Origin of the sequence: Mesorhizobium sp. M1399 (assembly GCF_040317735.1) — a bacterium.
GTDB lineage: Bacteria > Pseudomonadota > Alphaproteobacteria > Rhizobiales > Rhizobiaceae > Mesorhizobium.
Genome location: NZ_JAMYKZ010000022.1, coordinates 1 through 57,545, shown reverse-complemented (window position 1 = coordinate 57,545; position 57,545 = coordinate 1). Strand labels below are relative to the sequence as shown.

Genomic DNA, 57,545 nt, shown 5'->3' with positions numbered 1-57,545 from the left:
TACGCGGCAATGGCAGAAATCGCCCTGGAAGCGAACTCCTACCTCGTGGCCGACATCGCGCACATCAGTGGCCTGATTGTCGCTGGAGTGCATCCGAATCCCGTACCCCATTGCGACGTCGTCAGCAGCACGTCTCACAAGTCGATCCGCGGTTCCCGCGGTGGCTTCATTTTGTCAAGGAATGAAGATCGCTATCAAGCGCTGTATCATTCGAAGGGCAAATACAATCTCGCCAGACGAATAGATCGCGCTGTCTTCCCTCAACTGCAAGGCGGCCCCCATATGAATGTTATCGCGGCGCTAGCTGTCGCTTTGCGGGAAGCCGCGGACCCGTCCTTCCGCAGTTACGGCCAACAGATTGGCAAAAATGCCAAGGCTCTGGCCCAGGCGCTTCTGGACCGAGGTTATGACCTGGTCACCGGGGGCACTGACAATCACATGCTGATCCTTGATCTTCGCGATCGACCACTATCAGGCAAGGCCTATGCCAAGCGGTTAGCGAAGGCAGGCATCATTACGAGCTTTAATATGGTGCCGGGCGACCCGCGCCATCCGGCGCCAGCAGTGACGTCAATGGGCATGCGCGATGTGGAAACGGTGCAAATTGCTGGCTTCATTGACTCCGTCCTCCGGCGAGCCAGACGACGAAGATCTCCATGCCTGCGTGCGATGAGACGTTGCCGACTTGTGCGCTGCGTTCGAGGTCCCGGGCATCACCGACAGGTAAGGTGGGCTAAGCAACATGCCCCATACAACTCCAACACCCGAAGCGAGGCATTTCATGGCTAGGCAGTTCGTGTTCTCTTCCGAATCGGTTGGCGCGGGACACCCGGATAAGTTGGCCGACAACATCTCGGATGCCATCCTCGATGCCATCCTCCGCACCGATCCCAAGGCGCGCGTCGCCTGTGAAGCGTTGGTAAAATCAGGGATGGTCGTTCTGGCTGGCGAGATTACCAGCGATGCGCGGGTGGATTATAGCCAAGTTGCGCGCGATACGATTCTGGATATTGGATACGACGATGAAGCCGTCGGCTTTGACGGCCGGCGTTGCTCCGTCGTTCATGCACTCACCGAGCAGTCGCCCGACATCAGCCAGGGCGTTGACGAGGGACGAGGGCAGGACCTCCAACAGGGAGCGGGAGATCAGGGCCTCATGTTCGGCTACGCATGCCGCGAAACCGATACTCTGATGCCTTTGCCGATCCAGCTCGCTCATCGCTTGACGAAACGACAGGCAGATGTCCGGAAAGCACGACAGCTTGGCTGGTTGCGTCCTGACACGAAATCCCAAGTCTCAGTGCGCTATGACGGGTTGCGCCCGGTCGCCCTGGATACCATCGTCGTATCGACCCAACATGACGAGCAGGTCTCGCAAGAGACGGTCCGCGAGGGCGTCATTGAGGAAATCATAAAGCCTGTCCTGCCGACCCACCTGGAGACGGAAGGCATCAGAATTCTGGTCAACCCGACGGGGAGGTTCGTAGTCGGCGGGCCGCGCGGCGACTGCGGTCTCACTGGACGCAAGATCATCGTCGATTCCTATGGTGGGATGGGTCGTCACGGCGGCGGCGCCTTTTCGGGCAAGGACCCGTCCAAGGTTGACCGCTCAGCTGCCTATGCGGCCCGGTATGTCGCAAAGAATATCGTCGCTAGCGGACTTGCGGACGTCTGCGAGGTGCAACTTGCTTACGCAATCGGCGTGGCCAGTCCGGTTTCTGCCATGGTCAACACGTTCGGGACAGCGAGGGTTGAGGAAAGAAGGATCGAGCGCCTCATTCTTGAGTTGTTCGATCTCAGACCGAAAGGCATTATCAAGATGCTTGATCTCCTACGCCCTATATACCGCAAGACCGCGACCTATGGCCATTTCGGCCGTGAAGAGCCTGATTTCACCTGGGAGAAGACAGACAGGGCCGACGAATTGCGTCGCGAGGCAGGACTTGCCGCCCCGTGAGGGCTGGCGCCGAATGGATTGGCATCCGGAAAGCCCATTCCAACTCGCCAGACCCGGCCGGCCGGCCGCCGTGTTAAGAAGCCGTCGGGATTTTCGCGGAGACATTGATGCCGGACTATGACGTGCTTTGTATCGGAAATGCCATCGTCGACATCATCGCCCAGTGCGACGAGGCGTTCCTGGAGACCAACGGCATCATCAAGGGCGCAATGAATTTGATCGACACGAGGCGCGCCGAACTGCTCTACAGCCGCATGGGCCCGGCCATTGAAGCCTCGGGCGGCAGCGCCGGCAACACGGCGGCGGGCGTGGCCTCCTTCGGCGGTCGCGCCGCCTTCTTCGGCAAGGTCTCCAACGACGCGCTCGGCGAAATCTACGCGCATGACATCCATGCCCAGGGTGTCGCCTTCGACACCAGGCCGCTTAACGGCGAACCGCCGACAGCGCGCTCGATGATCTTCGTCACGCCGGACGGCGAGCGCTCGATGAACACCTATCTCGGCGCCTGCGTCGAGCTCGGCCCGGAGGACGTCGAGGCCGACAAGGCGTCGGGCGCCGCCGTCACCTATTTCGAGGGCTATCTGTGGGACCCGCCGCGCGCCAAGGAGGCGATCAGGCAGACGGCTAAGCTCGCCCACGCCGCCGGGCGCGAAGTGTCGATGACATTGTCGGACTCGTTCTGCGTCGATCGCTACCGCGACGAATTCCTCGATCTGATGCGCTCCGGCACCGTCGATATCGTCTTTGCCAACAGTCACGAGATCAAGTCGCTCTACCAGACCGCTTCCTTTGACGAGGCACTGGCCCAGATCCGCAAGGATTGCAAGATCGCCGCCGTCACCCGCTCGGAAAAGGGCTCGGTGATCGTGCGCGGCGACGAGACCGTGACCATCAAGGCGACCAGGATCCGCGAGCTGGTCGACACCACAGGCGCCGGCGACCTCTATGCCGCCGGCTTCCTCTACGGCTACACGCAAGGCCGCAGCCTGAAGCAGTGCGGCGATCTCGGCTCGCTGGCGGCCGGGCTGGTCATCCAGCAGATCGGCCCAAGGCCAAGGCAGAATTTGCGTCGCGAGGCGGAGCAGGCGGTTTTGCTGTAGGTGGGGAGCCAAGAACCAGCTGCCCACCCTTCTTAATCCAGCCCGAGCCTTTTCTTCAGTTCCGCATTCTCCTTGCGGAGACGATCGGCAAGCAGGCTCTTTAGCCGCTTGTTTTCTTCCTCGAGCGCGACGAGATCCTTCAGCCCTTCACTATCCGCCGCCGGCGCCGCCGCCTTCTTCCAAAGATAATATGTCTGTTCCGAGATGCCGGCTTGCTTCACCGCGCTCTTGAGAGTAGCGCCGCCGCCAATCGAGGTCTCGATCTGCGCCAGCTTCTGGGCACGATCCTTCGCGGAGTAGCTCTTTCGGCCTGTTCGCGCTGACGGCGGTGCTTCAGTGGTCGCGGATATCGGCTTGGCGCCCTCCTTGCGGGCAGGCGCGCTCGCCTCAGCTTCTGGCTTCCTCGACCGCCGCGCTCTCGTCTTCGGTTTTGGCGTTTCCGCTTTGTCCGCCGGTGCGCTATGAATTACTGCTGACTCGGTTTCCAGGGGATTGGCCATGAAATGCTCCACTCGCGGTTTGTGCAAAGGTTCAGCATCAAGGGCCACTACAGTAGAGTCAACAAGCTGACGATTTAACGGCTCGACTTCCTTTGTTGTCTCGGCCATCGCCGCGGCGATGTCGAAATTGCCCCAGATGGAACGTGCGGATTTTTCATAATTGCGCTTTTGTTTGACTTCCACGGTGAATGGTCGCGTCTGCCGCCTCATAGTTCCTTCCTGAATAGGAGAATGAAGTCGCCGCTCGAATTTTTGGCGCTTCCTGCTTAGCGCGGAGCATTATCGTATAGCCGCTCAACGGGCAAGTGATGCCGGTCTTCGATGGCTGACCCATCTGGGGGATTTGAGGGCTTCGCGCGTCCTGCGCATGCCTGTAAGGCCGCCAAGTTTTCTGGGTTAGCAGGCGCGCACTGTGGCAGCTTGGCTTGTACGGCGAGGCCATGGTTGAGTGAGGCGAAACAAATCCAGCCCCGCGGTCAATCCCGAGGCTTCCCACAATGGCGAAGAGAACATCTTCACTCGTTCCTTTTGAGCACAAGACCTTCCGTTCGCTATGGTCGGCTGCACTCATTTCGAACCTTGGCACCCTAGTGGAAGGTGCGGCGGCAGCTTGGCTGATGACGAGCATCGCCACCTCCCATGGAATGGTGGCGCTCGTCCAGTCATCGACCACCCTCCCCTACATGATCTTCTCGCTCGCGGCGGGAGCGCTCGCGGACAAGTTTGACCGTCGCCGGATCATGTTGACTGCGCAACTGCTGATGGTCTGCGTATCCGCCTTCCTGGCGTTCCTGACCTATGCGGGGAATGACACCCTGGACCCTTCTGGGTCTCACCTTCCTAATCGGCTGTGGTTGGGCATTGCACGATCCCTCTTGGCAAGCCTCCATGGGAGATATCCTGCCTCGCGAACACCTGCCAAGCGGGGTTGCGCTCAACGGCATGAGCTACAATCTCATGCGCAGCATCGGGCCGGCGATTGGCGGCATAATCGTGGCCACAGCCGGTGCGGCCTTCGCGTTCCTCTTCAACGTCCTTTGCTACTTCGCTCTGATCGCTGCGCTGTTGCGATGGAAAGCCGAACGGGCACGACAAGCGCTGCCGCGGGAGGCTTTCGGCAGTGCGATGGCGGCGGGCTTCCGTTACGTGCTCTTGTCGCCGAACCTTCTCAAGGTGATGTGCCGGAGTTTCATTTTCGGCCTCACCGCCGTTGTCATTTTGGCTCTCCTGCCGTTGGTCGCTCGCGAACAGATCAAAGGGACCGCAGTCACCTACGGCGTGATGCTCGGCTTCTTCGGCCTGGGAGCGATTTGCGGCGCGCTCCTCATCGGGCCGGTCCGAGAAGTTCTCTCCAACGAATGGGTCATTCGCGGTGCGTTCTTTGTATTGGCGATCAGCTGCTTCTTTCGGGCATGGAGCGAGCACGTTGGGCTGAGCTGTCTGCTCCTCATGCCAGCCAGCTGGGCTGGAAGATTGATGTCGAGGAGTGGCGCACGAGCCCGTTTGCAATTGCCGATGCCGAAACGCGATACGGCACGCTCAGAATCAAGACGACTGTTGGCAGCCGCCAATATCCTATCGATGAAAAGGCGCGTGAATCGATTTTACGTCAGTTGAAGGAACTTCATAATCTTCGTAGAAATAACACAAGCAGGCCATGGCTGTATTGTTGGAGCCTTGACAACAAAATACTCTTGATAAATCCGCAATATGTCCGCACCATTGAGCTTATCGGTGACGATGTAGAGGAGATGCCAGAGTATTATCATCCAGAAATCTATCGGGCTTTGGATGACTGGGATAAGGGTGAGGTTTCAGGAAAGCTGAAGAAAGAATGCGATGCCATCATCGCAGAGATGGGTGATCAGGAAGCCGTGCGCATGGCCTCCTATGTTCGCGTCACATATGACGACGGAGAAGATGAGTGGAACTTCTTGGATGAAGAAACCGCTACGACTTTCTTCGGATTGGAAGCTGCGACCTTTGACGTTCCCCAGTGTAGTTTCGCCGAAGTGGAGGAAGAAGGTTACTACCGAGCGCGATACGCCAACCTTGATCGCGTCGCGGTGATGGAGGTTCCAAGCGACCGTTATCACAGATTGACCGCGCCCGAGGAAGCTTAGAACCATCCACGAAGGGCGCATGTTACACCTCGACCTTGCGTGGTGCGTTTTCAGTACGAGATGACGTTAAGCGTAGGTAGTGGCAGGTAAGAGTGCTCGACCAGAAGCTCAACTGCCTCCTCAATATCGCTGCCGATGTGCCGCAGGACACGTCCACGGGAGCGTGGATAGGCGTGAAGTTCCTGCACTCCACGGTCCGCTCTCCCATCGCCGGTGTGTGCCCGACGCCATCTTGTGGACGAGCTTGGCCGCCTGCACCCGGTTGTATTCCGGCTTGCGGTCCGCCTGGGCGGTCCGCCGCGATGGCTATCTCCATGTCAATCGGCGCCGAACTTTGACTGCCCGCTGCTTTTGATGAATTTGGCGAGGTCCCGCGCATAATCACTCTTGGTCTTCACCTTGAGGCCCTGTGTCGCGAACTTGTGGTCCAGCAGGGCAAACAGGTCCAAGTCCCCTTCCGCCTGTGGCGCTGGCTTGCCCTCACGCCCTCGGCTTCCCAATTGGGGACCGCTTCTGCGCGCTGCACCGTGGCGATTGCCCGCCCAAGACGCATCACAAACCGTGCGCGTGCACGACGATTTGCCGCTCAGGCCTCATTTGGACAGGACTTGAGCTGGCCCGGTGGTTTAAGGCGGGTTACCTTGAGCCGGTGGGCCGCGAACAAGCAGTTCGAGACATTGGCCTCGATCACTTCGCAACACGCCGCTGCGCCTGGCCTCGGGTGCTCCCCTCGAAATCGTTGTGTCGTATCACCGAGGGCATCACGGCCAACAGCTTCCACATGGGCAACAGCCTCGCCATTGAGCCGAATATGGTCGCGAGCAGATCACCAACGAAGCGGTCGGAACCTCGGAGCCGAAGTTCGACGCCGAGGTGGTTCGCATGATGCGCTAAGCAGCACCACCGCGCTTGCCGGTATGTTTGCTGCCGGCAGCCGACGAACCCCTATCCTCCTGGACAAGGGCGCCGTGCGTCATTGCTTTGATTTACCGGCCGCTCAAGGCTTCCACAGTTTTCGCTTTCGAGGCGACCTTTGGAACATGCCAACGGAAATTTAACATAACGACATAAACATTTCTTTATGCGGCGTTGACAAAGAAGCGAACTGCTGTAATTGTCTCCCGCGTCGTGGTTCTCCGTACGGCGCTGCCGCAGCGGAGCTAAGAGGGAAGCCGGTGCGATGCCGGCGCTGCCCCCGCAACTGTTAGCGGCGAGCCAACCCCACTCATGTCACTGAGGCGAATAGCCTTGGGAAGACGGGTAGAGGCTATGACCCCGCGAGCCAGGAGACCTGCCACGGCGAATTACGTCCACGGGCGGGGTGTCTCGGTGGCCGCTGCAGCCTGGCGTTCGTGCCGGCCTGCTAGCGCCTTCCTTGTGACCGACGCCCCAACCATCGGGGTCTGGCATGACTGTCTCTCAGCAAATTCCTGTAGCAACGCTCGGCGTGCCCCGCTTCGGTCGTCGGCGAGAACTGAAATTCGCGCTTGAAAGCTACTGGTCCGGAAAATCGTCCGCTGCCGACCTTCTCACGACCGCGAAGGCGCTCCGTGCCGCTAGCTGGGAGGAGCAGCACGATCGCGGCGTGTCGAAAATCCCGTCGAACGACTTCTCGCTCTACGACCATGTGCTCGACACCGCAGCCATGGTCGGCGCCGTTCCATCCCGTTACGGCTGGAATAGCGGCGAGGTTCCACTTGACATCTACTTCGCAATGGCGCGGGGCAACCAGGGTCAGACGGAGGATTGTCGACACGCTGGTCACCAGCAGGCGGCTCATCGGTCTGATGTAACCGCGATGGAAATGACCAAGTGGTTTGACACCAACTATCACTACATTGTGCCGGAACTCAACGATGATCAGACGTTCGCCCTCTCGTCGACGAAACCGGTCGATTACTTCATCGAGGCTAAAGCTCTCGGCGTTCACACACGCCCAGTCATCCTTGGACCGATCACCTTCCTCAAGCTGGCGAAATCGCCTGCCGAAGGATTCGATCCCATCGCGCTCCTGCCGCGGCTGCTGCCCGTCTACGAGCAACTCCTGCAGAGGCTGAAGCTGTCTGGAGCCGACTGGGTGCAGATCGATGAGCCAGCGCTTGTCCTCGATCTGAACCCGAACGAACGAGCTGCGTTCGAATTCGCCTATGGCCAGCTGTCGAAAGCCGCGCCCGAGCTGAAGATCATGCTGGCTACCTATTTCGGGCCGCTGGGAGACAATCTCGAAACCGCGGTTTCTCTGCCCCTGGCCGGGCTGCATATTGATCTCGTGCGCGCTCCCGAGCAGCTGGAAACGGTGGGTCGGCTCGCACCGAAGGATCTGGTGCTCTCGCTTGGCTTGATCGATGGCCGCAACGTCTGGCGTGCGAACCTGCCCGCCATTCTCGACCGCATCAAACCGATCGTCGCCGGCTGGCCCTTGGACCGCGTCGAGATCGCGCCTTCTTGCTCGATGCTGCATGTGCCGATCGACCTCCGCATGGAGACGGAACTCGACGCGGACATCAGGTCGTGGCTCGCCTTCGCGGCCCAGAAGACCGACGAGTTGGTGTTGCTTGCCCGGGCCCTGTCCCAAGGCAGGGATGCGGTGGCAGGCGCGTTGAAAGCGTCTGCCGAGGCTGCCGCCACTCGCGTGACATCCACGAAGATCCATGACCCGCTGGTTGAGGGGCGGATCGCCAGCATTGACGACAGCATGAAGCGACGAGAGAGCGCTTTTGCCGAGCGCTCCAGAGTCCAGGCCGGCACGCTCGGGCTGCCGCCGTTCCCGACGACGACCATCGGGTCCTTCCCGCAGACGCCGCAGGTACGCAGGGCGCGGGCCGCTCATGCGAACGGCCAGCTGAGCTATGTCGACTACGAGACCTTCCTGAAGAAGGAGATCGAGGCTGCAATTCGCTGGCAGGAAGAGATCGGGCTGGACGTGCTGGTGCACGGTGAGTTCGAACGAAACGACATGGTACAGTATTTCGGCGAGCAGCTGTCCGGCTTCGCCTTCACCCAGCATGCCTGGGTGCAGAGCTATGGGTCGCGTTACGTGCGCCCCCCCATCATCTTCGGCGACGTATCGAGGCCCAAGCCGATGACGCTGCGCTGGTGGCAATTCGCCCAGTCGCTTACGGAAAACCCTGTGAAGGGAATGCTCACAGGCCCGGTGACCATTCTCAACTGGTCTTTTGTTCGCGACGACGTACCCCGCTCCGAAGCATGCCGCCAGATCGCGCTCGCCATCCGCGACGAGGTGACGGATCTCGAATGGTCCGGCGCAAGGATGATCCAGATCGATGAGGCCGCGTTTCGCGAAGGATTGCCACTGCGCCAGTCTGACTGGAAAGACTATTTCGACTGGGCTGTCGAATGCTTCCGGATCGCTTCAACGGGTGTAAAGGACGCGACTCAAATCCATACCCACATGTGCTACTCGGAGTTCAACGAGATCATCGACGCGATCGCTGAAATGGATGCGGATGTCATTTCGATTGAGACGTCGCGCTCGAAGATGGAACTGCTGGACGCCTTCACGAGCTCCAAATATCCGAACGAAATCGGTCCCGGAGTCTACGACATTCACTCACCACGCGTCCCGGAAGTCGGCGAGATTTCGGATCTCGTCATGCTTGCCCGCGAGCGACTGTCGGATTCCCAGCTGTGGGTAAACCCGGACTGTGGCCTCAAAACACGCAAATGGGAGGAGGTCCGCCCTGCCCTCATGAACATGGTCGATGCAGCACGTGCGCTCCGGTAGAAAGTGTAGGCCGGAGGGTTTCCTGGTTGCTCACCATGTGGTGAGTGACCGGCTGCCGCATGTCGGCCGTGAATGTGCCAAAACGCGATCACATCCTTTGAAATAAGTCACTCGAGCGAGAATGTGCACTTTCCTTCGGCACGTGTATTAATCGCGCAGGAGTAAAGGGTACCGTTTTCTCCCTGTGACGTGTCGAGTTCGAAGGGGATGTGATTGGCGTCGAGACCGCTCCAGCCATGGTTATCAGCACGCCAAGTGCGTTGTTCTCGATCAGTTCGTAAAGGACTTCTCGGCTCGGTTCATCGAAATGCGCGGGTACATACATGACAGGTTCCTTCACTGGCCGCCGGGTTCGCTGTTCACCGGTTGACATCCGATGGCAAGCGTTCCAACGCGGCGGCGATCTGGCGCTTCGCTGCTGAGGGCAGAGGCAGGATGGGACGCGGGGGGTCGGTACGGCAAATGTCGAGCAATTCGGCAAGTGCATAGACGACGCGAAGGCTCGAGAACTCCTTGAAGAGGCTCCAGAGCGGCGCAAGCGTGGCATCGATCCGTCGCGCTTCGGCCGCATCGCCCTGTTGCGCCGCCGTGACGATCTTCACGCAGACCTCGGGCACGATGCCGGCGAGGACGCTGTACCATGTGTTGGCGCCGGCGATCATGGCCTCTGCGGCGTTCCAGTCGCCGCTGTAGCCGATCGAGAACCCTTCCGGCATAGTGCGCCTCTGGTCGGCCAGATGGCTCTTGATCGCATCGCCCTTGTCTGTCGGATTCTTGATAGCGACGATCCCCCGCACCTTTGCCAGGCGGCTGACGAGTGCTGGGGTGAAACGGAAATGCGTCGTTCCTGGATTGTCGTAGATGACGATCGGAAGGCCACTTTCGCGCGCCACCGTGGAGAAATGTTCGAACACCTCGTCATCAGTGAGCGGGGTGTAGGAGGCGGCGGCAAGCAGCCCCGCGGCAGCTCCAAGGGCCTTGGCGTCCTGCGCGAATCTCACTGCTTCATCGGTGCGCAACGCGCCCACACCCACCACGACCGGCGTTCGCCCGGCGATTTCGTCCAAGGTCTCGGCGAGCGTCCGTCGCCGTTCCTCGCGCGACAGATACATGTAGGTGCCGGTGCTGCCGAGAAGACCGATGGAGTCGACCTGAGCGGCGCAAAGCCTGGCAATCAACCTGCGCAGAGCAACGGTATCGACGCGGCCGTCACGATCGGCGGGCGTGATGGGAAACGCGGAAAGACCGCTCAGGAATGCCATGGCAAGACTCCAGGTTTGTGCGTGAGCGCAGGACTGGCCGGACGGCAGGTCATCACAAGGCGTCCAGAGCCCGCCGCAGGTCGGCGATTAGGTCATCGACGTCTTCAAGACCCACCGAGAGACGCATGAGGTCCTCGCCGACTCCACCGGCCAGATGCGCATCCTTGCGGATCGGCTGACGAGCACGGGTCAGGCTTGCCGGATGATAGATGAGGCTGTCGGCATCGCCGAGGCTGACAGCCCGGGCGATCAGGTTGAGCCGGTCCATCATCCGCCGCGCGCCCTCGAACCCAGCGTGGAGGCCAAAGGCCAACATGCCCGACCCTTGGGACATCTGCTTTCGCGCCGTCACCTGATCAGGGTGCGAGTCGAGGAAAGGATAACTCACCCATGCCACCGCCGGGTGCGCCTCGAGCGCCTGAGCCACCGCAAGGGCAGTGGCGCTGTGCCGTTCCATGCGCAGCGTGAGCGTCTTCAGACCGCGCAGGATCAGGAAGGCTGACATGGGCGAGAGCGCTGCGCCGGTGATGTAGCGCAGGCCCGTTTCGTGCAGCGTGCGGAGCGTTTGCGCGTCGCCGAGAATCGCCCCGCCAAGGGCATCGCCGTGCCCATTGATGTATTTGGTCAGCGAGTGGAGCACGAGGTCGGCCCCATGTTCGAGCGGCCGCTGGAGCGCGGGGGAGGCGAAGGTGCTGTCGACTGCAACCTTTACACCGCGCGCGTGGGCGCGCTCGGCAATGGCAGCGATGTCTAGGATGCGGCTCAGCGGATTCACCGGCGTCTCGAAGAAAACAAGCCGGGTCCGCTCGGTGATCGCGGCATCGAGATTGTGAGGATCGGACAGGTCGACCGCGACGACCTTGATGCCGAAGCGGGGGACCGCCTGTTCGACCATGGCAAGCGTGTTCGCATAAAGTGTCCTGTGGACGATGAGTTCATCGCCTTGGGACAGGAGCGACAAGATCAGTGTGCCGAAAGCCGCCATCCCCGAGGCAACGACCAAACCTGCCTCGGCTCCTTCCAGATTGGCAAGCCGTTGTTCGAGGATCTCCGTTGTGGGATTGTATTCGCGCGCATAGAGCCTTCCGCCAAGGGTGGCGGCGGCCTCGTTCGCTGCCACGCTTTCGAATCCATAGGTCGAGGTCAAGAAGACTGGCGGCTGAACGGCATTGGAAAAGCGGGCCGGATCGTAGCCATGATGGATCGCCCGAGTGGCGAATCCGGGACCGGTGTCGTTGGGCGACCGCGTGAGAGCATCGGTTTCCGATTGATAGGAATGGGTCATTCGGCCTCTAGATCTTTCTTGGGTTTCCGAAAGATTGACGGCAAACTGGCCAATGTGAAATATCCAGTTAGCAATGAATGAAATGGTCCAGTCTTCAAGTGCCGGCTCTGCAGCTCGCTCGCACGCGATGGGTGCACGCCAGATCTACGAGGCTCTTCGCGAGCAAATCCTCGGCGGCGTCTATGAAACCGGCAGTCAGCTGCCGTCCTCCCGAGGCCTCGCAAATGACCTTGGGGTTTCGCGAACGACGGTGACGGTCGCCTATGACCAGCTGACCGCGGAAGGTTTTATCGAAGTCCGTCAAGGCGCACGACCTCGCGTTGCATCCTCGCTGATCGGTCCTGAGACGAGCCGCACTGTCGCGAAACGAGTCGGCCCGGTTCATCTGTCCGCCTATGGCGAACGACTGCGCGTTACGCCGCCCTGGCCGGATTATCTGCCGACTGGGCTGAAGGTCGATTTCCGCTATGGCGACCTGGCGACGTCAGACTTCCCCGCATTGGTCTGGAAACGTGCGATGAACGAGGCGATGGGGCAGCGCCCGTTGCGTCTTGCCTATGACGATCCTCGCGGCTCGCGCCGGCTGCGCCAGGCGCTCCAGGGCTATCTCTGGCGCGCCCGAACCCTGAGCTGCGACCTCGAGCAGATCATCATCGTCAACGGTTCGCAGCAGGGCCTCGATCTGTGCGCTCGCCTGCTTCTCGATCGCGCCGACCGCTTCGTCATCGAGGACCCGTGCTACAGGATGGCGCGTCAGGTCTTTGCCAGTACGGGTGCCTTGCCCATCCCCGTCACCGTCGACGAGGACGGGATGAAGACGGAGTTGCTGGCGGGGATCGGGGCGCGACTGGCCTATGTCACGCCATCGCATCAGTTTCCGCTGGGCGGCGTCATGCCGATCGCGCGCCGCCATCAGCTTCTGGAATGGGCGCGGCACAACAACGCCTATGTGATCGAGGACGACTACGACAGCGAATATCGCTACGACATCAATCCGGTCCCTCCGCTGCACAGTCTTGAGGACCACGGGGCTGTCATCTACCTCGGCACGATCTCCAAAACGCTCTCGCCGATGCTGCGTATCGGCTATCTCGTCGTCCCGACGGAATTGCAGGAGGTCTTCGCTACCGCCAAACAATTCGCGGACCGGCATTCGCCGGTGGCTGAACAGGAGGCTCTGGCCTGTTTGTTCGAGAGTGGCGGCTACGAAGGCCATGTGCGGCGTGTGCGCAGGCTGAACGGCGAGCGTCGGGAGACGTTGTTGGGCGCCTTGCGGCACAGCTTCGGCGATCGCATCGCTGTCCAGGGAGCAGATGCCGGACTGCACGTCGCCGTTTGGTTCAACGACCTGCCGCGGTCGCAGGAAACGACCCTGGTCGAAGCCGCCCGAGGCGCGGGCCTGGGGCTGCACCTGATCTCGCCCCTTTACGAGCGGCAATCGGACGAAGGCCACATCGATCGCGTGGGGCTTGTCATGGGCTATGCCGCCTTGAGCATTCGGCAAATCGAGAAGGGCGTTGAGATCCTGCGAGCGGTTGTCAAGCAGGTGCAAGACGCGTTGCCGGGACACGGTGGCTAAAACGGCGGGACGTGGCGTGCTGGCGAGGAAACCGACCCTTGGGCTTAACCGCAGTCGTTGCAAAGCCAACTGGACTGGGAATACGCCATGCAACTGGTGCTGTTGATCAGGCCAGTTTGGCGGCAGATTTCGTGCGAGACGAATTTCCGAGAGCGATGCATGACCTGGCAAGGAAAGCTGCTTCACATCCATATCGCGCCCGCTGCCTCCTATGAAATGGAGGAACTGGAGGAGGCGTAGCTTGTTGCCGGCCGAGGTGGGCTCGAGCACCCGCAAGACATAATCGACGATCTCTATCAGGCCTTGTCCACCGCCGAATGATGGAATTATCCAGCGCATGGTGCGGCATGCACCATGGCGACGCCAGAAGATCTGGACGCTCGACAAGCACCTTTCTTGAAACATTTCCCGAACCACCCGCAGCGCAAAGCCTCCCCATGAGAAAAGAGCATCCCATGTCTTTCACGCCATTGATTGCCCCGAGATCAAGGCCCGCTACCGGGATTTTCATCTGATCAGCATTGTGGTGCGGAACGCTGGAATCGACGTGCCGGATGCACAGGCGTTGAACGACACGATTGCGGCGGCGAAACAGGCGGCGCTTCGCGATGACGCCCAAAGGGACGCGCGTCTTGCGGCGTGGGCCGTTGCCTAGGAGGCTTTCGGCACAAAAGCCAATCGAACGCCGTGCTCGGCCGCCGCGCTTCTCAAGCGGGTGCGGAAAGATGGCTCTCTCCCGCGGATATCCCCACTGGTTGATGCCTACAATGCCGTCAGCGTGCTGTACGGCGTTCCGATTGGCGGGGAAGATCTCGATCTCTACCAGGGGGGTCCCGAGACTTCTAGTTGCGAAGCGAGCCATTCGACACGATCCAGCAAGGTGAAATGGTTACAGAGCATCCTGAACCGGGCGAAGTCATCTGGTGTGATGATGCCGGTGTCACGTGCCGCCGCTGGAACTGGCGGCAGGGGCGGCGCACCATGGTCACGGCCGATACCCGCGCCATGTGGCTCGTGCTGGAAGCCCTCGGCCCAATGTCAGCTAAACAGATGACGGGCACCGGAGAGCATTTGATGGGACTTATCCAAGCGTTGTGCCCGGGTGCGCGAATCGAAACCGCGCGGATCGACGAGTCCACTACATCTCGTGTCCCTTAGGGCATGGCCCACCTTTCGGAGAAACACCCCACTCAGCCCTGTCCGGATCTGGCGCTCCTTGCTCGCTCCGCTGGCCTACACAGTTGATTGCAAACGACCCAGAACGGCTCTCGAAAACGAGCGTCGAACGAAATCAGATCACTGCTTGTTCTCCCTTAGCGTTGTTTGCCGTACTTTTATCGCGATGCCTCCAGTGGGGATGGTCCAAATTGCGCAAGCTCGGTCGAGTGATCGCGGAGAAGCTTAATGTCGACTAAATCGAAATTCATGGAGCGGTACGGACAACGGGTGCGAACCCGGGACGTCGTCCCGGTGTCGTCAGGCTCTCCCGTCCGACTGAGCCTCAGTTTTCTTCACGGCGCGAATACTCCTGAGGCCGCCCGGATTCTCGTTAAGAGACAGCTGCCGCTCAGGACGGCCCACGCGATACTCACGGAGATGGTCGATCACGGCAAGGCGTTCGTGACGGTTCCTTGCGTCGAGGACCTGTTGGCACTGAAGAATGAACTGTCGTCCGCAGGCGTGATCGCGAAGGTTCATGCGCCGCGGCCGATAAGTGTTCGCGAAGTCCGGGATCGCACGAAGCTCTCTCAGGAGGCATTCTCCGTGAGGTATGGCCTCGATCTGGCAACGCTTCGAAACTGGGAGCAAGGTCGCTCGAAACCGGATGCAGCGGCGAATACTCTCCTTTGGACCATCGCCCGGAATCCGGAAGCAGTCGAAGAATCGCTGGACATGGAGGACGGAGTGGCTGCCCCTTCGCCCTAAGGGGGCCGATCACTTCGGCGCGCGGCAATTCGGCCGCCAGCGCGATGACCGGCCGCCGCGCGGTATCGACAGCGCGCGAGCCTCGTGCGTCAGACGCCTTCCTTGGCATGTCGCACGCCAGATCCCAAACATGATTCCATCGCAACGAGCTGGTGACGGAAGCAGTGTCTGCACTTTGGAAACGAGCCATTTGCGTTCTCATGGATGTCGCGACTCGTCTCGTCCAGTAAAAGTCGCAATCATTGTCAATTGCGATGTTCCGCAGTCAGCTGGCCGTTTATTTTCCTAAGATCTGCGTTATAGGCCGGGGTGTTGTCGCCGTTTCGGCGGGTAAGATGGGATAGGCGACCTCGGGTGCCTTTCCGGTCAGCGAGTTGAGGAAGGCAACAAGCAGGTCGACTTCTTCGTCCGCCAGTACCACGCCAAGCTGGGTGGTTCCCATGATGGCAACGGCCTGTTTCAGATCCCAAACCTTGCCCGAATGAAAGTATGGCGCGGTGAGTGCAACGTTGCGCAGCGGCGCCACGCGGAAAACATAGGAATCGTCGGCTGCATTGGTGACCGCAAATCGGCCCTTGTCTTTTTCCGGCAGGACCTCGGCGCTGGGCTGTTCCACGAGGCCGAATGGGTAATAGGCTTCCCCACCAACGTTGATGCCGGCATGGCAGGACGAGCAGCCTTTGTCCATGAAAAGCGCCAGGCCCTGTTTCTGTTCGGAAGTCATGGCAGCCTCGTCGCCATTGAGGAAGCCGTCGAAGGGGGCCGGCGTGACCAGTGTCGCCTCGAAGGCTTCGATTGCCTTGGCGAAGTTGTCGAACGTGACGCGATCGGCTTCAGCCGGAAAAGCTGCATCGAACCAATCGACATATTGCGGCATCGACTTGAGGGTGGCGATGACTTGACCCGGTGTATTGGCCATTTCGACGCCGGCTTGGACCGGTCCCTTCGCCTGAGCCTTCAGGTCTTCGGCACGACCGTCCCAGAACTGGGCGATGTTGAAGACAGCGTTCAGTACAGTCGGCGCGTTGCGCGGTCCCTTTTGCCAACCATGGCCGATCGAGGTTTCATGATTGTCGTCGCCGCCGGTGGCCAAGTTGTGGCACGAGTTGCACGACAAGACGCCTGACGCCGAGACGCGTGGATCGAAGAACAGTGCCTTGCCGAGGGCGATCTTCTCCGGTGTGATCGGGTTGTTAGCGACTACCGGCGTGGTGGGTGGCAAAGCCTTGAAAGTGGCCAGTGCCGTTTCTCTGAGGTCTGCGGGGATCGAATCCGCAGCAAAAGTGATGGCTGTCAGCAAGGGGACAGCCATCGTACTGAATAGGATTTTCATAAATGATCTCGCTGCGTCGTGCACGCAGCCACTCTGGGATATGCGGCTCATGAACGCCCTGCGCTAGATCAGTTGCGGGAGAGGACCGGGTGGTCTGAAACCTGTTTTTGCGGCAGAGGTTGGACTGTCCCGGAATTGAACGGTCTTCTCGACTGGATTTCAGGGAGGCGGAGGATCGCTGCTCGGCAAGCGGCGGCGCCTGAGCCGTGCTTCGGTTCTCTCTGCGCCTTCAACTATGAAGAAATCGGGGCCGCCACCGTGTCAGATTCGGTTTGGGGCCGGTTATCTGTTCCGCAGCAGGTCCTGCTCGACTTCCGCCTGCCTTCGTCAGATCGACGTGGGCCCAAATCGATCCGCGATAGTGTCTCGTAGCACCTTTGCGGGACGATCTTATTTCGACTGTAGAGGGCCGTTTGGGGTGAGCAGAATTACACGAATTTCAGAGGCGCCCGAGTAGCTGTTTTAATTGGCTTGTAGGCCTCCATAGAGCGAATATTGGCAGACGACGGAGCGCAATTTTGGCTTCGTTTATCATCTTGCTTCGATGGGACAACTGCTTTGCAATCATCACACGGTATTTACCATCATGAATTTGAGAACCAAGTCCCACGCAGTGATTTTCACACCGGAGGCGTTGCAATCCTATCGCGAGAAGCTGATTTACAAATACAACAAGATGATTAACATCGCCATAGCGCCGCAAAATATTGTTTGTTCGCTACACTACGCTCCAGATGCCGGCGAAATCTCGACACAATAACCTCGTCGGCGTACCCGCTCCAGCCTCACACACGACTGCGGCGCCTATACTTGCGCTTTTCCACTGCCCGACATGCAGGCAGCGAGCCATTGCATCGCCGAAGTTGCATCTTCCAATATGGCGACCTGTTTCGCAAAGCGGAAAACAGCCTTGCGCGCTGCGCTCGCAGGTTTTCGTCCGTTGTATGCATCAAAGCACGCCCTGAGGGCGGCTTCGTAGATCCGGTCTCTGCGATCTTCTGGCCATTCGTTGAGAAAATCGATAGCATCCGCAGGACTGGCAATCTCTTGCACGATGTGCGCTGCACGCCTTACGAAAAGTGGGCTGCTGAAAGTCCCTGAGCTCATTCGTTCCTCCCGACCTGCTGAAACCGCTAGTTTTGCGTGAACAGGCGCCTCCTCTACACCCGCCCACCATTGCGGAATGTGTTGTCATAGCGATAGCGGTTCAATAGCAAAGCAGCGGCGTGATGTCCTCGGTTTGCCAGCGGGTCAATCCCTAACATCCTGCTGCAAGAGCGGCTCACCGGATGAATCTAGATCGTTTCGACCATTGCGAATCAACGCTTGATAGTTCCGCCACGCGCCACCAGGAAGCGGCCACTGCTCTGCCATCGATTTCACAGCCAAAAAGAGAATGGCGAAACAGGAATAGCCCGCTTCGTTTCGAGATTACTGGTCGTCTGGCGCAAAGCTTACGGCCGAGACGCGCCTGAAAATGCGCAAGCACCGCGGCAGGTCGCCAACAACGGAACGCATCAACGGTCATGACGGCGCGATACCGCGCTATAGATCTCGCTGCTGGACGAGCATCGCAATAACCCTGTCGAGACCTTGGTTGCTTTCAGCGGCGACCGCCACTATGAAGCGACGCTTCGCCGACTGTGTTTCACGCCGCCTGGAGAGTTTCATGACAGAAGAAGCCGAAAAAAACATCAACACCCTCATCGAGCTCACGGCCGATGTCGTCTCAGCCTATGTCTCCAACAATCCGATCCCGGTGGGGGATCTCCCTGCCCTCATCGGCCAAGTGCACGCGGCTCTGAAAGGGACGGCGGAAGGTGTCTCTGCAAAAGAGCCGGTTGCCCTTACGCCTGCAGTCCCGATCAGGAAGTCGGTGACACCGGACTACATCATCTCCCTTGAGGACGGGAAGAAATTCAAATCGCTAAAGCGCCATCTGTCGACCCACTATGGGCTGACGCCGGATGGATATCGGGCCAAATGGGGCCTGTCGGCGGATTATCCCATGGTCGCGCCGAACTACGCCGCGGCGCGCTCGTCATTGGCCAAGACAATGGGGCTCGGCCGCAAACCGAAAGCGCCGGAAGCGCCGGAGCCGGCGCCGACGAAGCGAACCCGCAAGAAGGTCGCGGCTTGATTTCGGCAATGGAGATTCGTTCTGGAGCGTTGCAGCCATCGGCTTAATCTGCGCGTCATATCGTCATATAAAAAGGCGGGGCCAACCCCGCCTTCCTTTTTTGTTTCATGAGGAATTCGCGACGCCTGCAGCAATCTGCTGCCCTCAGTTTTTGCTCGCTCCTATCGAGCGGCCGTGAGGACCTCCGGACCTACGCGCCCACTCTTGCCAGGACGCAGGAGAAAATTTCAACCAGCTTTGCTGAGGCTGCCAGCGGAGGATTTGCCGGTGCGGCGATCCTGCTCGATCTCATAGTTGATCTTCTGGCCGTCAGCGAGGGTCGAGAGGCCCGCGCGTTCGACAGCGGAAATGTGGACGAAAACATCCGGACCGCCATTGTCGGGCTGGATAAATCCAAACCCCTTGGTGCTGTTGAACCACTTTACCGTTCCAGTAGGCATATACGTGTTCCTCCTTAACAATTGCAACGTCGGGCAGGCCATTAGGCCTGCCTGACTCATAGCCGAGACTTGGGCGCAGCAAAAAGCGAAAAATTGTTAAGCCCCGATCAGCTGGCGCACTCCATTTTGGCCGTAGTCGCCAGCAAGCACTGTCCTACACTACCGCTCGAGCATGGCCGGAAGCGCCCGATCCTTCCAACGCTCCTCAGCGCCACGTCTAGGGCTGGTGCTTGGAGGCACGGGACGTAAGGCCGACCGCTGCTCGTGCCGCCAGGTCAAAGGCCGGGTAGTTCACGGAGCTACCTTCGTGCATAACGGCTTGGCAAGCGCTTGAAGGAGTTTCGAATTGGATTGTTTCAAGAGGGTCGAGGGGTTGATCGATGCCACCAGCGTGGAAGCGATCGATAACGCGCGCGTTTTGCTGGACCAGTTCAAGGGCAAGTCAGAAACAATCGCCCAAGCGATCGACGACTTCCTACTTGATTTCATGACCTTGCTGTTTGTGGTAGACGCTACCCGCGAGGGGTTCCACAATCCGGCGAGGCGGTTGGCGCGTATCAGATTGAGCAGGATCAGGCTGTTACTCACCCGATGCTCTTGACCTAAGGGACCACGCCGCCAGGGATGCGTTTGCAGCCGCAAAGAAGGCAAAATCTGTTCGCCGGCAAACCGAGCACAGCCAGTCGGTATTTGCGCAGATGAATTCGACCGCGACCGCCAAATTCTCCTGTTTGGTACCCAGCGACGACGGCAAGCGCGGACAGCTTCCGTGCTGCTGTCTTCCAGCGACAGACGTGCCTGCATGCCCCTCTACGGCGAGCTCGACGGTTGTTTCTTACGTTTGACCAAGGTCCCGCGCAAACACTCCCCTTTCCCGCAGCAACTCATCAGGCTCAACGGCCTCGCGGCAGGCGCATTACGCCAGAAGCGCGCGACCGCATCGTTTTTTCCCGCCCGAGTCCTACGATCTTCGCTCCAGCGCCTCGCGGATATCGCCCAACTTGCCGATTTTTGGATCAGATCCGTCCTAGCGCGCGAGCAGGCTCCGGGTTCGAGTTGGCTGGGCTGCTCACGCCTCTGCCCTTCAGCATCGACCCGGTCTGGCTGTCGAGGACAGGGTCCCGCTGGGGCGACCAACATCTCCATTCTCACCGTCAGTGCAGCGGCCATTCGAAGCGCATCCTATACCCCTCCCCGGCAGCCCGCCCAATCGTCTTCCGCACGAAGAAGATATTCTCAGCCGCGCGCGCGTCGCGTTCGGCCCTGTCCGATGTCCGACAATGTCGGATGCGCAACATGGCAGAGCCCGATTTGTCCACTGCCTCGAACGGTTTTCTGATCTGGCACGGTGCATGCTTGGTCATCCGCAAGGCGTCGCGGACCAAGGAGAATCCGTCCCATGATCACCTCACCAAGAAATACCGCCGCAGGTCTCCTGGGTCCATCCAAAGATGAGGCTCGAGTAAGGCTTGGTCCCCTGAAGAGCTTATTCATCTGGCTCGGCGCTGCCCGCCGATCCTCCCACGCGGGGAGACTGGGACGCAGCGCCTTCATCAAAATGAGGAACAAATCACTTTGCCTCGAATCTTGCCTTTCGACCAGCCACCACAACCGCAGCCATCGATTGTCCCCCTGGCTGCGCAGGGCGTTCATTGCCACCGCGCTGGCCCTGGTGACGACCGCTCCGGCTCTGGCCGCCACCGACGGCGGCAAGGTGACGGATTTCCTGCTCGACAACGGCATGGAAGTGGTGGTCATCCCCGATCACCGCGCACCGATCGTCACTCATATGATCTGGTACAAGATCGGCAGCGCCGACGAGCCACCCGGCAAATCCGGCCTTGCCCATTTCCTCAAGCATCTGATGTTCAAGGCGACGACCAACCACGCCGCCGGCGAGTTCGACCGAGCCGTCTCAGCCATCGGCGGCTACAATAACGCCTTCACCGCCTATGACTACACCACCTTCCTCGAGACGGTGGCGCCCTCGGCGTTGGGTGAGATGATGGGCTTCGAGGCCGATCGCATGTTCAACCTCATCCTCAACGACGATGATATCAAGACCGAGCGCGACGTGATCCTGGAGGAGCGCCGTTGGCACAGAGAGACGAACCCGCATGCTCTGCTGGACGAGGAGGTCAACGCGACGTTGCGGCAAAACCAGCCCTACCGCATTCCGGTCATCGGCTGGATGCAGGAGATGGAGAAGCTGAACGGCACCGACGCATTCACCATCTACAACAAATACTACCGACCGAACAACGCCGTGCTGGTGGTGGCCGGCGACGTAGAGCCTGAGACGGTGAAGGCGCTGGCCGAGAAGACCTATGGCAAGGTTGTGCGCGGGCCGGACCTGCCCCCGCGCAACCGCCCGGTCGAGCCGGAGCAGAACACCAGGCGCACAGTGACGCTGACCGATGCGCGCGTTTCGGTGCCGAGCTTTTCCACTCAATGGGTGGTGCCGTCCTATCATACGGCAGAGCCCGGCGAGGCCGAGGCGCTCGACCTGCTGGCCGAGATCCTCGGCGGCGGTAACCGCAGCCGGCTATATCAGGAGCTTGTCGCCAAGCAAGGCATAGCTTCGGCGGCCGGCGCCTCCTTCCAGGGCACGATGCTAGACGACACCAATTTCACCATCTCCGGCTCGCCGCGCGGCGATGCAAAGCTCGTCGATCTCGAAGCGGCGGCCGTTGCCGAAGTCGCCCGGATCGCCAAGGATGGCGTCACCAGCGACGAGCTGGACAAGGCCAAAGACCGCTATATCCGCTCGGTGATTTTTGCGCACGACGAGCTGGACCACATCGCCAACATTTATGGCAAGACGCTCACCACCGGTGGCAATGTGAAGGACGTGCTCGAGAGGCCGGACCGCGTCCGCAAGGTCACCACCGACGAGGTCAAGGCGGTCGCCGCGCGTTATCTGGTGCTCGACCATTCGACGACAGGCTATCTTTTGCCGCAGCAACAGGCGGGGAATTGATCATGAGCTCCATCCCCATGCAAATGCGCTGGCCGGTCTTCCCTCGGCGCGTCTTCGCCACCCTGTTCCTCTCCATCCTCTTTCTCGTCTTGCGGGCGCTCGCCGGGTAAACGGGATCTGTTTAAAGCCGCGAGGAGCGGTTTTCGCGGGCCTTGCCAGGCATTTGCCGGTTCAGGCGTCATTATTGGGGTGCGCTCCTCCTCAGGCCAGCCTCTCTTCGAGTGGATAGAGTCGCCGATTCGTGGTCCGCAGATTGTAGGCGCAGGCCACCAGCATCCCACTCCGCGCGGCTGGCGAAGCCGATGTCGGTTGTTCAATCGTTCGACTAGTAGAACCGCGAGGCATCTTCTAGCGTATTCAGGTATTCTCCCTTTCCAGTCGGGTACCGTGGTCTATCAGCTGTCTGGCCGAGGCCCTATAAGGAACCCGGACGTCGCGGAGTACACACCGCACCTGCTATATATACCTGCTGCGTTGAGGAGGAATCCGGTATTGCCCCTGTGCCTGCCGATGATCCGTCACCTGAGATCCCCCGACCTGTTTGGACCCATTGATCGCCTGCCGGCACTTGGCACGCGGATTAGCGAGCGGACATTCGAGGTCCTCAACCCGTCGACTGGCGAAGTGCTGGCAGAACTACCCGACATGGGTGTCGAGGAGACATGCGCTGCGATCGACAAGGCCTATGTCGCGCAGCCTGGATGGGCAGGGCTGACCGCACGTGAGCGCAGCGACGTTCTATGGCGATGGCATCAGTTGATCATCGACCACGCCGACGATCTCGCCGCGATTCTCACCGCGGAGATGGGCAAGCCGCTTGCCGAAGCCAAGTCGGAGATATCGCATGCTGCGGCGTATCTGCAATGGTACGCCGAGGAGGCCAATCGCGTCTATGGCGAGACGATCTCCGCACCATCGATGGACCGCCGAATGCTGGTAATCAAGCAGCCCATCGGAGTTGTTGGCACGATAACGCCATGGAATTTCCCGGCCTCGATGGTGGCGCGCAAAATCTCGCCAGCCTTGGCGGCGGGCTGCACGATTGTCCTCAAGCCCGCTGAACAGACGCCGCTCGTGGCGGGAGCAATGTTCGCCCTCGCTTATCAGGCTGGCTTTCCCGAAGGCGTCGTCAACCTGATCTATGCGTCCGAAGGTGACGCGGTCGGCCGCGAACTTTGTACCAATCCCAAGGTCCGCAAGATCAGCTTCACCGGTTCGACTGAGATCGGGCGCCTTCTCATGCGCCAGTGCTCGGACCAGATCAAAAAAGTCAGCCTTGAGCTCGGCGGCAATGCACCTTTCATCGTCTTCGATGATGCCGATATCGATGCCGCGGTTGACGGTGCGGTCCAGGCGAAGTTCCGCAATGCCGGCCAGACCTGCGTTTCGGCGAACCGCCTTTACGTCCAGTCGGGCGTTCACGACGAGTTCGTCGAGAAATTCGTGCAACGGGCTTGCCAACTTCAAGTTGGTGATGGTTTCGCTCCCGCAGTGGACATCGGACCGCTCATCGACAAGCACGCATTGGCCAAGATCGAATCCCATATTGCCGATGCCGTCGCCAAAGGCGGCGCAATTCGCTCCGGGGGCAAACGCATCGGCACGAATGGCACGTTTTTCCAACCGACAGTCCTGACCGGTGTCTCCAGCGAGATGACCGTCGCGCAAGACGAGACATTCGGGCCGCTGGCACCGATTATTCGCTTCAAAGATGCGGATCAGGTCGTGCGTGAGGCCAACGACACGATTTACGGCCTCGCGGCCTACTTTTATGCCTCCAACCTGAAGCGTGTCTGGCGTGTGGCCGAGGCCTTGGAATATGGAATGGTCGGGGTAAATACCGGCCGGATGTCTTCAGAAGCGGCGCCGTTCGGTGGGATAAAACAGTCCGGCATCGGGCGGGAGGGATCCCGCCATGGCCTCGAGGACTACCTCGAAATGAAATATCTGTGCATGGGCGGCATCTGAATTTTCGGCTTGCAGGGTTCACAGCCGGGTAACCTAGCGAGCGATCTCCAAATGTGAATTGTAGGATCGCTCCTCGATTGGGAACTGAGGGGCGGCTCCGTACCCGAGCAAACACGCAATCCTGAAGGAGCACCCTGGCTGGACTTATCTCTCGACGAGACAAGCGTCTGCATTGTCGGCGAAGACGGCGTGCATGTGACGGAGGATACGCTTGGGAGGGATTTGGCGGCCCTCGCCGCCTATCTTCAGGCGACGGGCTGTCGTTACGCGGGTATGGTTGGAAGCTTGTGCACCATCGCGATCGTGAACGCTGGTTGTGCGCAATATCCGGTTTCTGGGGCAGAATTTTGAACCTGCTACCTTCCGATTGTCAGTAGCTCAGTTGTTCTTCGGCCGACTGCCGCGCCAGTACAGGCTCGGACAGAATCGAAGACACCATCAGGCAGGCATTCGCATTCGACATTTCCGGTGATCGGCGCACGATCTAAGGCGCGCCAGGTTGACCAAGCGCCTCGAACCGCATGACAGTCTTGACCGGCTGGAGGACGGAAATCCCGCGATGCCGAAGAGGTTGGTCAGCGCAGTCGAGCCCACACGGCATTTGCGGCACGAAACAGCAAGGGCTGGGAAGCGATCGGCCGAGCGGTCCTCGAAGGCGCGGGCCAGGGTGTCGACGATGCGTTGGTTCAGGTCCGCCAATCTGGTCTCTACCGTCTGATAGCGGGTTCGGTCGCCAGTGACAGCGAGTAAAGATATTTGGCATCATCGGCTTTGATTGCCGCGCAGATCTGATCGAGATTGGGATAGCTCACTGGTGCACCTTTGGGCTCATAGTGCTTCCTCCTCATCGAGATGAGGATTGCCGGATTTGGCGTAGAACACCAACACGGGTCCGAGATCAAAGCGCGTCCCGGGCGCAAGGCGCTGGACGGACCGGGGCCATGTTTCGGTTGAGACGCCATCGATGCCTCGCGCCAGCGTTCTGGCGAATCGGGGCATCAGCGGAGCGAGTGTCGGTGCCAGGATCGCAGCGGCCGTCGTCTGAAGGGCTAGCGAAGTCCGATTGCGGGCGGGATAGAAACGTCGCGCCGCCGCATGGTCTTGCGCCCGACGGTAGATCACGCAATCGCGCACGAAATCGCAGACCTGAGCGGCCGCGCGCCGGAGCGAGAAGCCTTCGTCCGAATAGGCGCGTTCCATCGCCGCGCGATAGATCTCTATCCGAGCAAAGAAGGCGCGGTCGGCCGGGCTCCAGTCGCCTGCATCGGGTACACGGCCGCCAAAATCCTGCTTGATTTCCTGGTTCAACGCATCAAGCCAGTTCAGCCAAATCCCTTGGAACACCTCGTTCTCGGTGCGGCGCAGCGCGTCCAGCGTGAAATCCGTCCGCTCACTTTCGGGGCGTGTCAGGCCCAAATGGAGGCGCACGACGTCGACTGTCTTTGGGCTCAGAACCTCCTTGCCCCAGACCGCATGGCGGCAGCTGGTTGAGAACTTCTTGCCGTCGAGTAGGTAGAACTCGTTGACATGATAGCGGATGCGTGGCGTCCAGTGGGAGAAGACCTCGGCGTAAAGAGCGGGGTAGAGTAGCGCGTGGTAGAACGAATTGTCGAAGCCGAAGAAATGGACAATCTGCCAGTCGTTGCCGGGCATCTCCGCCTTCCAGTCGCGACCCAGCAAGCGGCCGAGCGCCTGGATGTTGTAAAGAAAACCGAAGGCCATTTCCGGCCAGACCCAGATCACTTGCCCCGGGAACCCTTCGGCCGGCAGGCCCCAGTCCGAGGGGTGGGTAATGGGCACTGAAAAGTTGCCGCGTCGGCGTAGGCGCGCGAAGAGATCCAAGATCCGTAGCGGGACGCCCGACACCCTTAGATGCCGGTCGATATTGTCGTAGCATCGGTCCAAGGCAAGTTCCGGGCGGCGGACGGAGCCGACCAGCGGCGCCTCGGCAGACTGCCGTGACCGGGCTGCGCCCAAGTCGTGGCAAAGGTTTGGGGCGCCGCATTCCTCGCAGATGTTGCCACCGGCGGAGCCGCCGCAATCGGGGCAGAGGCCGCTAACATCCGGCTCGTAAAGATAGTGGCCTGTCACAGCATCGAAAAGCGCAGGGCTCTGGCGCAGATCTACCGCCGTGCTGCTCAGAAGACTGCGGAAACACGCGGCTTGAAACTCGCCGTAACCGTCATCGCCCATTGTGGGTTGGAAGCTGTGGACGTCACAATCGAGAAGTGCAAGCGTGGCGCGAATCTCGTCGGCGTAGTAGCGCGCCACCTTTGCAGGCGTCGATTGATCGGCATCGGCGCGTGTCGTGACGTAGCTCTGGTTGTCATCGCTTCCAGTGAGGTGATATGCTTCGACTCCTTTCATGCGCAGGAAACGAGTATAGACGTCGGCGCCGAAATAGGGGCCAGAAAGATGCCCCAGATGCAGATCGCCATTTGGCGTTGGCGGCGTGGAGAAGACGAAGATCGGCCCGCGTGGAGCCGTGCTCTTTGCAGCGGCATCAAGGGCGGCCTCGGCGTCTCGCCAGTAGACATCGACGAAATCTAGGTCTTCGTTTCCGTCGTTGCGCAGTACATGCGCTTCAAAAGGGTGGAACAGAACGACATCGCCCGCCTCGACCGAGATTTCCCCAAGGTCGGTCCTGACCTTGCCCGATCCTGACAGGATCACGAAGGCCTCGATTTCGTCGTGCCGATGGGGCTCGGATGTAACGCCCGGTGCCACCCTACCGAACGAAAACCCCGTGCCGGCGCTTGCCGTTCCAAGCGTGGCCATGTTGATACCGAACGCCCGCGACAGCTCCGTTCGAGAAAACGTGTATTTGCGCATGACAACGAACCTAAGCTGTTGAAGCAGTGGGACCTTCGGCTGCCAACGCAACAGCCTCTTGTGCAAGTTGCGCAGAGAAGCGGCAGCCCAACCCGTTGGCGGCCCCGGCCAGAATAATGCGGCTCTGGGCCGCCAGGCGGGCGACGAGGGGGGGCGCCAGTCGGGCTGTAGGCGTCATAGAAGACCGCCCTGCGACCACCTCCACAATCCACGTGCCAAAGCGTCGTAACGGGCTGCGGTCGAGGCTCCGCGAGCCCGCAAATCAGAACGCCACACTCTCCGCGCACTTTTGAGCGGTCGATCCGTTTCGTGTGCATGCCTCCGCCTGGCTGCGTGAGCTCAATCGCGATAGAAAATGCCATTTGGGGGCTTGAGTTTGTCGAGATCGGCCACTTTGCCCTCGGGCGGGTTAAGGGCGCGCTTAAGCACGTTATATTCAGCGCGGGTCGGGCCACCGGTTGAAGCACGCTGGAACACCAAGTAGAGTGTCCGCCGCGAACGATTGCTTTTGTTCGGTCGTGAGTAGTGCGGTGCGTAATCGTCGAAGATGAAGATGTCGCCAGCCTTCCATACTACGGGTTCCCAAGAGAACATTTCGGCGACTTGAGGATCGATCACCCCACCGGCATCCATGGGAAACACCCCCTTCTTGTGGTTGCCGGGGCTGAAGAAAAGCCCGCCGTTTTCCGGGTCGGAGTCGTCGATGCCTATGGCAACCACCGCATGGACCATCCGGTCGGGGAGTTTGTGTGGAATGTGATAAATGTCCTGATGCGGGAGATAGCCGCCGCTGTCGGGGTAGTGGAAAATCAGCAGCTCCTTGAGCCTACGCGAATCTTCGCCAAGCAAATCCTCGACCGCTGACTGTATGCGCTGATCTTCTAAGAGCAAACGACGCAATGGATCATGGAAGTCGAGAAAATTCTCGATCTTGGAGATGATCTTTCGATTGTCCGTCGTCTTCTCGAACCACATGAGCCATTTATCATCGCTGACATCCCAGCGTGACATATCTTCGACAAAAATAGAGATATCTTCCTGAGCCGCCGGAGCGAAGAACCTTTCGAGCCTGACGTATCCGTCTTTCTGCCACTTTTCTCTTTGTGCATCAGTCAACATACGAAAAGCCTCCTGTTGGAAAGACTGGTTGGTCGGACATCCCAATTAGGGCAGTCGGGCGCTGGTCAAGTTGCGGGTCCACAGAGACGGACTCACGTCATGTGGGACGGCGATGCTAAGTGCGTTCCGCTCCGGCGGATATTTCCCGCAGAAGCTCGGCGCGAGACTGCCTATGTCAGGCTCAGCCGGGTCCAGGGGTTCCGTAAACTGGGCCGGATCAATCGCTTCACCCGGTCCAGCCACGACACGCGTTGCTAAAGGCCGGCACCATCCGCTGACCGCCGACCCAGCCATGGCCGGCAAGACCACGGCGCTCTTTCGAGTGAGCGACCTGGTACGGTCTTGACAACCGTAGGGGAAATGCACGCCCCCAGAATAATGCGATGCGCCGCTTGGCCCAAGGGCTTGTTCGGTCACGATGATTTCGGAGAAGCCTCCGGCCTTCGCCGCAGCGGAGGCGGACATCATTCCTAGGATGCCACCGCCGATGATCAAAAGTCTACGAGTCATATCCCGCTGCCCATTTCTTCGGCTGCGGGGGCGGGCCAGCTCTCGATCGAGGTATGGCTGATGAAGCCAGGATGCTCGGGGTTCGCGCATGGCGCGCGCCCAAGAAGGCTATCGAGGATGCGGCGCGCGCGCCAGGCCAGCAGGCTTAGGTTCGGATCGGCCAGGCCGCGCTGCCCGAGGCTCGCGTTTTGTACGAAGATGCGTCTGTCACCCGGTCCGTCCCAGCTCACCGAAAAATCCTCGCGAATAGCTAATTCATTGTCGATCTGCTCCAGCCGGTGCGCGATGGGTTCCAAGAAGTCTTGCACCGCGTTCTCGTAACCGGTGGCCAGGATGACGATGTCAGCCGTGACTTCTTCGACCTCGACCATGCCGTGCTGCAGGGTCAGCCTGTGACCCGCGCCGGCGTTGATGCAGTGCGAGACGGTGCAGCCCGGCCGCAGTGTGATGTCGGATCGGTTTGGCTCGAAAAATGCGTGGCGGTACAGCGCCTGATAGATCGCGCGCAACGTGCTTTCCGAAATGCCGTCCGAGGCAAGCACGAAACGCCGCAGGAGCAGCTTACGCTGCGACTCGCTCATCGCCGCGAAACGATCGGAAAAGCAGGGCATGAACAACTCGTTTGTGAACGGGCTGTTGTCCAGAGGCAGATAGTTTTCGCGCTGCGAGACCCAAGTGATCGAGGTAGGCCGCCGTTCTTTCGGCAGGCCGACAAGATGTAACATCACCTCGGCTCCCGACTGGCCTCCGCCGACCACGCAGACATGCTTTCTCCGCACCTCAGGGTGGACGTGCAGTAAAACAGATGAGTGGAACAGGTTGCGTCCAATCCAGCCCTGAAACTGAGGCGGGATTTGCGCCTGCTTGCCAATGCCAACCACGACGTTTCTGGCGCCGAGAACCGCGTTATCGGTCCGCACCCGAAACGTGCCGTCAAAGCGGATTTCGTGCACGGTCTCGCCGCCATGGACAAGTGGGTTCCTGTGGAAGGCCCAGTTCAGGTACTGCTCAAACTCAGCTCTGAACACAGCCTCGAACTGTGCGTTCAGGAAGTGGTACAGACGCCCGTTCTCGTACAGGTAGTTTACGAAAGTGTAGGCTGATCGCGGATTCACCAGTGTGACCAGATCCTTGAAGTGGCTGACCTGGAGCTCCGAGGAATCGAATGCGATGCCTGGATGCCAGCGGAAGTCGACCTGCCGATCCAGGAACAGTGCCCCTTGCCCAACTTGCTCGTGTATCTGACACGCAAGGCTCAAATTAGACGGCCCAGCACCGACCCCAACGCAAGATAACTCCACTGCTTCCTCCTATAGAGTCTTCCCACTGGCGGCTTGTTCGCGGCGAATATCGGCCATAGCCATTGGGCCCCCTCGCGGACGTTTCGAGCCCCGGTCCCGACCGGGTTTGCGAGAATTTGTCCAGCGCGTTCGGGTCGTCGAATGTAGACCCGAGCATTCCAGCGCGGTGACAATCGATGGGTCATGCCGGGGCGACGTGGGGCAACGACGTATGTCCTTTCCGCCCGTCTGGATGCCCGCGTCGCCGTCACGCGAGGAGCTTTCCAGGCCCATTAAGGTGTTTGAAGCCGGCGCAATCGCCCGCCTCGACCATGACGCGCCGGCGCGGCTTGATGGCAGGCGAGAGCGCGGTTTTCACTGCGGCGACGGCATTTTCGGTGCGCATGATCATTGAGGACGTCTCGCTGATGCGTTCGCAGAGTCCCGTGCATGGGCCGTGCCAGAGAGGAAAATTTTATTAAACAATGGGTTGGCGGATTTGCGATCCTGTCGGAAATCCGACATTGAGGGGGAACGCCTCACCGCGACGCCCGATTTGCACGTCCCTGTCGACCGAATAGCTAGTCGGGCACCTTCTGCACCAGAATACTTCTCTCATGGAGACCAGCACGAAGTCTTCATGAACCGACAGTGCAGAACCTTGTGTCTCTGCCGGACAGATCGCGATATGCCTTGTCCATCGAGGTCGGCAGTTGCAAGACCTGCCAGATCCTCGCCCTATCGTGCCGTTGCACTGGCTCGGGCGCATGCCCAGACCTGAGCGCATCAATGATTGCGCGATCTGGGACCTTCACCAACTGGATTGTCGAATCTCTGTAAAGATAGCGGGAAGGAGAATTGCGTTCTGACCACTCTGCCGGTTCCAAAAGCACGACGCCATTCGGTCCCTGCGACTCAATCCAGGCGGAGGGATGAGGCCGCACAGCAGTCTTTTGCGCGCCCACCGGTCGGCCAGGATGGAGCCGTCGTAAACGCAGTTATTCGATGATCGCCGCCGCGGAGTCCTCGGGCTGTGCCGCGCACGACACCAGCGACGTAGTGGTCGTCGATCGCCCCGTCGCCGATGTCTATCCGAAGCTCGGCCAGTTTCGCGGTGAGCTTCACTGCTTGTTCGCTTGTTCCGCAGTGCCCACTGAGCTGGCACGGGAGGTTCTATCAGGCGGTCACGGCTGCATTCGTTGTCGGACCTTCGACAAAGTCGGACATGAGACACACCGCAATCAGAGCCATGTCATTGTTGTGGAATGATTTTCTCGTTGGCACGACACGTGCAAGGCTATCCGCAAACGCGCTGCGGCAAGGACTGAGGAGAAATCATGCCATGATCAAGCTCGCCGAACATGCGGTCGCAGCCGCGAAAACTCGGCCTTTCCGAGCCGACAGGACGTTGCGGCTGTTTTCCAGTCGACATCATTCTTCACGTTATCCGGACATGACCATATTCGATTTCCGCCCAACGCTGAATGCCCCAGACGATGATCCCTATCTTTGCGAAGATGTAGAAGGAGAACGGACACTTGCCTGGGCCGCCTGCCAGTCGGCTAGGACCCTGGGGCACTTCGGTGGAACACAGTTCGATCGCGACCACGACGCCCTGACAGCGATCTCGACCGTCCCTGACAAGGTTCCCGTGATCAGCGCCGCGGTCAGTGCCTCTACAACTTCTGGCAAGATGCCGGAATTCCGCGCGCACTGTGGCGCCGGGACCACCCTTGCCGCTTTCCGCCGATCCTGCTCTCCACCACGAAGCGGGCGTGCATCCACCAGGGCCACGCGGGTAAGACGGCCGCAAAGCTGCAGGCCTTTGGTTATCCCGCTTACTTCTGAGTGAGTACAGGGTCGATGATTGCGAGCATGGCGCAAATAATGTGTGCGCGGTCCCACGCAAACTGCGCACGAGCGCCGCGGCAATCCCAAGCAATTCGAGCAAGACTTTTCGTAGTTCAGTCCACATTTCTGAAGAGCAAGGAGAGAGTATCATGGCGAGAAACCAAATGCGCGCGACGCGGGGAGTAACAGCGACCCTTGTCCTCATTGTGATGGGACAGCAGGCCGTCGCGGCGGACCTTGCGCAAGCGGCGAGCGTCCCGCAGGCAGGAGCCTCGGTCACGGAAGCGCCAAGCCCTTGGCAGATCCGCCTGCGTGCGTTGGGGGTCGTCACTGAGGATTCGGGCTACGTCAATGCAGTGCCCGGCTCCGATCTTTCTTATTCAAACACGGTGACGCCGGAACTCGATATCTCCTATTTCTTCACGGACAACATCGCCACGGAGCTCATACTCGGCACCACCTACGCCGACATCGACGGCCAAGGAACGATCGGCGGGCTTGGCAAGATCGGCAAGGTTTGGCTGCTGCCGCCTACGCTCACATTGCAGTATCATTTTACCGATCTCGGCGCTTTCAAGCCCTATGTCGGCGCCGGCGTGAACTACACGATATTCTATAACCAGGATGGCGGCAGCGCTGATGCTCTCAAGGTTAAGAACACGTTCGGCACCGCGCTGCAGGTCGGGTTCGACTACATGGTGGATCAGCACTGGGGCGTCAACGTCGACGTGAAGAAGCTTTTCCTCAAGCCAGACTTCGACGTCACGGTGGACGGCGCGAAGCTGACGGGGAAGGCCGCTCTCGATCCGTGGTTGATAGGCGCAGGTGTCACCTACCGCTTCTGATAGCGAAAGGCGAAGGCGGCTTTCCGACAGCCGATCTGAAATGAGGGCGCCTCGTGCGCCCTTTTTACGGTCCGCCCTACAGAAGGGAATCGACCCGGATCATTAGAGGAGCGGCCTTGCTGGGCCGGGAAACGGTCATTCGCTACACCGCCGATGCCGCGGCGCGGTTCGCGCTGACGGACACGAATCTCGGAAGGTAGGTGAGACCGTCGTGCAGGTGGCGGTGATTGAGGGCCCCCTCGGAGGGCGCAAAGCCGAATGACCCAGATCGCCCACCCTGAACCAGTTGGCGTCGGGTGTGTCAGGCCTGTTTGTTGGGCCGAACCAGATCCGTGTGGCTGACGCCGAGAGCCGATACCACTTCATAGATCGTGATCATCGTCGGATCTCTTCGGCCTTTCTCCAAGCCGCTGATGTACTGCTGGGTGAACCTAGAAATCTCGGCAAGCTGCTCCTGCGTCAGACGCTTCCTTTGCTGATTCTCTGTACGTTCCTTCCGACCAACTTGCGCATATCCATGCACGACAAGCCATCGGATCGGGCAGCTTGAGTTTATCAACTATCAGCCGGGGTTTGCTGGAAAGTGGTGATGATAAGGGGATAGACAAAGATGAGAAGCTCAAGTTTTGCGGCCGCACCAGCCATGGCTGTTCGGAAGTCCGCCTTGGAGTGAACGTTGCATTAAAATTTTGGACCTGGCTCAAATCGGGACCTGCGGACCCCAGGCGCCCACTATTCCTGAAACTTCCGATGCCCGCGGCCTGTTTGACGTTGCGGCGATCAAGGCGGCGGCTGGTTGCCTTTGGAGACCTGGGCATGGATGCGATCTATGTTCGAGGTGCAGGACCTGTCGTGGTCGACGGAAATTCCATTCACCATTCCAGGCCTCTCGAGCGGCGTAAGCGCAGGGCGGCCGACAGCATCGCACGCAACATCGGCGTTTGAAAATGAGCGCCGCTACGCCGAGACGGATACACAACCGCCGTCTGGTCTGGGCGCAACTGTGCTCGTCGCCGACCGACCGAAAAGGCGCTCAGTCATCTAAAAGCGAGATGACGCTGATATAAACACCACATTTGACCAAAGCCGTCCGCGCGACTGATGGTCGGATCCGCCCTTTGTATGCAACTTCGCTGCGAGTCGCAGATGGGGAAACTGATCCGGTGCGAGGGAGGTTGGGGTGACGACGCGCAAAGAATTGCTTGAGAGAGTAGTCGAACAGATTGCGGACTATCGTGAGGGCGAGATTGCATCGATGGGCACCGCCCATGTAGATAAATGGGTTCGTCAATTTGCCGGAGGGTCCCAAGAGCCAATCCTTGCAGAGCTTGGACATGTGTTTAGCAAAACCTATTTCACCCGCAAGACTGTCGCTGATTTCCTCTCTGAGATCGCAGTCAGTAAAGAACTTACCGGCGGCGATCCCAAAGAATTCTGGAAAAACGTTAAGGTATTGCAGCTTCAAACGGCGGGAAATAGCCAAAGGGATATGTTGTCAATATTCGACAAGGCGCTACAGAATACCTTCGGCTCGAAGATTGCCGACTGCGGCGGTAACGCGCCAAATACCTTTTTGTATATCGATGATGTCTTGTTCTCTGGTGGGCGGATTAGGCATGATGTCGTCAAATGGATCAAGGAGGCCGCTCCCCAGCAAGCCAAGCTCGCTATTGTGACCATTGCAAATCATCTACTTGGCGAGTGGCGAACAGGTAAGGACATTGCTGAGGCGGCTAAGGAGGCAGGCAAAAGTATCAACGTGACATGGTGGCGCGTATTCCAGATCGAGGATCGGAAGGCCTATATGACCAATTCCGACGTGCTGCGACCTACAATGAGTCCTGCCGATCCCACGACGGCGGCCTATGTGCAGGGCCTAAATCTGGAAGCGGTTTTTCGAACGCCCGGTCAAGTTGGAGGTTTGGGATTCTTCTCCTCCGAAAACGGCCGGGCGCTGCTTGAACAGCAATTTCTGGTGTCCGGCGTTGGAGTGCGCGCCATGTGCCCCTACCTAAACGTCTATATGCGCCCCCTCGGAAACAGCATGATGGGAACGACGGGATTCGGGTCAATGATCGTTACCTATCGCAATTGCCCTAACAACGCCCCTTTGGTGTTATGGGCGGGCAATCCATGGTATCCTTTGTTCCCGAGGAAAACGAACTAGCTCATGGCCCAAGCCGAATTTCGAAGCTATCAACGCGATCAAGTCATCAGCTTCCGCAAGACGACTGAGGATTTCGGCGGCCTATCGAACATGGCGCCGGGATTTCCGATCACAATGCTGGGTCAGCTGATACGCACATCCGAAGCCCTCTATCAAGCGTGTCGGTTCCCACATAGGCCCGACATCCAGCGGATAGTCATCGACGAAACCAGTCCGATGACAGCCAAGATGAAATCCAAGCCATATCGTAAGGATTCCCGGCCGGATTGGGAGGATATCCGGGTTCAGGTGATGCGCTGGTGTCTTCGGGTGAAGCTGGCGCAGAACTGGGAGACCTTCTCGGCGCTTCTGCTGGCGACGGGCGACCGACCAATAGTTGAGGATTCGCGCAAAGACGACTATTGGGGCGCAAAGGCAGCAGAAGACGATCATCTAGCGGGCCGCAATGTCCTGGGCAGACTTTTGATGGAGCTACGCGAGGTCTTGCGCAGCGACCCGGATCGGATCGCCGAGGTGCTACCGCTCGACATCCCGCATTTCGTGCTCCTAGGTCGGCAAATTCCGACCTTAAAGCGCATGGCCCTCAGGGCGCATACTCGGGCGGATCCAGCCGTTACTATAGACAAGATCACTCAATCGACAGCTGAAGAATCTAGCAAAAAGCCTACACAGGGGGTGTTACTCTAGCCCTCTTATTCATGACGCATCTGAGTTTGTTTGGCGCTGAGCGGCGGACGGCTGGCGTCGCGGCGTCTTTTCCACCGCGGCTGTGTCTGGACTTGTGAAAGCGCTGGGGTTGGAAGGTTCGACGCGAGCTGCTGACCGGGCGGTCATGGTCCAGCCGGCTGATGATGTTTGCACGCATGGTTTCGTCCTCCGCTCTTCAATCGCGCGCCTTTCGACGAGACGCGACCGGAAGACCCGTCGTCGAAGGCGGACCTCATCCGAAGGGCCGGAACGAAGAGGAGGACCCGAAGCGACAGCAAAGGGATGCGGGATGCCGCGGCGGGTACTAGAGCGGGATGAATTTAGGTTGGGCATATCCGGCTTCTGTGAAGTAATGTCGGCATTCGGTTGAAGTGACGGTGCCGAGGATGTGTCCACTGGCATCGCAGACGTCCTTGACTGTTCGCTTGGCAGCTTTGCGCAGCCAATGCTTAAGCTTGGCGAAGAGCTTCTCGATCGGGTTGAGGTCGGGCGAGTATTTCGGCAGCAAGAACAACCTGGCGCCGGCTGACCGAATGGCGCGGCGCACGGCCTTGCCCTTGTGCGAGCCGAGATTGTCCATGACGACGATGTCGCCTGGCTTGAGGGTTGCGACGAGAACCTTGTCGACATAGAGTTGGAAACGCTCGCCGTTGATCGGTCCGTCGATCAGCCATGGCGCATCGACACGGTCATGGCGCAGCGCCGCCAGAAACGTCATGGTCTTCCAATGGCCGTGCGGCACCTTGGCTTTGATCCTTTCGCCGCGCGGCGCCCATCCCCTGAGCGGCGCCATGTTGGTTTTGGTCCATGTCTCGTCGATGAACACCAGGCGGGAAGGGTCGATACGGTCCTGATACTTTGCCCACTGTGCCCGCCGGCGCGCCACATCCGGGCGATCCTGCTCAGCCGCGATCAGCGTCTTTTTTTGTGACTGAGCTTCTCGGCGTGGACGAACTCCCACACCGAGCGGTAATCGACCTTCAAGCCGCGCTCGGCCAGCTCGATCACAAGACCGCGTAGCGTAAAATCCGCGGCCCGGCAGCGCACCAGCAGCCACTCCCGATGCTCACCGGCAATCTTCTTCGGCCTGTGCCCGCCCATCTTGCCCGGCGCAAGACTGTTCGTTTCGCGCAACCGGCTCACCCATCTGATGACGCTGCTGATACCAACCCCATAGCGCGCCGAGGCTTGCCGCCGCGACAGCCCCTCCCTGCTCAACCGACGCAACAACCCGTTCGCGAAGATCCATCGAGTAAGGCTTGCCCATCCATGCTGACCTCCTTGCCCAGCAAGAAGGTTGAATCAGATTTGCCCGCCTAAGGGAATCTCCCGCCGATTCAGCCTCAATTCATCCCGCTCTAGGCTAGAAGGGAGTTCCGCCTACCCCGCGCGGTCGGGAAACTGCGCGGGTCTGATGATCCGCGACCGGCAGCAGCCGACAGGCTGCCCGCGCCAGGGGGCGAAGCCGATTGGCCGAGACTGCCTGAGCTTGCCGAAAAAAGCCGGCTTGGTTCACGACCACCCGGTGCGCGTCGTCAGGCCCGCGAGCGCAGTCAAGAGCTGGCTGGATTTTCCGCTTCCGCCGAAGCCGATCGCGAATGCTAACCCTTGCGCGTTTTATTAGCTCGCAGGGGTCAACGCTGAATGCCTCCGCAAGTCGTCCCAGCACGCTGACGCTTGCGGAGACGCGGGCACGCTCGATCGAGCCCACATAGCGCATGCTGAGATCCGCGCGTGCAGCCAACTCTTCCTGCGTCAGATCCTGTTCATGGCGCAAGCGACGCATGTTGATCGCCATGACCTCTCTGAGATCCACGGGCGAGATAGGCGCTGAAAAAGAATTATCGTTCAAGGAATGATCGTCCTATTCCTTATAGTTGACCGAGGTGGCTCGGGCCGGGACCCCATCCGGCCGACCGCCACCCTCTGCTCGAAATCAAACAGTCAAAGCGCGCACATGAAGCCAGACATCATGGACGAAGTTCCCTGGTCGGACAGCATCACGAGCTACGACAGGCAGCATCGCAGCGTTTACCTGCGCATCCTTGACGCCTGCGCCTACAATGCCAGCGTAGAGGAAATGGCCGATCGCATTCTCGGCATCGACCCGATCCTTGAACCGGTCCGCGCCCGCAAGGCTGTTCGCAGCCATATAGATCGCGCGAATTGGATAGTGACGACCGGCAGCAAGCACCTGTTCGGCGGCTGAAATACAGCGCGGATTGCCACGCCTTTTCAGACGAGGAAGTCCAGGTACCCGCCATTCATCAGTGCGCGGCCACGAGAAACGGCGCGCCGCATGCGATCGTGCAGGTGATCGCGAGGATCGTCCCAGTCGGAGTGGACGAGCCGTTGACCGATCAGCGCCTCAGCGATTTCGCGATGTGAGGCTCCGGCGAGCGATCCGTCAAGCGCGCGAGAACAAAGGTCATTCGGGCGCCGCATCTTTCAGTAGCCGAAAGGCCTCCCCCAAGCCGAATGGCCGAAACCGCCTGAGCCCGCCGAAAAAGCTGGCTCGGTTCGGTCAGCACCGTTAGGCGCGCGGGCGCCCGCTAGGACCGGAGGCTCGACAGAATCTCACAGGGGTCAGCGTCAAGAGCCAGGGTTACCTCGAGAAACTCGATGACATCGAGACGCCGCTCTCCGCCTTCGTACTTGGCCACGAAGGATTGCGCACGACCAAGCTTCTCAGCCACCTGCGCCTGGGTCAGGCCTTTGGCCTTGCGCAGCGAAACCAGCTGGGCCAGAAACCGCCGGTGGCGGGGCGATCGAAGGGATTTGGGCATGCGGGCGAACCGGTCAGGTAAAGACCGGCTCAGCGACTAATCCCGGTTTCGGATTATCCCATTTTGGGATATGCTGCGTTGGATCCAGCACTCAACAGGCGAGGTTGGCAGCAGGCATGAATGGTTCAAGGAAGACTCGATGCTCGACTCTGTGCGACGAAGTTCCCTGGTCGGACAGCATCACGAGCTACGACAGGCAGCATCGCAGCGTTTACCTGCGCATCCTTGACGCCTGCGCCTACAATGCCAGCGTAGAGGAAATGGCCGATCGCATTCTCGGCATCGACCCGATCCTTGAACCGGTCCGCGCCCGCAAGGCTGTTCGCAGCCATATAGATCGCGCGAATTGGATAGTGACGACCGGCAGCAAGCACCTGTTCGGCGGCTGAAATACAGCGCGGATTGCCACGCCTTTTCAGACGAGGAAGTCCAGGTACCCGCCATTCATCAGTGCGCGGCCACGAGAAACGGCGCGCCGCATGCGATCGTGCAGGTGATCGCGAGGATCGTTCCAGTCGGAGTGGACGAGCCGTTGACCGATCAGCGCCTCAGCGATTTCGCGATGTGAGGCTCCGGCGAGCGATCCGTCAAGCGCGCGAGAACAAAGGTCATTCGGGCGCCGCATCTTTCGGGCGGAAACAAGCGGGCGGGCAATTCGCCCTGAGCACAAAGAATATTAAGGCATTCGAGCTCACAAGCGCTGCTTTAAATGTGTTGCGGGCCAAATCGCCTCAGCACGCAGGCAAACGGGCCGCAGGCTATCCGCACCCGAAACTGCGAGCTGGAGTCTATGGGCCCCATTGGGAAAAAGGACGTGCTGGCTCTCGTCGGGCCTCAGCAGGACTGTCGCACGACATGACAATGCCGTCAGGTCGAACGGCGATGCGGTTGGCGATGCGGACAGCTGTTGCGCAACGACAGGCAATACACGGGCGCACCGACGCGGACACCAGAACACGACCGCACCGCGACTGTAGGACTCAGCCAAAACACCCCAGCGCGAGAGATCGCCGGCCGAAGCGTTTACGTCGATAAGGGCTCCGCGAGACAGTGTATGGGCCTGCTGGAGCGTAGCGAGCAGGTCACTCTGGAATGCCGGGTTGCGACGCAAGAATTCCCAGGCCCAGCCACGCAACTCAAATGAGCGGTGCAGTCATAGGAGCAGTTCCTGCCAGTCCTGATCGTCAACTGGCGTGACGGATATGGCATGACCGTGCTCCCCTGCCCGCCTTCATCGCGTGATCTCATGCCACCTGGCCAAGAACCGGCGTCCACAGCACCGGACCGCCAATGCCGCCGTTTTGCCGCACCACATGGAGCATCGGCGGCGAGACTTCGAGATAGCCTGCCAGGGCGCGGGTGAAGCCAATGGTTTGCGGCTCTCCGATTCGTTCAAGCGGCCAGCCGGCGCGACGAAGGATGCGCTCCATGCGCAAGTCGGTCACGGTTATGATATGGCTGAGCTGGCGCGAGAGGCCTAACTCGATCATGCCGGCGAAAAGTTCATAGGTTGCGATCGCAATGCCGCCCGCTCCCTTTGGTGCGGACGAGGGAATGTCGAGCGCGAAGCGGCTACTTTCCCATATGCTCGGCAGCTCAGGCCGCGTCTTTCCGTCCAACAGTACGGGAAAGGTGTCGCGAAGCATTGTCGGCCCTGTGGAGGGCAGAAGGCGCACGCAACCATCGACAGAACCCTCGAAACCGCGCCGCAACAGGTAGTGAGGTCTCAACGCGTCAAAGGAATCGATCTCGTAGCCGCCACCTCCTCTCACCTCCCAGTCGAGTCTCTCCTTGAAGACGCGGTAGCGCAGGCGATGCATAGCATGTAGGTCGTCGGCAAATTCCTCGTAACGGTCTGGTGCAATCAGCTGGATCATCAAGAGCCTCCGCGTGGAAAATTCCCCGGCATTGGAGGCGAATCTTTGCGCTTGCGCTGCCTGTGCAGTTGCACAGGTAGAATATCAGCGATACGAGGATTTCGAAATGGTGAGAAGCGCAACCAACTGGCTTCTGGTCCTGACACCGAGCTTCCTGCGGGCGTTATCGAGATGAAACTCGGCCGTGCGCTGTGTGATCCCAAGGATGCAGCCCATCTCCCAGGCCGTCTTGCCACGTACTGCCCATTGCGCGCACTCGTATTCGCGCGCCGTCAAAGGCACACCATCGACGATCCGGTCAGCGGACAGTTTTCGTCGAGCGAACATGTGAAAACAGGTCGCAACGTATGGGAGATCGTCTTCATAGCGTTCCGCGACGCGGAAAAATGCAGGATCGCGCTCGTCAGCGGCAAAGGTCATCGCCGCAAAATGGCCGCGGTGATCGATAATCGGGATCGTCAAACCACAGCAAATGCCGAACTGCGCCGCTTCGTCAAAGACCCTCTGCTCGGCTTCTGATGGCTCAACCCCCAGTAGTGCGGAGCCCCATCGAAATGGGTATCCGCCGCAGCGGGCGCGCACTATGACGGGATCGACACTCTGATACTGGTGCTGAAGATAGCGCGCTGTCCAGGGCGCCGGATAGTTCGAGATCAGCGTGGGCTTGTCCCTAGAGCGCAGCGGCAGCGAGAGGTAGGCGAAGGCGAGCAGGTCGAATTGTGAGGCCACATCGGCGAGAGCGCTGCGGAAATCAACCTCATCGACGCTGTCCCAAAGCCGTTCCAGAAATCTTTCGAAGACAGGTTGCATATCTGTCCTTGTCAGCACCTTCCTTGGGTCTTCGGCAACTTGCTTGCAGGTGGCAGCAAGCCCAGGTGGACTTGCGACGCCTCAAAAATGCGCCCTGCCGGCGGGGAGGTGCACCGGCAGGGCTCGCCGCTCAAAGGCCGCGATCAAATGGGAGGACCGGGCAGCCGCGGCAAAAGAATGCTGGTGGGCGCCAGCAATTATACTGCGCCTTCGGCCTTTAGCCCGCGATAGGTCGTATCGACTGATTTCGCAGTCGCATCGACGATGATGTCGATCTCTTTTCGGGTAATGATCAGAGGTGGGGCATAGCCGAGAATATCGCCATGCGGCATAGCCCGGCCGATGACACCATTCTCAAACAGAGCAGCGGCGGCGCGCTGGCCGACCTGAAGTCCGGGTTCAAATGGTACTCGCGCTTTAGGATCCCGCATCAACTCCACGGCGGATAGAATGCCGACGCCGCGAACCTCGCCAACGATGGGATGTCCCTCCAGTTCGGCTTTCATGCGGGCATGCCAGTACGGTCCGACATCCCGAACATGTTCCAAGATGTTTCTTTCCTTTAGCAATTTAATATTGGCAAGCGCGGCCGCCGCGCAAAGCGTGTGACCAGAATATGTCCAGCCATGGCCGAGCGGGCCGTGCTTCTCCGTTCCTTGTTCCAAGACTGACCAGACGCGGTCGCCGACAATTGACCCGGAGATGGGGAGGTACGCGGAACTCAAGCCCTTGGCGATGGTTACGAAATCCGGACGCATGCCATAGAGGTGGGAACCGAATTTCTCACCGGTTCGCGCGAAGCCGCAGACCACTTCATCGGCGATAAGAAGGATATCGTACTTATCAAGCACCCCTTGAATTGCGGTCCAGTATCCCTTTGGGGGTGGAACGATGCCCCCGGTCCCAAGTACCGGCTCTCCGATAAAGGCTGCAACCGTCTCCGCGCCTTCAGCGAGGATGAGAGCTTCAAGTTCGTTGGCACAGCGCCTGGAGAACGCTTCCTCGCTTTCGCCATCATGCGCCTGGCGGTAATGGTGGGGCGTCGTCGTATGGCGCACCAAATTCAAAGGCAGGTCGAAGAAATCGTGAAAAAAGGGAAGCCCTGTCAGGCTTCCGGTGACCAGCCCGGACCCGTGATATCCGCGATTGCGCGAGATGATCTTCTTCTTTTCAGGGCGGCCGAGAAAGTTATTGTAGTACCAGACCAGCTTGATAATGGTTTCGTTGGCATCGGAACCGGAAAGGCCGAAATAGACCCTTCGCATGTTCTGGCCGAAGTATTCGACGACCGCCTCCGCCAAGAGGGCAACCGGCGCCGTGCCTTGGCTGGCATAGACATGCGCGAACGGCAGTTCATGTGCTTGCCTGGCAATGGCGTCGGCTATATCGGAGCAGCCATACCCCATATTGACGCAATAAAGCCCGCCGAAACCGTCAAGGCTCTTTCGGCCTTCCGTATCCCAGATGTAGACGCCTTCTGCGCCGGCCATAATCCGGTTTGGCGTTTCGCCGCGACTGTGCTTGGCCAAATGCGTGGACGGATGAAAGACGAAGCTTCGATCCTTCTCCCGGAGTTGTTCGGTTCCCAGATTGCTCAAGCGCATCGTCCCTCTTCTCGCGACCAGGCGGCGGAGAACACTCGGCCAGCCGCCTCTTTAGCGATCAACATACCGGCAAACACCTCTTGAATTTCACGGAAATTTACGTCTTTGGCCGACGAATTCGCGGAATCGGCATCAATCGCCGTGGAAACCAAGGCTGCGGGAGTTTACCGTTGTCGTAGTGCGGACAAGGGGATCGGTGAATTGGATTTCACTGGTTTTGTCACGACAAGGCTGTAGTATTGATCGATACCCAAGCCTGCCTGCAGCAGTCCCTCCATGAAATCCTGATACGCAGCCATAGAAGGAGTTGAAACGCGCATCAGATAATCGATGCGCCCTCCTATAGCCCAGCAGTCGAGGATTTCCGGCAGGTCTTTGATCGCAGCCTCGAAATGTCGTTGGTCCTCGAGACGGTGACGATCAAGAACCACCTCCACCATCACAAAAACAATACCCCCTACGAGGGCTGGACTTAATCGCGCGTAGAACCCCTCAATGATCCCTGCGGCTTGAAGCATACGAAGCCGCTCCGAACAGGCCGAAGCCGAAAGGTGAACACGTTTTGCGAGCTCGCTTTTCGAAATCCGACCGTCTGACTGAATCACTGAGAGAATCCGGACGTCCCAAGCGTCTAGTCGCATAGGGTCGGGCTTCGACTTCATGACCTTTGCTCCCAAGCCGCGGTCGACAGCGCAATCAGTGCCAACCAATTCTATCATTGATTCAAGTGATCGAATGTAGTGGACGGCCCATTCTCGGCCCGCAATGCGCCAGAGGGTTTGAACCATGGAAAGGCTGTAGAAGCATTGGCTATTCCCCGTCGACTAACGGAGGTGATGCAGCTGGAGAGGTATAGTCGCCTTTCGGCGGCGACCTCGCAAATGCCGCCCGTGTTGCCGCTAAGGCCCAGAGTCCGGCCCGGCCCGATGTCGCGACATTGAGCCTGGCCCGATAGCCCAGCCGGAAGACTCAAACGCCGATGGCGCGGGCGATGCCGTCGGCCGCCATGCGCTTACGCCACTCAAGGGGCCCGGAATTGTGAATGGAGTTTCCCTCAACATCGACAGCCATGATGACCGGCATGTCCTGCACCTCGAATTCATAGATCGCTTCCATGCCCAGATCTTCAAAGGCAACGATCCGCGCCGCCTTGATCGATTTTGAAATCAGGTACGCAGCGCCACCCACCGCGGTGAGATAGGGTGTCTTGTGTCTGACAATCGACACTATGGCCGCCGGTCCCCTCTCCGCCTTACCCAGCATCGCCAAGAGCCCGGTCTCGGCGAGGATCTTTTCAGCAAAAGCGTCCATCCGGCTGGCGGTTGTTGGGCCAGCCGGTCCGACGACCTCATCCCTCACCGCGCGGACTGGTCCGACGTAGTAGATCACGCGTCCCCGCAGATCGACCGGGAGCGGCTTGCCGGCATCGATCAGGTCGACCATTCGCTGGTGGGCGGCGTCACGGCCCGTCAACATCTTTCCGGACAAAAGAAGGGTTTCCCCGCAGCGCCACGATGCCGTCTGTTCCTTCGTGAGCGCATCGAGATTGACCCGACGGACGCCGGTTGCATGCAAGTCCTCATGACCGATCTGGGGCCATTCGGAAAGATCGGGCGGTTGGAGCTGTACCGGTCCTGTGCCATCCAAGGTAAACTTCAAGTGCCGGTTAGCGGCGCATTGCGGGATAAGTGCCACAGGCTTGGACGCCACATGTGTAGGATGGGTCGCAACTTTGACGTCAACCACTGTCGTCAGACCACCAAGGCCCTGGGCGCCAATGCCGAGCGCGTTAATTCGCTCATAAAGCTCGATCCGCAGTTCCTCCTCCGCGTTTGAAGCCCCCCTGGAAAGCAGTTCCGACATGTCAATCGGCTCGTTCATGGCCTCCTTGGCAAGCAGCATCGCCTTTTCAGCGCTACCCCCGATGCCGACCGAGATCAGGCCGGGTGGGCACCATCCGCTGCCAAGGGTGGAAACGGTGTCGACCACCCAGTCGGCAACGGACGCGCTGGGGTTCAGGGTGGTGAAACGCGCCTTGTTTTCCGACCCGCCGCCTTTTGCGGCGATCGTGATCTCCACCTGGTTGCCGAGCACGAGGTCGATGTGAACGACCGCCGGCGTGTTGTCACGGGTGTTAACTCGCGCGGCGAGTGGATCGGCAACGATAGATGCCCGGAGCGGGTTGTCCGGGTCGAGATATGCCCGATGGACGCCCTCATTCACCAGGTCAGCGAAACTGGCAGTTGATTTGATTCGCGCGTCCATGCCGACCTTGGCAAAGACAACTACGAGACCGGTGTCCTGGCAGATCGGACGCCGTCCGAAGGCCGCCATGCGGGAGTTCAGCAGAATTTGCCCGATGGCGTTCTTCGCCGCCGGGCTCTGTTCGCGAGTGTACGCCTGCGAAAGGTACCGGATATAGTCGGGAGGATGGTAATACGAGATGTACTGAAGGGCGTCTGCGACGCTCTTTGTGATATCCTCCCCGGCAACGGTCGATCTTGTCCTACTCACGAAATCTCATCCCAATGACTCGAACCCGTTGACCAGTTTCAGGCTTTGGAAGCTCCGAAAACCTTGCTCGCCGCCTTCGTATCCATAGCCGCTCTGTTTGACGCCCCCATATGGCGCATCTGCGGAAACGCCTTTCAGGTAATTTACACTCAGAGCGCCTGCCGAAAGACCGCCGATCAGCGCCCGCTTCGCATCGGCGGCGCCGGTGAAGAAGTAGGCGGCCAAGCCATACTCGGTGGCGTTGGCCTCTTCGATCGCCTCCTCGATCGTGTCGAATGGCGCTACGGTGAGGATCGGCCCGAACGGCTCGTCATGAAGCATTCTCGCATCCTTTGGCACCCTTGTCAGGATGGTTGGTGGCCAGTAAAAACCGGGCTGGTCGAGGCGGGTGCCCCCGGTTTCGATGCGGGCGCCGTGATCGACCGCATCCTTGACCAGACGCTGCATGGCTTCGATTCGTCGCGCGTTTGCCATTGGGCCCATCTCTGTCGCCGGGTCGTCCGGTGGGCCGATCTTGATCTTGCGGGCGGCTTCCGTCATCCGGGATAGGAATTCCTCATAGAGGGCCCGCGCGACGAGGATCCTGCTAGGCGCATTGCAGCTCTGGCCCGCGCACTCGAACTTGTATTCCGCAATTGCCGGTACGGCGTTTGCCAGGTCGGCATCCTCGCATACAACGACCGGGGAGTGCCCACCGAGTTCAAGAATGCACCGCTGCAAGTTATTCGCGGCAAGCTTGGCGAGCTGTTTTCCAACCTCGGTAGAGCCCGTGAAAGTTAGGACCTTCACGATCAGCGAGCTGAGGAGATGCCGGGATATTTGGACAGGCACGCCAAAGACGAGATTGATCACGCCGTTCGGGATGCCCGCTTGGCGCAAGGCTTCGACAAAATGGACAGCCGCGCTTGGTGTCTCTTCAGCCCCTTTGAGGATCACCGGGCAGCCGGCCGCCAAAGCAGGGGCGAGCTTGCGGGCGATGAGAACGGCGGGATAGTTCCAAGGCGTAAAGGCAGCAACGACGCCAAGGGGCTCGGGGACGATCATCCGGTTCGGGCCCATCGGAATAGGGGCCGACAGCTCTTCGGCGTGAGTGCCGTTCCACTCCAGCGTTTCGACAGCGCGCGCGTACTCGCCTGTTGCTTCGGCAATGGTTTTTCCTTGTTCGGCCGATAGGTCCCTGGCTGCCGCTTCAAGCTTCGCTGCCAGAATTTTGGCGGCTGCTACGAGAATCTCGCCACGATCTTTTGCAGGCCACGAGGACCAAGCCTTGCGGCTGCGCTCTGCCGAAGCGAGGGCCTCATCCAGATCCGGTATCGTCGCCGAGGCCACCGAGGCAAATGCCATCTCCGTCGCCGGATTGATTACCGGCAGAGTGGCTCCGCTACCACCGGCTCGCCATCTGCCATTGATGAAAAGCTGATAGCTCGTGGCGTTGGACATCCCATGCTCCGCTTGAGTACTTCTGCCAGTGCGAGACCAGCCGATCTCTCCGACCATCGGCTCACATCTGCAGTCTCATCGCGATCGTCACGCCCGGTCAAATATGGAATATCGACCAACACCATCTCGAATACAGATTGATACGGCTCAGGCAGTCGCGGAGGAGCAATAGCACCTGGAACTTGGTTTGAAGGATGTGCCTAAGCTCGGACCGGAGCCATGGCCGGCCACTGCTCGCTCTCGATTAATGTACTGGTGATTTTGGGGATCAGTTTGCGGACAGCAGACACAGCTGGAGTGCGCTCATCTTTCGGGTTGACGGCAAGGACAACGGATCGGGTAATTACGGGATCAATGATTTTCACCGTTCGGACCTGCCCTTGAGCGGCTTCTTTCTGAATGGCCGACGGGGTAAGGATAGAATACGCCTTTCCCTCCATGATCATATTGATGATCGTAGAAAGGGAGTCGACTTCGAATCTGACATCGAGCACACAACCGTGCTGCGCAACGACATCAGCCACTGAACGCCTGACATTGTTATTGCGCATCGGAACCGCCAGCGGAAACGCATGCAGGTCGGCGAGCGGTATCGAATTTTCGAAAGGCGGTTCACCCGGCGGCACCACCAGGCAAAACTCTTCGCGGGCCAGCACCGTCATTTGCCCCACGCTCTCGGCAGTGCGGTACAGGACCGCCAGATTGAAGCGGCCAGCAGCCATCCACTCCTCCAGAGGTCCCGTCATGCCCTCGATCATCTTAAGCGAGATCCTCGGCAATTCGCTTCTTACCGATTCAAGCAGGGGACCGCTAAGGACGCGAGCGGCTCCGGACGGAATGCCGATGGTCACCTCTCCGGAAGGAGCAGCCACCGTGTTGGTCAGTTCCGTCTCAGTGAGTTGAATTTCCTTAAGGATGCTCCGACCGCGCTCAAGCAATTTTGCACCGGAGGCCGTGACACTAACGCCGGTCCTGTCGCGTACCAGCAGCTGGGTGCCGAAACTTTCCTCCAGTTGACGCACATGCAGGCTTAGAGCACTTTGAGCAATGTGCAGGATCGCAGCTGCCCTCGTGAAGCTGCCTGCCTCGACTACGCCGACAAAGTATCTTAACTGCCTGATGTCCACGATGAACAAATCCAACCGGGGATGATCCCCAGTGCTTCATATCTATCTCGAAACGAGATGGTCGACAAGTAAAAAACTGTCGGTCCATGAATCGAAAACCAGCGCCTGTCCGGCTACTGATTAAAGGCAGGTCAGTTATTGTTGGCGAGAGCCAGTATCTCGTGGGCGCGCCGAACCACTGGCGGATCTATCATCTTACCATTCAATGAGAACGCAGAGAGTCCACGCGTGGCGGCATCGTTCTCCGCCGCGACGACACAACGGGCCCACTCGAGTTCCTGTGCGCTGGGCGAGAAAGCCTCATTGAATATGGCCACCTGTGTCGGATGGATCGCCAAAGCTCCGGCAAAGCCAAGGCGCCGCGCATGCGCCGCGGCTTCACGAAGTTTATGAGTGTCCGAAAACTCGCCGATGCTTCCTATGAAGCCTAGCGGAAGCAGCCCGGCCGCACGGGCGGCAAACAGAACGGAAAGGTTCGGCGTCAAAAGAAGGTCGAATTCCGGGGCGCCGCCAACAGCAGCACTGAAATCCTCAGGACCAAGTGCCATCGCGACCATCCTGGGATGCGCCGACGCAATGGCGGCGAGTCTTTGCAAGGCGCCCGGCGTCTCGATCTGGGCAAGGAACCGGATGCGCCCCAGCGGAAGATTTCTTTCTCGTTCAAGTTCCAAAACCGCATTCGCGATCTCTGACACCCACTCTGCCGATTTGGTTTTGGGAAGAACAAGTGCCTGAACACCCGCCATCACGGCTGCATCGAGATCGGCCGCCAAAGCGCGCAAACCACGATTCACGCGGACCAAAACAGATGCGCCCTTCCGGCCTACCTTTGCCACGCATTCAGCAAGCTCCCGCCGTGCCTCGCCCTTCTGATCCTGGGGAACCGAGTCTTCGAGGTCCAGTATAATGCCATCTGCCCCGCGCTCATGAGCCGCCTCCACAAAGCGCGGAACGTGAGCGGGAACGAAGAGCAGGGATCGCCAGCGGGGTACAGACATCGGGCTTTCAATGGCCGGAACGGTGTCGTTGATCATGGAGCTGCCTCTCGGTCGATTTCAATGAGGGCGGTGGCAGTGAGCTTTCTGGGCGGCCGGCGCGCTGAGATGATGCGAGGTACAGAGGCACTTGGAATCGCGAGCGCACTCACCTTATCGAGAGGCGCGCTCACGCCGACGCAGCTCGTTCGCGCAAAAGCCCCCGAACCTCCTCGCGAACAGCCTCGGTATGAGCGCCAAGAGCCGGAACTGGTCGCAGCGAGGGGTGCTCAGAGTTGAAGATCGCCGCCGGCGCTATCGTGTCTACAACTCCTTCAGGTGTGCCAACCTCAACCCGCCGGACGTGCGGATGGTTTGAAACATCCGCCACCTCGTTTAGTCGGCCGTAAGCTAAGCCGGCGGCCTCGAGCTCCCGCATCGCTTCACGGCAGGACAGTTCACAAAAGCGCCTTTCAATGATCTCATCAAGTTGCGCACGGTGAGCGAGGCGCTCCATATTATCAGCAAAACCAGCGGCGCGTGTGAGCTCCGGCTGCTTCAGGAATTTCTCGCAGAAATTTACCCATTCGCGGTCATTTTGAACCGAAAAGATGACCTCTTTGCCGTCAGCACAGCGATAGGCGCCATACGGTGCCAGCGATGGGTGTTTCACGCCGGCCCGTGCCGTACGATAGTCACTATAGTCGTTTTGCAGAACCGGAACATTCATCCAGTCGGCGATGGCATCGAACAATGACACCTTGATGCTGGTTCCTACGCCGGTGACCTCGCGATGATAAAGCGCCTGAAGAATGGCGCTATGCGCTGTCATGCCCGCCGAGATGTCGCAAACCGAGACCCCTACACGCGCTGGCCCTCCTTGGTTGCCCGTGATAGCGCATAGACCTGTTTCGGCCTGGACGATGAGATCATAAGCCTTCAAGTGGGCATAGGGCCCTTTCTCCCCGAAACCGGAGATGTCGCAGGTGATCAGCCGCGGGTGTCGGCGACGCAGATCAGCCGACCCGAAACCCAATTTTTCGATACTGCCCGGCTTGAGATTCTGGATAAAGACGTCAGCATCGGCAATGAGCGTGTCGAGGACCTCACGGTCCGCCTCCAACCTCAAGTCTAGACACACTGACTCCTTGCCCCGGTTGAGCCAGACGAAGTAAGCGCTCTGCCCCCGAACCAACTTGTCGTAGCTTCGGGCAAAGTCCCCTTCCGGCCGTTCAATCTTGATCACTCGGGCGCCGGCATCCGCAAGGCGAGACGATGCATAAGGCGCGGCCACGGCCTGCTCCACCGCAACGACGATGATCCCCTCAAGGCTATTCTGCATTGCTGACACACCGCCCTTTTCACCCAACATTTTTAGTTGCTCGACGGTTCAGGATTGCGAGCAACCGGTTCTGTTCGTTCCCGACGATGGAGAATGCCTCGTCGACTCCCATTCCGGGCTTTGCAAGCATCATGTCGGCCTGGGTCGCTACCGAAATGTGGACTGAAGCATGGGCGGAGAGATCCGTCTCAGTACAGCTCCCCCCGACATACGCTCCGATCTTGTTTTCCTTGCAGAGGAGAACGGCCCGCGCTGTATCGGCGATCGAGCCGACGTCGGGCGTTTTGATCTGAACCAGATGCGCGGCCTTGGCTTCGGCGAATAGCCGAATATCCTCAAGCGTATTGCATCTCTCATCCACGACGATACGTGCGCTGGAACCCCGATTATCCAAAATCGATACGATTTTGGCGTAATTCTCAATTTGAGCTCGTGTGGAACCAAAGTCCGCTGGCGACTCGACATTGAGCGTGAAACCCGGAACACTCTCGGCAACCCTGCAGATAAAGTCAGCGATGCGTTGCGGCTCCAGGCCGATTTCCTGGCCGATCCAGCCATACAAATCGAAATGCAGCACCGGATGATACCCTGGGCGGCCGATTTCGCGCGTACGCGTTGCAACCCACTTCACGAATTCCATGAAGGTCAGACCGTCGACGCCGAATTTCTGGCGTGAGTTGATCAGGCCGTGGGGAAGAATATCCACCGACCTCAGAATCATCTTATCGACATTTATTTCCCGAGCATCGCCGCTTTGGCAATAAATCGGGACCCTGCGCGTCGGCAACGGTAAGTCAAATTCGGCGCATACGACCTCTGCCATGGTGGCACGTTGGAGGCAGGCCGCGGCTCGAAGCAACGCTTGGCTGACTCCGTACTCAAGCGCGAGGGGTAGCCGCTCGTTTTCGAATGGCTCGAAAGCCTTCGCGCAGGCATCAAGGTAGCGAGACGCATCGGCATCGAGAAGCCGCGGTACCATGACCCGTGCCGCCAGATCCGCGATTTGTTTGATGTCAAACAGCGGATCGCGTCCCCCGGCTCCAGAATATTGAACACTCATCATGTCGCCCCAAACGACGGTGTCGTCGATAAGGACAAGTCCGATACTGAGCGAAGACGCCGGTACGCGGATAGAGGTGAAACCGGGCGTTAGGGGTTCGCCGAGATAGATTAAGCCGTCCTGCGAGGCGCCTGCCCTGATAGCAGCCTGGTCGTCATAGAAAAATGCACCGCTGCCAGGCGCGAGGAGCACGTCTTTGATCTGCACTTCAGTTCGCTCGATTTCTAACGGGAATGCGTTGACGGTGGATGTAGTCGGCTGTCCCGAAGCATGCGCCATCTAAGCTAGAGTTCGCCAATATAATGTCCCGGACCCCGCCATCGTTTTTTCAGATGGACGCCTGCGGGGTTTGCTGGGTTAGTGGGGTTGCGATGACGGTCGACCTGATCTTCGCATCACTAAACGCGCCCGCTTCACGTCAAAGCCGCCAATCATTTCGCCACCTGCCTTGGTTCATTACCTGCCCGAGGTAGCTGGGGACAAGCCAGCCAAACAGCCCTTCAAGCGCTATCCAATCGGCTATTTCCACATCGATATCGCCGAGGTCCGAACCGAGGAGGGCAAGCTCTACCTATTCGTGGCAGTGGACCGGACCTCGAAGTTCGCTTTCGCTCGGCTGATGCAGAAGGCGACCACAGTCACTGCCAGGGCTTTCCTCGACGAATTGGTCGAAGCCGTCTCCTGCAAAATCCACACCGTGCTCACCGACAACGTCCTAAGCGCGGAAGGAAATGGAGCCTGCAGTCAAGGTCTCTCTGTTCGTCAGCATGCTCTTGCTGTGTGACGTTGGTCAAGTCATCGAACCAGGCGGCTTCCACCGGCAAGGGAAAAGGTCTCGTCCATAGCAAACAAAGGGTACGCACGAAGGCGGCCCTCACCGTCCTCAACACGAGCTTCTGATCCAGGCGGAAGACCCGAACATTATCTACAGGGTCATCGAAGCGATGCCCTCACGGCCCTAGCTGACGGAGGTTCTTCCACCTGGCACCCGCCCCCTCAACGAAGGGCGGGTGGTCGGAACCACCTTTGACGACGGCGTGCACGACACGCGCCATCTTGGCGGTAATAGCGCTCATTGCCTTGCGGCGCAGATCGGAATTGTCGCGATCCCTCGCGATGTAGCGTTCGAACTTATGACGGAAGCCGTTCTCCCGCTGGCGGATGGCGACTTGTCCGGCGATCCACAGGGTGCGGCGCAGCCGAGCGTTGCCGAATTTGGAAAGGCGGGTCTGGCCTCGATATTGGCCTGACTGCTGTGTCGAGAGATCCAGTCCGCAGTCCGCAATCGTTTGGCCGTCCACGCCAGCCGCACCTTCGTTGGCTCTAACTCTTTTGGAGGCTTCCCACACCTCCCGTTTCGGAATGTCATATGGCTTCGCTCAATCCATGAGGTTCCTCCCGTTGCCGGTTGACCTCCGTCCAGAGCTGGACAACGCAACCCCTTCGCTCCAGCCCCGTTACGGCGCCTTCGTCACTACTACGGGTTGCTCCGGCCTGTGCCCCGCATCGGTACTCTCACCCTCGTAGGGGCCGCCTACTTGGATTTCTCCCGCAGCGGGCGACAGGTTCCCACGTTCCACACAAGAGCCTGCCCCCAGAGTCACGCCGCCTTTATGCCGGATGCCGTCTGGGCAGCAATCAGGCCGTTCCCCAAACTGATCCCGGGATAACGACTTCCCCCCGGTTTCGACATCATCCATACGCTTTCGACATTTCATCAGCGGTTCGCTTTGGCTCGTCTCACTGAGCCTTACCTGACAGGATCAAGTCCCGCCTTTCCGCAACGCTCACTACCACGGCTCTTTACCCTCGCAGCTTGCGGTGGTTTGGAGCCTGCCCCTGACGGCCGGCTCCGAGGGACCTACCCTCATCTCTCGTGCAGTTCCGCACCTCCATTGCTGTCGATGCGTTCGTGGCACACAGTCGTCCGCGTAGCGGCAAAAGCGGAGACCCCGCCGGGCGAGAACGGACCACCTTGCGGGGTTCCTCGTCCATCGGACGGACCAAGCCGTCCTACATCACCCCCGCATTGAGGAATGCTAGGATGAGTTTGAGCACACGCCTATCGGACACTCTTGCGGCGACGTACGCCATCAGGCCGTCGTGATTAACCCGGTCGAAAAATTTTTCCAGGTCAATGTCAACGACGTAGCTGTATCCTTGGCAATGTAGCATTGCGCTTGGGCTACCGCTTGATAAGCAAAGCGTCCCGGGCGGAAGCCGTAACTGTGCTCGGAGAACGTGGGGTCCCACTGCTCCTGTAGAACCTGCAGCAGGGCTTGCTAGATCACTGTCGACGACGCAAGGACGGTCGAAAGCAGGCAATCCCAGACTGCGCACGACTTTAATCCAGCTGGCCTGGCTGTGGTTGCGGCATCAGCCTATGCGGCATTGAGCCAATGGTTACAAGGGGCGGGTTGAACATAATGGCAAAAAATGCAATGGCGCAAATCCTCGTGAACTCGCGAATGGCAGCGTTCGGTCGACGACCGATCTGTCAGGACACTGGCTTGTGGTGATCTTTGCCAAGATCGGTATGTGGGCCTTCCGCACCGGTGCGGAAGTCGACGGGCCGGGTGGCGACCATCACCGTTACCGGATCCGTCGGTCACGGAGACGCTACGATGCAGAAAGCAGCATTGGACAGGGCCTTATTGGTCAGCTGTGACAGTAGTCGGATCACGCTGACAGGTCATCGCCTCGAGCATAATCCCGCGACTTGTAATATGGTCGTAAATAGGCAATCCCGTCAAGCGGCGCAGCTTCGGTGCGAATTTTGGGAACTCTGTGCATTCAAAGATGAATGCGCCGATGTGCGGTTGAGCTGCGAGAAGTCGCTGCACGGCGTCCGTGAGATGACGCTCGGTGTCAGAGTCAGGGATGGGCGCCATTCCTGTTGGACGCTTCAGTTCGCTCTCCACAAGGATGCTGGCTGAGATACCGTCGACTGCGACTCTCGCGCGTTCCTCAGGATCGCGAATGGTCCCTAAGAGATCGGTCCCGACGTACTTCTCGTTAGCGACCACGACGCCGAGTTTAGCCTCGGGGGGCAGGTGCCGGATCACCGTTGGGGCTAAGAGGAGGCTCCCCGCGGCCACGGGCACCTTCACCGCCGCAGCGACTGCCTCCTGATATCGGACGGTATAGCCACAGGCCGAGCTGATCGCGATGGCACCGCGATCAACGAGGCGACGCGCTGCGTCGGCGTAGGCTCTATAAAGTCCCGGCTCGTCGTCCAAGACCGCCTGATACCAGGCGCCAGGGACATACTCATAGATGACGGGCCGCCCATCTAATGTTTGGGGCCGAGGAAAGTCTATGTGGCCGTTCCAAAGGCAGAGGATTCCGATTGTGCCCGCAGTATCCTGCTGGTGTGAGTGATCTTGCATGGATTACCAATTCTACTGTTGCGCACGCCGCTGTTGCGCACGCCGCCTTATACTCATTTTTCGCGATCAGCGGCGCGCCGTTCTTCGATCGCATAAGACTTCATTCACAATCTCGCGGCCGTCAAATATAATTTATGCATCGAGAGCATCTGGTTTTGAGATAATCGGAAAGGTAAGATCAGCCACGCAGCGCGGCTTCTAAGCATGCTCAAGTAAAATGCTTGAGTGCGGGTTTCACAAAGTCCGGGACAAGGAATTCAGTAAGTTCGGGACATCGATTTCAGAAAGTCGCGGACAAGCATTTCAGAAAGTCGCGGACAATCTGACGGCAGATTTCTAGATCGATTTTCGTCAGCGCCGATCTGGCATTTTGACCTCGTATTCTAAGCGAGGACATCGATGCCAAGGCGGAAGCAAGCGAGACACACGAGCGTGAAGAACATACGATCGATACTGCGGCTGACGTTCGAGCAGGAGCTCCCTGTGCGAGCGGTTTCGGAACGTCTGAAGATCAGCAAGACATCGGTTTTGACCTATTTTCTAGGAGCCCGGGAAGCCGGACTTGCAGTTTGGCCGCTTCCACCCGGATTGGACGATGACGAAGTTTTAGAGCGTATTCCGCCGTATGGGACGGCCGCCACGCGACATCGACGAGCCGAGCTGGCCCAAGATTGCAAGCGAGCTAAAGCGCAAGGGTGTGACGCTGAACCTGCTGTGGCAGGAATACCGTGAGAGCCATCCAAACGGCTACGGCTACACTTGGTTTTGCTGCCGTTTTGCCGAATTCGAGAGCCGCTCAAAGCCCACCTATCGCAACCGCCATTTGGCCGGCTTCGCAATGGAATGCGACTATGCCGGACAAACGATCCCCATCATCAATCCGTAGACGGGCGAAATCCGCGCGGCGCAGATTTACGTTGCAGTGCTGAGCGCGTCGCTTTTGCCGTTCTCTTATCCGAGCTTCAGCCACAAGCTGCCGGATTGGATCGAGGCAAACCAGCGGGCCTTCAGCTACTTCGGCGGCGTGACCAAACGACGATCTGCGACAATCTCAAATTCGCCGTCGCCAAAGCTCTGTGGTTCGAGCCGACATTAAATGCGACCTTTGCCGCCTTCGCCGAGCACTACGATACGACAATCCTGCCGGCACGGCCGCGGCGCCCGCGCGATAAGGCAATCGCAGAGGGTTCGGTTTTAATCGTTGAGAGGTGGGTGCTGGCGCGGCTGAGAAACGAACGCTTCTTCAGCCTTGCTGATCTCAATGCCCGGATCAGCGTCTTGCTGGAGGACCTCAACAGCCGAACGATGCGCCGCTATGGCAAATCTCGGCGCGCGTTGTTTGATGAGGTCGAGCGCTCGCAACTCAAACAATTGCCGGCGACACCGTTTGAATATGCGGAATGGAAATCGGCCAAAGTCCATCCCGACTACCATGTCGAAATCGAAGAATCCTTCTGTTCCGTGCCGCACAGCGAGAAGTTCACTTGCCGGCGATTGCGAGAAGATCAGCCAGCCGCCGGCGCCTTTCCACGCCACGCCACGGCAGAGAATGCGACAAGGTTCATCTCGTTTCCGCCAACCGATCCGCCCGTCGAGGCCGGCGCGCTGACCGGTCATCTGGTCGAAGCCTGCTAACCGGCGAAGGTCATCTCCTCTAGAGGGAAGGTCCCAAGCAGATCGAGCTGCCGTCGCTGAAGCGGGATTGGCGGAATCTGTGGAGGTTGTGCCCTGTCTCGTTTCCTTGGACGAGGTCGGCCACCACACGGCCCATGCCGGGTCCGATGCCGAAGCCGTGGCCACTCATCCCGGTCGCGATAACGAGACCTGGGATCGCAGCGGCGCGATCGACGATAGGCACGACATCCGACATAGCATCGATCATGCCCGCCAACTCGCCTTGAGCGGCACTGTCTTGAACTGCGGGAAAAGCTCCCTGAACCCGCGGTCGATGGCGCCGAGTGCAGAGGCTTCGGGAGCGGGATTGAGAATGCGCATCCGTTCGAACGGACTTTCCTTGTCCGCGTCCCATTTGCACGGGGTCGACCAGCCGTCCGGGTACCCTCGCCGCGCGGCTGGCAGGTAGCCTGTGTCGAAGGGATTCGCCATCAGGGCACTGACATAATTGCCCGCATGGCGAAATGCGTCCGGCCCGACATAGAGTTGGTGGCTGCCCTCCGATGCGAGCGTATATCCGCCATCCTGCCTCCGTCGGAAAGCGATGTGTCCGTCGGTGGCGGCGCCCGCGTGAATTTCGGGCATCGGTTCCGTTGCGGCGACGGTCGCCCGGACGCTCAACTGCGGGATCGAGATGCCATGCGCGCAGGAAGAGCGACGTCCACGCGCCACTGGCGACGACGACGTTCGAGCTTGAAATCCGGCCCATCCGTCCAGACGCCACTGATGCGCCCCGCGGAGATGTCGAAAGTACGTGCCGCGCAATTCTCGATGATCGTGACGCCTTGCCGGGCGGCCAGGCGAGCAAGCGCAGGCACGGCGACCCAAGGCTCCGCGCGCATGTCTGATGGGGTTGTCTAATCGCCGCTGGGACGTCAAGCATGTAATTGCGTTGAGACGACGCTGCCGGGTGCATGGTTGTCTTCGCGGTCGACATCAGTCGCCGCATGATGGAGCTCCGCGGACGAGCCTTCAATGTGGACGACGCACTTTGCTGAGACAGCGGTGCAACCCCATCAGCGGAATGGCTCGGCTCACGTCCCGGCAGGGACGTCTCAGGCGCTCAGATCCTGAACGCTATTCGCAAGATTTCATGCTGTGGCGCCTGCATTTCGATCAAAGAACTCACCGGTCTTGAGCATCGAATGCATTATCACCGCCAGTTTGCGCGCCACAGCGCCGGCAGCTCGTTTGAAGCCAACCCTCTCCCGGAGCTTGAGGCCCCACGTGCGCAGGCTGCTGTCGATCGAGCTGCGTGTCAGGATGACCGCCGCAGCCTCATAGAGAAGTCCCCGCAA

The 57,545-nt window shown here is 59.4% G+C and carries 46 protein-coding genes, 13 pseudogenes and 1 riboswitch (1 of these 60 running past the window's edge); of the genes and pseudogenes, 27 read left to right on the top strand and 32 right to left on the bottom strand.

What is annotated here, in order from left to right; all coding sequences use genetic code 11:
- From glyA to NKH05_RS28475, 3 genes and pseudogenes are all read left to right on the top strand, one after another.
- A pseudogene (gene glyA / locus NKH05_RS28485) lies at positions 1–673 on the top strand (serine hydroxymethyltransferase); it begins 585 nt to the left of the window's first position.
- A gap of 108 nt (positions 674–781) precedes the next feature.
- A complete protein-coding gene (gene metK / locus NKH05_RS28480; protein ID WP_352973361.1) occupies positions 782–1,957 on the top strand; it encodes a methionine adenosyltransferase in 1,176 nt (391 codons plus the stop codon).
- Between the two features lie 107 nt (positions 1,958–2,064).
- Entirely contained in the window at positions 2,065–3,057 is a 993-nt protein-coding gene (locus NKH05_RS28475; protein ID WP_353026666.1) for an adenosine kinase, read from the top strand.
- A gap of 32 nt (positions 3,058–3,089) precedes the next feature.
- Here NKH05_RS28475 and NKH05_RS28470 read toward each other — a convergent pair whose 3' ends face one another.
- Entirely contained in the window at positions 3,090–3,767 is a 678-nt protein-coding gene (locus NKH05_RS28470) for a transposase (protein WP_353026664.1), read from the bottom strand.
- A gap of 287 nt (positions 3,768–4,054) precedes the next feature.
- Between NKH05_RS28470 and NKH05_RS28465 the strand changes: the two are divergent.
- Both NKH05_RS28465 and NKH05_RS28460 read left to right on the top strand, forming a co-directional pair.
- A pseudogene (locus NKH05_RS28465) lies at positions 4,055–5,081 on the top strand (MFS transporter); the annotation flags it as partial.
- A 170-nt stretch (positions 5,082–5,251) separates the two neighbouring features.
- Positions 5,252–5,680 carry a hypothetical protein gene (locus NKH05_RS28460; protein ID WP_353026663.1) on the top strand — a complete coding sequence of 143 codons (429 nt, stop codon included), beginning with the start codon at positions 5,252–5,254 and terminating at the stop codon, positions 5,678–5,680.
- Between the two features lie 317 nt (positions 5,681–5,997).
- Here the strand turns inward: NKH05_RS28460 and NKH05_RS28455 are convergent, their stop codons facing one another.
- A complete protein-coding gene (locus tag NKH05_RS28455; RefSeq protein ID WP_353026662.1) occupies positions 5,998–6,129 on the bottom strand; it encodes a hypothetical protein in 132 nt (43 codons plus the stop codon).
- A gap of 663 nt (positions 6,130–6,792) precedes the next feature.
- Positions 6,793–6,993, top strand: a riboswitch (cobalamin riboswitch).
- Between the two features lie 95 nt (positions 6,994–7,088).
- Between NKH05_RS28455 and metE the strand changes: the two genes are divergently transcribed.
- The gene (gene metE / locus NKH05_RS28450) at positions 7,089–9,425 is read left to right on the top strand and encodes a 5-methyltetrahydropteroyltriglutamate--homocysteine S-methyltransferase (RefSeq protein ID WP_353026661.1); all 2,337 of its coding nucleotides are present in this window, start codon (positions 7,089–7,091) and stop codon (positions 9,423–9,425) included.
- Between the two features lie 359 nt (positions 9,426–9,784).
- Here the strand turns inward: metE and NKH05_RS28445 are convergent, their stop codons facing one another.
- Both NKH05_RS28445 and NKH05_RS28440 read right to left on the bottom strand, forming a co-directional pair.
- A complete protein-coding gene (locus NKH05_RS28445; RefSeq protein WP_353026660.1) occupies positions 9,785–10,687 on the bottom strand; it encodes a dihydrodipicolinate synthase family protein in 903 nt (300 codons plus the stop codon).
- 52 nt (positions 10,688–10,739) lie between these two features.
- Positions 10,740–11,972, bottom strand: a complete 1,233-nt coding sequence (locus tag NKH05_RS28440; protein ID WP_353026659.1) for a trans-sulfuration enzyme family protein — start codon at positions 11,970–11,972, stop codon at positions 10,740–10,742.
- Between the two features lie 82 nt (positions 11,973–12,054).
- On the opposite strand from NKH05_RS28440, the gene pdxR reads away from it, so the two are divergent.
- The 5 genes and pseudogenes from pdxR (at position 12,055) to NKH05_RS28415 (ending at position 15,477) form a co-directional block, all read left to right on the top strand.
- Complete coding sequence (gene pdxR / locus NKH05_RS28435) at positions 12,055–13,551, top strand: MocR-like pyridoxine biosynthesis transcription factor PdxR (RefSeq protein WP_502913281.1); 1,497 nt, start codon at positions 12,055–12,057, stop codon at positions 13,549–13,551.
- A 159-nt stretch (positions 13,552–13,710) separates the two neighbouring features.
- A pseudogene (locus NKH05_RS28430) lies at positions 13,711–13,788 on the top strand (MOSC domain-containing protein); the annotation flags it as partial.
- Between the two features lie 478 nt (positions 13,789–14,266).
- Positions 14,267–14,326: pseudogene (locus tag NKH05_RS28425) on the top strand (hypothetical protein); the annotation flags it as partial.
- Between the two features lie 71 nt (positions 14,327–14,397).
- On the top strand, positions 14,398–14,709 hold the full coding sequence (locus NKH05_RS28420; protein ID WP_353026657.1) for a phenylalanine--tRNA ligase beta subunit-related protein: 312 nt from the start codon (positions 14,398–14,400) through the stop codon (positions 14,707–14,709).
- 246 nt (positions 14,710–14,955) lie between these two features.
- Positions 14,956–15,477: a helix-turn-helix domain-containing protein gene (locus NKH05_RS28415; RefSeq protein WP_353026656.1), complete on the top strand. Its 522-nt coding sequence runs from the start codon at positions 14,956–14,958 to the stop codon at positions 15,475–15,477.
- A gap of 277 nt (positions 15,478–15,754) precedes the next feature.
- Here the strand turns inward: NKH05_RS28415 and NKH05_RS28410 are convergent, their stop codons facing one another.
- Positions 15,755–16,810, bottom strand: coding sequence for a cytochrome-c peroxidase (locus tag NKH05_RS28410; protein ID WP_353026688.1), 1,056 nt, complete (start codon positions 16,808–16,810; stop codon positions 15,755–15,757).
- Between the two features lie 804 nt (positions 16,811–17,614).
- Positions 17,615–17,917: a DUF982 domain-containing protein gene (locus NKH05_RS28405; RefSeq protein WP_352452612.1), complete on the bottom strand. Its 303-nt coding sequence runs from the start codon at positions 17,915–17,917 to the stop codon at positions 17,615–17,617.
- Between the two features lie 562 nt (positions 17,918–18,479).
- On the opposite strand from NKH05_RS28405, the gene NKH05_RS28400 reads away from it, so the two are divergent.
- The gene (locus NKH05_RS28400; protein WP_352452644.1) at positions 18,480–18,950 is read left to right on the top strand and encodes a Ros/MucR family transcriptional regulator; all 471 of its coding nucleotides are present in this window, start codon (positions 18,480–18,482) and stop codon (positions 18,948–18,950) included.
- 227 nt (positions 18,951–19,177) lie between these two features.
- Here NKH05_RS28400 and NKH05_RS28395 read toward each other — a convergent pair whose 3' ends face one another.
- Positions 19,178–19,390, bottom strand: coding sequence for a cold-shock protein (locus NKH05_RS28395; RefSeq protein ID WP_023679670.1), 213 nt, complete (start codon positions 19,388–19,390; stop codon positions 19,178–19,180).
- 373 nt (positions 19,391–19,763) lie between these two features.
- Between NKH05_RS28395 and NKH05_RS28390 the strand changes: the two genes are divergently transcribed.
- The 3 genes from NKH05_RS28390 to NKH05_RS28380 all read left to right on the top strand — a co-directional run bounded on the left by NKH05_RS28390 (position 19,764) and on the right by NKH05_RS28380 (position 24,338).
- Positions 19,764–19,991, top strand: coding sequence for a hypothetical protein (locus NKH05_RS28390; protein WP_353026654.1), 228 nt, complete (start codon positions 19,764–19,766; stop codon positions 19,989–19,991).
- Positions 19,992–21,014: 1,023 nt separating this feature from the next.
- Entirely contained in the window at positions 21,015–22,370 is a 1,356-nt protein-coding gene (locus NKH05_RS28385; RefSeq protein WP_353026653.1) for a M16 family metallopeptidase, read from the top strand.
- Positions 22,371–22,880: 510 nt separating this feature from the next.
- Positions 22,881–24,338, top strand: coding sequence for an NAD-dependent succinate-semialdehyde dehydrogenase (locus NKH05_RS28380; RefSeq protein ID WP_353026687.1), 1,458 nt, complete (start codon positions 22,881–22,883; stop codon positions 24,336–24,338).
- Positions 24,339–25,166: 828 nt separating this feature from the next.
- Here NKH05_RS28380 and NKH05_RS28375 read toward each other — a convergent pair.
- The 4 genes from NKH05_RS28375 to NKH05_RS28360 form a co-directional block, all read right to left on the bottom strand.
- Positions 25,167–27,170, bottom strand: coding sequence for a class I tRNA ligase family protein (locus tag NKH05_RS28375; RefSeq protein ID WP_353026652.1), 2,004 nt, complete (start codon positions 27,168–27,170; stop codon positions 25,167–25,169).
- 339 nt (positions 27,171–27,509) lie between these two features.
- Positions 27,510–28,289, bottom strand: coding sequence for a phytanoyl-CoA dioxygenase family protein (locus NKH05_RS28370; protein ID WP_353026651.1), 780 nt, complete (start codon positions 28,287–28,289; stop codon positions 27,510–27,512).
- Between the two features lie 506 nt (positions 28,290–28,795).
- On the bottom strand, positions 28,796–30,058 hold the full coding sequence (locus NKH05_RS28365; RefSeq protein WP_353026649.1) for a lysine N(6)-hydroxylase/L-ornithine N(5)-oxygenase family protein: 1,263 nt from the start codon (positions 30,056–30,058) through the stop codon (positions 28,796–28,798).
- A 289-nt stretch (positions 30,059–30,347) separates the two neighbouring features.
- Positions 30,348–30,491 (bottom strand): iron-sulfur cluster assembly accessory protein, encoded by a 144-nt coding sequence (locus NKH05_RS28360; RefSeq protein WP_353026648.1) that lies wholly within the window; start codon positions 30,489–30,491, stop codon positions 30,348–30,350.
- 593 nt (positions 30,492–31,084) lie between these two features.
- On the opposite strand from NKH05_RS28360, the gene NKH05_RS28355 reads away from it, so the two are divergent.
- From NKH05_RS28355 to NKH05_RS28345, 3 genes are all read left to right on the top strand, one after another.
- Positions 31,085–31,348: a hypothetical protein gene (locus NKH05_RS28355; protein WP_353026647.1), complete on the top strand. Its 264-nt coding sequence runs from the start codon at positions 31,085–31,087 to the stop codon at positions 31,346–31,348.
- A gap of 73 nt (positions 31,349–31,421) precedes the next feature.
- Positions 31,422–31,931, top strand: coding sequence for a hypothetical protein (locus NKH05_RS28350; RefSeq protein ID WP_353026646.1), 510 nt, complete (start codon positions 31,422–31,424; stop codon positions 31,929–31,931).
- A gap of 163 nt (positions 31,932–32,094) precedes the next feature.
- Entirely contained in the window at positions 32,095–32,775 is a 681-nt protein-coding gene (locus NKH05_RS28345) for an OmpW/AlkL family protein (RefSeq protein ID WP_353026686.1), read from the top strand.
- Positions 32,776–33,076: 301 nt separating this feature from the next.
- Here the strand turns inward: NKH05_RS28345 and NKH05_RS28340 are convergent.
- A pseudogene (locus tag NKH05_RS28340) lies at positions 33,077–33,294 on the bottom strand (helix-turn-helix transcriptional regulator).
- Positions 33,295–33,321: 27 nt separating this feature from the next.
- Here NKH05_RS28340 and NKH05_RS28335 point away from each other — a divergent pair.
- From NKH05_RS28335 to NKH05_RS28325, 3 genes are all read left to right on the top strand, one after another.
- Positions 33,322–33,720, top strand: a complete 399-nt coding sequence (locus tag NKH05_RS28335) for a hypothetical protein (RefSeq protein ID WP_353026645.1) — start codon at positions 33,322–33,324, stop codon at positions 33,718–33,720.
- 235 nt (positions 33,721–33,955) lie between these two features.
- Positions 33,956–34,942 (top strand): phosphoribosyltransferase-like anti-phage protein, encoded by a 987-nt coding sequence (locus NKH05_RS28330; RefSeq protein WP_353026644.1) that lies wholly within the window; start codon positions 33,956–33,958, stop codon positions 34,940–34,942.
- Between the two features lie 3 nt (positions 34,943–34,945).
- On the top strand, positions 34,946–35,629 hold the full coding sequence (locus NKH05_RS28325; RefSeq protein WP_353026643.1) for an NADAR family anti-phage protein: 684 nt from the start codon (positions 34,946–34,948) through the stop codon (positions 35,627–35,629).
- Between the two features lie 325 nt (positions 35,630–35,954).
- Here NKH05_RS28325 and NKH05_RS28320 read toward each other — a convergent pair.
- Together NKH05_RS28320 and NKH05_RS28315 are read right to left on the bottom strand one after the other, a co-directional pair.
- A pseudogene (locus NKH05_RS28320) lies at positions 35,955–36,917 on the bottom strand (IS630 family transposase).
- Positions 36,918–37,265: 348 nt separating this feature from the next.
- Positions 37,266–37,466: pseudogene (locus tag NKH05_RS28315) on the bottom strand (helix-turn-helix domain-containing protein); the annotation flags it as partial.
- A 156-nt stretch (positions 37,467–37,622) separates the two neighbouring features.
- Between NKH05_RS28315 and NKH05_RS28310 the strand changes: the two are divergent.
- On the top strand, positions 37,623–37,859 hold the full coding sequence (locus tag NKH05_RS28310) for a hypothetical protein (protein ID WP_353020414.1): 237 nt from the start codon (positions 37,623–37,625) through the stop codon (positions 37,857–37,859).
- Between the two features lie 26 nt (positions 37,860–37,885).
- Here the strand turns inward: NKH05_RS28310 and NKH05_RS28305 are convergent, their stop codons facing one another.
- Both NKH05_RS28305 and NKH05_RS28300 read right to left on the bottom strand, forming a co-directional pair.
- Positions 37,886–38,095, bottom strand: a complete 210-nt coding sequence (locus NKH05_RS28305) for a DNA -binding domain-containing protein (protein WP_353026642.1) — start codon at positions 38,093–38,095, stop codon at positions 37,886–37,888.
- Between the two features lie 107 nt (positions 38,096–38,202).
- Entirely contained in the window at positions 38,203–38,436 is a 234-nt protein-coding gene (locus tag NKH05_RS28300; protein ID WP_353026640.1) for a helix-turn-helix domain-containing protein, read from the bottom strand.
- Positions 38,437–38,552: 116 nt separating this feature from the next.
- Here NKH05_RS28300 and NKH05_RS28295 point away from each other — a divergent pair, with 116 nt between their 5' ends.
- A complete protein-coding gene (locus NKH05_RS28295) occupies positions 38,553–38,825 on the top strand; it encodes a hypothetical protein (RefSeq protein WP_353026638.1) in 273 nt (90 codons plus the stop codon).
- A gap of 26 nt (positions 38,826–38,851) precedes the next feature.
- Here NKH05_RS28295 and NKH05_RS28290 read toward each other — a convergent pair whose 3' ends face one another.
- From NKH05_RS28290 to NKH05_RS28235, 12 genes are all read right to left on the bottom strand, one after another.
- Positions 38,852–39,061 carry a DNA -binding domain-containing protein gene (locus NKH05_RS28290; RefSeq protein WP_353026637.1) on the bottom strand — a complete coding sequence of 70 codons (210 nt, stop codon included), beginning with the start codon at positions 39,059–39,061 and terminating at the stop codon, positions 38,852–38,854.
- Between the two features lie 66 nt (positions 39,062–39,127).
- Positions 39,128–39,571: a transcriptional regulator domain-containing protein gene (locus NKH05_RS28285; RefSeq protein ID WP_353026636.1), complete on the bottom strand. Its 444-nt coding sequence runs from the start codon at positions 39,569–39,571 to the stop codon at positions 39,128–39,130.
- Between the two features lie 109 nt (positions 39,572–39,680).
- Positions 39,681–40,313 (bottom strand): acyl-homoserine-lactone synthase, encoded by a 633-nt coding sequence (locus tag NKH05_RS28280; protein ID WP_353026634.1) that lies wholly within the window; start codon positions 40,311–40,313, stop codon positions 39,681–39,683.
- Between the two features lie 84 nt (positions 40,314–40,397).
- The gene (locus NKH05_RS28275) at positions 40,398–41,123 is read right to left on the bottom strand and encodes a LuxR family transcriptional regulator (RefSeq protein WP_353026633.1); all 726 of its coding nucleotides are present in this window, start codon (positions 41,121–41,123) and stop codon (positions 40,398–40,400) included.
- A 197-nt stretch (positions 41,124–41,320) separates the two neighbouring features.
- Positions 41,321–42,727 (bottom strand): aminotransferase, encoded by a 1,407-nt coding sequence (locus NKH05_RS28270; RefSeq protein WP_353026632.1) that lies wholly within the window; start codon positions 42,725–42,727, stop codon positions 41,321–41,323.
- A gap of 164 nt (positions 42,728–42,891) precedes the next feature.
- Positions 42,892–43,368, bottom strand: coding sequence for an Lrp/AsnC family transcriptional regulator (locus tag NKH05_RS28265; RefSeq protein WP_353026685.1), 477 nt, complete (start codon positions 43,366–43,368; stop codon positions 42,892–42,894).
- A 328-nt stretch (positions 43,369–43,696) separates the two neighbouring features.
- Entirely contained in the window at positions 43,697–45,241 is a 1,545-nt protein-coding gene (locus NKH05_RS28260) for a fumarate hydratase (protein WP_353026630.1), read from the bottom strand.
- 6 nt (positions 45,242–45,247) lie between these two features.
- Positions 45,248–46,681, bottom strand: a complete 1,434-nt coding sequence (locus NKH05_RS28255; protein ID WP_353026628.1) for an aldehyde dehydrogenase family protein — start codon at positions 46,679–46,681, stop codon at positions 45,248–45,250.
- Between the two features lie 200 nt (positions 46,682–46,881).
- Positions 46,882–47,808, bottom strand: a complete 927-nt coding sequence (locus NKH05_RS28250) for a LysR family transcriptional regulator (protein ID WP_353026684.1) — start codon at positions 47,806–47,808, stop codon at positions 46,882–46,884.
- A 131-nt stretch (positions 47,809–47,939) separates the two neighbouring features.
- Positions 47,940–48,842 (bottom strand): HpcH/HpaI aldolase/citrate lyase family protein, encoded by a 903-nt coding sequence (locus NKH05_RS28245; protein ID WP_353026626.1) that lies wholly within the window; start codon positions 48,840–48,842, stop codon positions 47,940–47,942.
- Positions 48,843–48,972: 130 nt separating this feature from the next.
- Positions 48,973–50,124 (bottom strand): CaiB/BaiF CoA transferase family protein, encoded by a 1,152-nt coding sequence (locus tag NKH05_RS28240; RefSeq protein ID WP_353026682.1) that lies wholly within the window; start codon positions 50,122–50,124, stop codon positions 48,973–48,975.
- Positions 50,125–50,143: 19 nt separating this feature from the next.
- Positions 50,144–51,391, bottom strand: a complete 1,248-nt coding sequence (locus tag NKH05_RS28235; protein ID WP_353026681.1) for a methylaspartate ammonia-lyase — start codon at positions 51,389–51,391, stop codon at positions 50,144–50,146.
- A gap of 253 nt (positions 51,392–51,644) precedes the next feature.
- Between NKH05_RS28235 and NKH05_RS28230 the strand changes: the two are divergent.
- Positions 51,645–51,896, top strand: a pseudogene (locus tag NKH05_RS28230) (DDE-type integrase/transposase/recombinase); the annotation flags it as partial.
- Between the two features lie 221 nt (positions 51,897–52,117).
- Here NKH05_RS28230 and NKH05_RS28225 read toward each other — a convergent pair.
- A pseudogene (locus tag NKH05_RS28225) lies at positions 52,118–52,476 on the bottom strand (transposase); the annotation flags it as partial.
- Between the two features lie 1,010 nt (positions 52,477–53,486).
- Here NKH05_RS28225 and NKH05_RS28220 point away from each other — a divergent pair.
- Positions 53,487–53,567, top strand: a pseudogene (locus tag NKH05_RS28220) (transposase); the annotation flags it as partial.
- Between the two features lie 46 nt (positions 53,568–53,613).
- Positions 53,614–53,723: pseudogene (locus tag NKH05_RS28215) on the top strand (fumarate hydratase); the annotation flags it as partial.
- Between the two features lie 112 nt (positions 53,724–53,835).
- Here the strand turns inward: NKH05_RS28215 and NKH05_RS28210 are convergent.
- Positions 53,836–54,423 carry an aspartate/glutamate racemase family protein gene (locus NKH05_RS28210; protein ID WP_353026623.1) on the bottom strand — a complete coding sequence of 196 codons (588 nt, stop codon included), beginning with the start codon at positions 54,421–54,423 and terminating at the stop codon, positions 53,836–53,838.
- 549 nt (positions 54,424–54,972) lie between these two features.
- Between NKH05_RS28210 and istA the strand changes: the two are divergent.
- Positions 54,973–56,043 (top strand): annotated as a pseudogene (gene istA / locus NKH05_RS28205) (IS21 family transposase); the annotation flags it as partial.
- Positions 56,044–56,227: 184 nt separating this feature from the next.
- On the opposite strand, the gene NKH05_RS28200 reads toward istA, so the two are convergent.
- Both NKH05_RS28200 and NKH05_RS28195 read right to left on the bottom strand, forming a co-directional pair.
- Positions 56,228–56,956, bottom strand: coding sequence for an FAD-dependent oxidoreductase (locus NKH05_RS28200; RefSeq protein WP_353026621.1), 729 nt, complete (start codon positions 56,954–56,956; stop codon positions 56,228–56,230).
- Between the two features lie 382 nt (positions 56,957–57,338).
- Positions 57,339–57,545: pseudogene (locus tag NKH05_RS28195) on the bottom strand (IS110 family transposase); the annotation flags it as partial.

Excerpts from the sequence above, each read along its gene's own strand:
- metK (WP_352973361.1), top strand. The coding sequence starts at position 782 with ATGGCTAGGCAGTTCGTGTTCTCTTCCGAATCGGTTGGCGCGGGACAC.
- NKH05_RS28475 (WP_353026666.1), top strand. The coding sequence starts at position 2,065 with ATGCCGGACTATGACGTGCTTTGTATCGGAAATGCCATCGTCGACATC.
- NKH05_RS28470 (WP_353026664.1), bottom strand. The coding sequence starts at position 3,767 with ATGAGGCGGCAGACGCGACCATTCACCGTGGAAGTCAAACAAAAGCGC.
- metE (WP_353026661.1), top strand. The coding sequence starts at position 7,089 with ATGACTGTCTCTCAGCAAATTCCTGTAGCAACGCTCGGCGTGCCCCGC.
- NKH05_RS28445 (WP_353026660.1), bottom strand. The coding sequence starts at position 10,687 with ATGGCATTCCTGAGCGGTCTTTCCGCGTTTCCCATCACGCCCGCCGAT.
- NKH05_RS28440 (WP_353026659.1), bottom strand. The coding sequence starts at position 11,972 with ATGACCCATTCCTATCAATCGGAAACCGATGCTCTCACGCGGTCGCCC.
- pdxR (WP_502913281.1), top strand. The coding sequence starts at position 12,055 with ATGGTCCAGTCTTCAAGTGCCGGCTCTGCAGCTCGCTCGCACGCGATG.
- NKH05_RS28415 (WP_353026656.1), top strand. The coding sequence starts at position 14,956 with ATGTCGACTAAATCGAAATTCATGGAGCGGTACGGACAACGGGTGCGA.
- NKH05_RS28410 (WP_353026688.1), bottom strand. The coding sequence starts at position 16,810 with ATGAAAATCCTATTCAGTACGATGGCTGTCCCCTTGCTGACAGCCATC.
- NKH05_RS28405 (WP_352452612.1), bottom strand. The coding sequence starts at position 17,917 with ATGAGCTCAGGGACTTTCAGCAGCCCACTTTTCGTAAGGCGTGCAGCG.
- NKH05_RS28400 (WP_352452644.1), top strand. The coding sequence starts at position 18,480 with ATGACAGAAGAAGCCGAAAAAAACATCAACACCCTCATCGAGCTCACG.
- NKH05_RS28395 (WP_023679670.1), bottom strand. The coding sequence starts at position 19,390 with ATGCCTACTGGAACGGTAAAGTGGTTCAACAGCACCAAGGGGTTTGGA.
- NKH05_RS28380 (WP_353026687.1), top strand. The coding sequence starts at position 22,881 with ATGATCCGTCACCTGAGATCCCCCGACCTGTTTGGACCCATTGATCGC.
- NKH05_RS28375 (WP_353026652.1), bottom strand. The coding sequence starts at position 27,170 with ATGCGCAAATACACGTTTTCTCGAACGGAGCTGTCGCGGGCGTTCGGT.
- NKH05_RS28370 (WP_353026651.1), bottom strand. The coding sequence starts at position 28,289 with ATGTTGACTGATGCACAAAGAGAAAAGTGGCAGAAAGACGGATACGTC.
- NKH05_RS28360 (WP_353026648.1), bottom strand. The coding sequence starts at position 30,491 with ATGATCATGCGCACCGAAAATGCCGTCGCCGCAGTGAAAACCGCGCTC.
- NKH05_RS28355 (WP_353026647.1), top strand. The coding sequence starts at position 31,085 with ATGATCGCCGCCGCGGAGTCCTCGGGCTGTGCCGCGCACGACACCAGC.
- NKH05_RS28350 (WP_353026646.1), top strand. The coding sequence starts at position 31,422 with ATGATCAAGCTCGCCGAACATGCGGTCGCAGCCGCGAAAACTCGGCCT.
- NKH05_RS28345 (WP_353026686.1), top strand. The coding sequence starts at position 32,095 with ATGCGCGCGACGCGGGGAGTAACAGCGACCCTTGTCCTCATTGTGATG.
- NKH05_RS28325 (WP_353026643.1), top strand. The coding sequence starts at position 34,946 with ATGGCCCAAGCCGAATTTCGAAGCTATCAACGCGATCAAGTCATCAGC.
- NKH05_RS28310 (WP_353020414.1), top strand. The coding sequence starts at position 37,623 with ATGGACGAAGTTCCCTGGTCGGACAGCATCACGAGCTACGACAGGCAG.
- NKH05_RS28305 (WP_353026642.1), bottom strand. The coding sequence starts at position 38,095 with ATGCGGCGCCCGAATGACCTTTGTTCTCGCGCGCTTGACGGATCGCTC.
- NKH05_RS28300 (WP_353026640.1), bottom strand. The coding sequence starts at position 38,436 with ATGCCCAAATCCCTTCGATCGCCCCGCCACCGGCGGTTTCTGGCCCAG.
- NKH05_RS28295 (WP_353026638.1), top strand. The coding sequence starts at position 38,553 with ATGAATGGTTCAAGGAAGACTCGATGCTCGACTCTGTGCGACGAAGTT.
- NKH05_RS28290 (WP_353026637.1), bottom strand. The coding sequence starts at position 39,061 with ATGCGGCGCCCGAATGACCTTTGTTCTCGCGCGCTTGACGGATCGCTC.
- NKH05_RS28280 (WP_353026634.1), bottom strand. The coding sequence starts at position 40,313 with ATGATCCAGCTGATTGCACCAGACCGTTACGAGGAATTTGCCGACGAC.
- NKH05_RS28275 (WP_353026633.1), bottom strand. The coding sequence starts at position 41,123 with ATGCAACCTGTCTTCGAAAGATTTCTGGAACGGCTTTGGGACAGCGTC.
- NKH05_RS28270 (WP_353026632.1), bottom strand. The coding sequence starts at position 42,727 with ATGCGCTTGAGCAATCTGGGAACCGAACAACTCCGGGAGAAGGATCGA.
- NKH05_RS28265 (WP_353026685.1), bottom strand. The coding sequence starts at position 43,368 with ATGCGACTAGACGCTTGGGACGTCCGGATTCTCTCAGTGATTCAGTCA.
- NKH05_RS28255 (WP_353026628.1), bottom strand. The coding sequence starts at position 46,681 with ATGTCCAACGCCACGAGCTATCAGCTTTTCATCAATGGCAGATGGCGA.
- NKH05_RS28245 (WP_353026626.1), bottom strand. The coding sequence starts at position 48,842 with ATGATCAACGACACCGTTCCGGCCATTGAAAGCCCGATGTCTGTACCC.
- NKH05_RS28240 (WP_353026682.1), bottom strand. The coding sequence starts at position 50,124 with ATGCAGAATAGCCTTGAGGGGATCATCGTCGTTGCGGTGGAGCAGGCC.
- NKH05_RS28200 (WP_353026621.1), bottom strand. The coding sequence starts at position 56,956 with ATGGGCCGGATTTCAAGCTCGAACGTCGTCGTCGCCAGTGGCGCGTGG.